Here is a 53503-nt window from a genome sequence, read left to right as displayed (position 1 = left end):
GCATTCATCAGGCCGAGGGACAGCAAGGCGGCGATGAGTGTGTTCAGGAATTTCATGACCTGTCCTCTCAGTTGGTGGTCAGCCGGTTGAGGACGCGGCTCACCATCTCCTCCAGTACCAGTGCGGACTGGGTGAACTCGATGCGATCCCCATCCTTCAGGACCTCGGTATCGGCACCGGGTTCCAGCGCCACGTACTGCTCGCCGAGCAGACCCGCCGTGTAGATGGAGGCGATGGTGTCCGCCGGCAGATAGTCGTGCTGGGCGTCCAGCGTCAGTGTGGCCTCGGCGCGAAAGCTCTGCGGGTCGTAACGGATCTCGGTGACGCGCCCGATGCGCACCCCGGAGACGGTCACGGGAGAACGCACCTTGAGGCCGCCGATGTTGTCGAACTGGGCCGTCACCTGGTAGCCGGTGGCGCTGTTGAAGCTGCTCAGGTTGCTCACCTGCATGGCCAGCATGAACAGGGCGGCGAAACCCGCGGCAATGAACAACCCGACCAGGATCTCGATTTTTCTTGTGGTTTCCATGACAGCTCTATCCGCGTTCAGATCTTGTTGAACATCAGGCCCGTGAGGATGAAGTCCAGCCCCAGCACCGCGAGCGAGGAATGCACCACGGTACGGGTGGTGGCACGGCTCACGCCCTCGGAGGTGGGCGTGGCGTCGTAGCCCTCGAACAGGGCGATCCAGGTGACCACCAGGCCGAAGACCACGCTCTTGATCACCCCGTTCATCACGTCCTCGTTGAAATCGACGCTGTCCTGCATCTGCGACCAGAAGGCCCCGGCGTCGACGCCGAGCAGGCCCACACCGACGAAGTAGCCTCCCATCACGCCCACGGCGCTGAAGATGGTGGCGAGCAAGGGCATGGAGAAGAACCCGGCCAGGAAGCGCGGCGCGATCACGCGGCGCATCGGGTCGACGGCCATCATCTCCATGCCCGAGAGCTGCTCGGTGGACTTCATCAGGCCGATCTCCGCGGTGAGTGCCGAGCCGGCCCGCCCGGCGAACAGCAGGGCCGTGACCACCGGTCCCAGCTCACGCAGCAGCGACAGGGCCACCACCGAGCCCAGCGACTGCTCGGCACCGAAGTCCACCAGGGTGTTATAGCCCTGCAGGCCCAGCACCATGCCCACGAAGCCGCCGGAGACCACGATGATCAGCAGCGACAGCACGCCGACGGCGTAGACCTCGCGAATCACCAGCCGGGGGCGGCTGAAGAGCACGTGCAGCCCGCCGAGCGTGGACAACAGGAACAGGTGTCCGCGCCCCAGGCGCTCGAACATCCCGAGGCCCCAGCGACCCAGACGTGCCAGGCTATCGAGCATCACGTCCTCCGTTCATCAGGTCCTCGCGGTAGTCGGCGGCCGGGTAGTGGAAGGGCACCGGGCCGTCCGGCAGGCCCTTGAGGAACTGGTCGGCCCAGGCCGAGGCGGTCTTCGCCAGGGCGTCGGGGCTGCCGTGCTCCACCACCTTGCCGTCGGCGATCAGGTAGACGTCATCGGCGATGGACAGCGTCTCCGGCACATCGTGCGAGACCACGATACTGGTCAGCTGGATGGCGTCGTTGAGCCGCTTGATCAGGGTGACGATGGTGCCCATGGTGATGGGATCGAGCCCGGTGAAGGGCTCGTCGTACATGATCATCATCGGGTCCAGGGCAATGGCGCGGGCCAGGGCCACGCGTCGGGCCATGCCGCCGGAGAGCTCGGCCGGCATCAGGTCGCGCGCCCCGCGCAGCCCCACGGCCTCGAGCTTCATCAGTACCAGGTCGCGCATCATGCGCTCGGGCAGACGGGTGTGCTCCCGCAGCGGAAAGGCGACGTTGTCGAACACGCTCAGATCGGTGAGCAGCGCCCCGGTCTGGAACAGCATGCCCATGCGCCGGCGCAGGCGGTAGAGATCGCCGCGACCGAGACGGTGCACGTCCTGCCCGTCCACGCGGATCGTGCCGCGCTGCGGGCGCAGCTGGCCGCCGATGAGCTTGAGCAGGGTGGTCTTGCCGGTGCCGCTCGGGCCCATGATGGCCGTGATGCGACCGGCGTGGATGTCCAGGTCCAGGCCGTCGAAGATCTTCCGCCTGCCGCGCGCAAAATGCAGGCCACGCACCTCGATGAGTGGCTGACCGCCCTGTCCCGTTCCGCTTGTCATGTGTGTCGTGATAGTCCGGATCTCCGGCAACCCGCCTGGATCAAGCCCCGCAGTTTCTTTGCTGTTGTGACGGGTGTCAACAAACGCCCATGAGGCGGCCCAGTGTATCGAGGTCCTCGAGCAGGCCCAGCGGCCCGTCGACGAACAGGCAGGGCGCCGGCACGGTGGCGGCAGCGGCAAAGGCCTCGAGCACCTCGCGCATGGCGCGCGGCGAGTCCAGCCGGTCGGCCGGCACGATGCCCAGCCGCACCTCGGCGGCGGGCACCGCCACGCCCCGCCATACCGCTGCCGGGTCGACGCGCAGCCCGGCATGGCGGTCCCCGAGCACGGCCGAGTGCACGCCGGCCGTCGCCACCACCGCTGCGAGCTGCTCGCCCAGCGCACCAATCGCCGCCGCGATCGCCGCCCGTCCCGGGGCATCGGCATGCCGCTCGTCCAGGGCCACCACGAAGCGAAAACCCTCGTTCACGTCCTCGCGCCAGGCGGCGGTATTCGGCGTGGTCCCGCCCAGCCAGGTCTCGGCCGGCACCCACACCGCCGCCCGGTTGTTGGCGTAGTACGCGAGCCGCCACTCCACCGGCAGATCCTCCGGATAGACGGGATCGTCGCGATCCCAGCCCAGGGCGCCGAGGGTGATGTGTCGGACGAGCTGCTGCGTCATGGGTGCTCCGTTCTCCAGGCTGCGGCCACACTAAGGTGGCGCAGCTTAACACAGGCTGACAGCGCCAGAGCGCCCCGGCAGGCGCACACCCCGGCGTTTCTGTGGCCAGGGTCGGGCCGGGATGAGTAGAATGCCGGCCATGCACTTCGATCTCTTTCATGAACTGTCGGTTCCGCCCTTCCTGCCGCGGCCGGAGGCGCAGGTCTACGCCGAGACCCTGGAGGAACTCGCGCTGGCCGAGACGCTCGGCTTTCGCACCGCCTGGCTGGTGGAACACCACTTCATGCCCGGCTACTCGCACAGCACCGCGCCCGACATGTTCCTGGCCGCCGCCTCGCAGCGCACCTCCCGCCTGCGCCTGGGCAATGCCATCTTCCCCCTGCCCTACCACCACCCCGTGCGGGTGGCCGAACGGGTCGCGACCCTGGACGTGCTCTCGAACGGGCGCGCCGAGTTCGGCTTCGGCCGCGGCTTTTCACCCCAGGAATACGCCACCTTCGGCGTCTCCATGGCCGACAGCCGCAGCTACACGGAGGAGGCCCTGGACATCGTGCGCCGCTCCTTCAGCGGCGAGCCGCTGTCCTACGCCGGCCGGCATTTCCATTTCGAAGACCTGGAGATCCTGCCCAAGGTCGTCCAGCGGCCGCATCCGCCGCTGTGGACCGCGGCGGTCAGCCCCGACAGCTTCGAGATGGCCGCACGCCTGGGCATCGGCGTGCTGGTGGGCCCCTTCAAGCCCTGGTTCATGGTGCGCGAGGACATCCGCCACTACCGCGAGGCCTGGCGGCGCCACCACGGCGACGGGCCGGCCGCCAGCGGACAGAACCCGCGCGTGGCCATGACGCTGGGCGTGTACTGCCACGCGTCGGGCAAGGTCGCCCGCGAGCGCGCCCGCGAACCCTTCGAGTGGTTCTACGGCCAGCTCCTCAACCAGACCCGGCCGGTGCTGGAGAAGCTCTACGAGGGCTACGAGTACTACCGCAAGATGGGCAAGTTCCGCGGGCTCATCAACAAGGCCGTGAACCTCACCCTGCTCGACACCCTGGGCATGGCCGCGGTGGGCGACCCCGAGCACTGCCTCAAGCGTGTAGAGGCCCTGCGGGCCGAAGGCGTCGATCACCTGCTCTGCGCCTTCGGCGCGGGCGCCATGCCCACCGGGGCGGTGCGCGAGACCATGCAGCTGTTCGCCGACACCGTCATGCCGGCCGTGAACGGCAGCGACTGACACGCGATGCGGCTGGTCGTCACCGGCAGCGCCGGCCACCTCGCCCGGGTCCTCGTCCCGCGGCTACTGCGCGAGCCCGGGGTCACGGAGGTCATCGGCATCGACCATGCCGCCCACGACTACCCCGATCCCCGCTTTCGCGCCGTGATTGCCGACGTGCGCGACCCGGGCATCGGCACCCTGCTGCAAGGCGCCGATGCCCTGGTCCACATGGCCTTCGTTCTCATGGGCGGCCGTCTCGGCCGGGCCCGCCACCGGCGCGAGACCGTGCGCGAGGTCAACGTCGAGGGCAGTCGCAACGTCTTCACGCAGGCCGTGGCCACCGGGGTGCCGCGCCTCGTCTTCGTCTCCAGCGCCTCGGTGTATGGGGCCTGGCCCGACAACCCGCCGCTGATGGACGAGACCCAGCCCCTGCGCGCCATGCCGGGCTTTGCCTACGCGGAGGACAAGGTGGCGGTGGAGCAGTGGCTGGACGGCCTCGAGGCCGCGCACCCCGAAACCCGCGTGATCCGCCTGCGGCCCCATGTCATCCTCGGACCCCAGGCCCATCCGCTGCTGAAGGCGCTGCTGCGCCAGCCCTTCTACCCCCGCCTGCCGCGCCCGGCGCTCACCCAGTGCGTGTGGGAGGACGATGTCGCCGAGGCCATCGTGCTGGCCGCGCGCGGCGGTCCGGCCGGGGCCTACAACCTCGCCGCCGACGGGGCCATGAGCTTTCGCGACATGATCCGGCTCACCCACCGCCACGCCCTGCCCCTGCCACTGGGGCTGGCCGCGCTCGCCCATCGGCTGGCCTGGTGGCTGCTGCCGGAGGTGGGCGAGCCGGGCTGGGTGCAGGGCATGCAGCACGACCTGGCCGTGAACTCGACCCGCGCCCGCGAGCAGCTCGGCTGGAGCCCCCGGCACAGTCTCAGCGAATGCGTACTGCAGATTGCCGGCGCGCGCCATGTATAATCGCCGACTTTGGGCCGAAACCCGTCAACGCAACCACCCGAACCGAACATGCTGCTACCGCTGACCGCCATCATCCTGGGCTTTGCCATCGTCATCTGGAGCGCCGACCGCTTCATCGCCGGCGCCGCCGGCCTGGCCCGCAACCTCGGCGTCTCGCCCATGGTGATCGGCCTGACCATCGTCGGCTTCGGCACCTCGGCGCCGGAGATGCTGATCGCCGGCTTCTCCGCCTTTGAAGGCAGCCCGGGCATGGCCATCGGCAACGCCATCGGCTCCAACATCACCAACATCGCCCTGATCCTCGGCGTCACCGCCCTGGTCGCACCACTGGCCGTGCACTCCCAGACCCTGCGCCGGGAGATGCCGCTGCTGATCCTCATCACCCTGCTGGTGCTGGCGCTGCTGTATGACGGCGATCTCTCGCTACTCGACGGCCTCCTGCTGATGGGCGGCCTGCTGGTGGTGATGATCTGGGTGATCCGCACGGGACTCCAGTCGCGCGATACCAGCGACCCCATGGAGGCCGAATACGAGGCCGAGGTACCGGTGCTGCCCATGGGCAAGGCCGTCTTCTGGCTGGTGCTGGGGCTCGTCCTGCTGCTGGCCAGCTCGCGCCTGGCCGTCTGGGGCGCGGTGGAGGTGGCCCAGGCCCTGGGCGTGAGCGACCTCATCATCGGCCTGACCATCATCGCCATCGGCACCAGCCTGCCGGAACTGGCGGCGAGCCTAGTGAGTGCGCTGAAGAACGAGGCCGACATCGCCATCGGGAACGTTATCGGCTCCAACATGTTCAATATCCTCGGCGTACTGGCCCTGCCCGGCCTCATCGCCCCCGGCATCTTCGAGCCCGCCGTGCTCAGCCGCGACTACCCGGTGATGCTGGGTCTGACCGTCGCCCTGCTGTTGATGGCCTATGGCTTTCGCGGACCGGGGCGCATCAACCGCCTGGAAGGCGGCATACTGTTGGCCTGTTTCGTCGGCTATCAGGCGCTGCTGTTCATGAGCGTCAACCCGGGCTGAGCGGACGCCACGACATACTGGATACCAAGGACCACGACATGACCGAGATGCACCCCGACAAGCTCAAGACGCTGGCCATCGCCGTGCTGGACACCGAGGCCGACGCCGTGCGGGCGCTGCGCGACCGCGTGGACGAGGCCTTCGTCACCGCCTGCCGCCACATGCTGGCCTGCGAGGGCCGCGTGGTGATCACCGGCATGGGCAAGTCCGGCCACATCGGCGACAAGATCGCCGCCACCATGGCCAGCACCGGCACGCCCTCCTTCTTCATGCATCCGGGCGAGGCCAGCCACGGCGACCTGGGCATGATCACCCCCCGGGACGTGGTCATCGCCCTGTCGAATTCCGGCGAGACCGACGAGATCCTCACCATCGTGCCGCTGATCAAGCGCATCGGCGTGCCGCTCATCTCCATGACCGGCAACCCGAACTCCACCCTGGCCCGCGAATCCGACGTGCACATCGACATCAGCGTGGAGAAGGAGGCCTGCCCGCTGGGCCTGGCCCCCACCGCCAGCACCACCGCCACGCTCGCCATGGGCGACGCCCTGGCCGTGGCCCTGCTGGAGGCGCGCGGCTTCACCGCCGACGACTTCGCCCGCTCGCACCCGGGCGGACGCCTCGGCCGCCGCCTGTTGCTGCACGTGGGCGACATCATGCACAAGGGCGGGGAGATCCCGGCCACCCGCGAGGGCGTGATGCTGGCCGAGGCCCTGCTCGAGATCACCCGCAAGGGCCTGGGCATGACCACCGTGACCGACGAGGCCGGCAAGCTGCTCGGCGTCTTCACCGACGGCGACCTGCGCCGCGTGCTCGACCACGGCATCGACGTGCACGGCACCAGCGTGGGCGAACTGATGACGCGCGACTGCCGCACGGCCCGCGAATCCATGCTCGCCGTGGAGGCCCTGCACATGATGGAGGAGAACCGCATCAACGCCCTGCCCGTCGTCGACGAGACGGGCCGGCTGATCGGCGCCCTCAACATGCACGACCTGCTGCGCGCCGGCGTGGTCTGAGACGACGGGAGACGACATGCAGGACATCATCGACAAGGCCCGCCAGATCCGGCTCGTCATCTTCGACGTGGACGGCGTGCTCACCGACGGCAGCCTGTTCATCGGTGACGACGGCCAGGAATACAAGGCCTTCAACTCCAAGGACGGCCACGGCCTGCGCATGCTGCAGGATTCCGGTGTGGAGGTCGGCATCCTCACCGGGCGCCAGTCCAACGTGGTCAAGCTGCGCATGCAGGATCTCGGCATCGAGCGCGTGCTGCAGGGCCACCGCGAGAAGCTGCCCGCCTTCGAGCAGCTGCGCGAACAGACCGGCCTGCCGCCCGAGCAGATCGCCTATGTGGGCGACGACATCGTCGACCTGCCGGTGATGACCCGCGTGGGACTGGCCATCGCCGTGGGCGATGCCCACCACCTGGTACAGCGTCACGCCCACTGGACCACCGCCAATCCGGGCGGCCGCGGCGCCGCCCGCGAGGTCTGCGAGCTCATCATGGAGGCCCAGGGCACGCTGGATGCAGCCCTCGACCGCTACCTGCAATGATCACGCGCCGCGCCACACTCATCCTGCTGCTGGCCCTGATCGCCACGGGCAGCTGGTGGATGCAGCGCGAAATCGACCAGCGCCCCGAGCTGGTACAGACCCTGTCGGCAGAGATCCCGGGGTTCGACGGCCTGGAGGCACCCTCCCCCCTCACCCTGGTGGACGAGTCGCCGGAGGCACGGGCCGCCCGGCTGCTGAGCGCCGGCTACAGCGAGGTGACCACCCCCGTGATCCACATGCACGAGCCCCGACTGCCGCCCCTGCGCCTGGAATCGGAGACCGGCTGGATCGCGCGCAGCGGCGACGAGGTGCGCCTGCTCGGCGAGGTCACCATGGACCGCCCGGGGGAGCACCCGGACGGCCCGCTGCACCTGGTCACGCGGGACCTGACGGTCTTCCCGCAGCGCCAGCACGCCGAGACAGAGGCCCACGCGGTTGCCACGGCCCCGGGTTACAGGATAGAAGGCATAGGCATGCGCATGGACCTGGATGAACAGACCGTCTTGCTACTGTCGGAGGTGAGAGGCCGCCATGAGCCCCGTCAGGAACCCTAGCCTCTCCTGCCACCTGCTGGCCGGCCTCGCCCTGGCCCTGCTGCTGGGCAGCGGTGCTGCCATGGCCCGCAGCGGCGACACCCAGAAGCCGGTGCATGTCACCGCCGACCGCGCCGCACTGCGCGAACGTGCCGGCACCAGCCGTTACCAGGGCAATGTGATCATCACCCAGGGCAGCATGCGCATCACCGCCGACGACGTCGAGGTGTACTCACCGAACAAGACCCTGCAGACCGTGGTCGCCCGGGGGCAGCGCGCCACCTTCGACCAGACCATGGACGACGGCCGCGAGGTCCACGCCGAGGCCCTGCAGATGACCTATGATGCCCGCACCCGCACCATGCTGCTGGAGGGCGAGGCCTTCCTCATCCAGGCCGGCAACCGTCTCGACAGTGCGCGCATCGAATACGACCTGAAGACCGAACAGGTACTGGCCGGCACGCAGGCGCCGAACGAACGGGTGGAGATCATCTACCACCCGGAAGAGACGCCGGCCGGGGACGCGCCCACGGGGGAACCTGCGCCATGAGCCGCCTGGGTGCCGACGACCTGAAAAAGCGCTACCGTGGCCGCGTCATCCTCGACGGGGTCTCCTTCCACGTCGACAGCGGCGAGGTGGTGGGGCTGCTCGGCCCCAATGGCGCCGGCAAGACCACCTCCTTCTACATGGTGGTGGGCCTGGTGCCCTGCGACGAAGGCAGTATCACCCTCGATGACCAGGACCTCACCCGGCTCCCCATGCACGGGCGCGCGCGCCTGGGTGTGGGTTACCTGCCGCAGGAGGCCTCGGTGTTTCGCAGCCTCACGGTGGCGCAGAACATCATGGCCGTGCTGGAGACGCGCCGGGAGCTCAGCCGCCAGGACCGCGAGGACAAGCTCAACGGCCTGCTCTACGAACTGCAGATCAGCCACCTGCGTGACAGCCAGGGCATGAGCCTGTCGGGCGGCGAGCGCCGGCGCGTGGAGATCGGGCGGGCCCTGGCCATGGAACCCGCCTTCATCCTGCTCGACGAGCCCTTCGCCGGCGTGGACCCCATCTCGGTACTGGACATCCAGCGCATCGTCGCCCACCTCACCGAGCGCAACATCGGCGTGCTCATCACCGACCACAACGTGCGCGAGACCCTGGGCATCTGCGACCGCGCCTACATCCTCAGCAATGGCCAGATCATCGCCGACGGCGCCCCCGAGGCGATCCTGGCGGATCCCCAGGTACGCAAGGTGTATCTCGGCGAACACTTCCGGCTGTAGAAACGGCTGCCATCCGCGGGCCGATCTACCCTATAATTCCCATGGAATGACCAGAAACCCCGCATACCCCAGGGCCCGGGCCCGGCTGGAACAACTCCTGCATGTCGTACCGATATGCAGTAGAATCCGCGCCAGTTCATCAGCCCACAGACACCTTCCCCGATGCTGAAACCCTCGGTCCAGCTCCGTCTCGGTCAGCAGCTGACCATGACCCCGCAACTGCAGCAGGCCATCCGCCTGCTGCAGCTGTCGACGCTGGAGCTGCAGGCCCAGATCCAGGAGACCCTGGAACAGAACCCCATGCTCGAGACAGCCGACGACGGGGTCGACGACGGGGATTACGACGAGGAAGGCTACGAGGCCCCCGCGCGCGAGGGCGCGGAGGCAGGGCGCGAGACCGGGGCCGAGGACGCCACGCCGACGGGCAGCGAGGCGGAGTACGAGCGCGGCGCACAGGACCAGGAGCACATCCCGGAAGACCTGCCGGTGGACACCCAGTGGGACGACATCTACGACATCCCCGCCCCGCACACCGGCAGCGCCCCGGATGACGGCCGTGACATCTTCGAGAACCAGAGCGGCGGGGAGGAGACCCTGCAGGAACACCTCGCCTGGCAGCTCGACCTGACGACGATGAGCGACGTGGACCGCGCCATCGCCGCGGCCATCGTCGACGCCATCGGCGAGGACGGCTATCTCGGCGAACCCATCGAGTCCATCCACGCCAGCCTCGCCGACGACCTGGACGTGGAGCTCGACGAGGTGATGGCCGTGCTGCACCTGATCCAGCAGCTCGACCCGCAGGGCTGCGGCGCAGCCGACCTGCGCGACTGCCTCGGCATCCAGCTCGACCACCTGCCGCCCGACACCCCCTGGCTGGCGGAGGCCCGGGTGCTGGTCCGCGATTTTCTCGAACTTCTGGGCAATCGCGACTACAAACAGATCATGCGCAAGATGAAACTCGACGAGGGGCAGCTGCAGCAGGTGATCGGCCTGATCCAGACCCTCAACCCGCGGCCGGGCGAAGTCGTCACCGCCTCGCGGGCCGAGTATATCGTGCCGGACGTGTTCGTACGCCGCCACAACGGCAGCTGGCAGGTGGAACTCAACCCGGACATCGCCCCGCGTTTGCGCATCAACCAGCTCTATGCGAGCCTGATCAAGCGCGCGGACCAGAGTGCCGACAACACCTATCTCAAGGAAAACCTGCAGGAGGCCCGCTGGTTCATCAAGAGCCTGCAGAGCCGCAACGAGACCCTGCTGCGGGTGGCCACGGCCATCGTCGAACGCCAGCGCGGTTTTCTCGAATACGGCGACGAGGCCATGAAACCACTGGTGCTGCGTGACATCGCCGAACAGCTCGACATGCACGAGTCGACCATCTCGCGCGTGACCACGCAAAAATACATGCACACGCCTCGCGGGATCTACGAGTTCAAGTACTTCTTCTCCAGCCATGTGGCGACGGCCGACGGCGGCGAATGTTCCGCCACCGCCATCCGCGCCATGATTCGCAAGCTCATCGAGGAAGAAAATCCGGCCAAGCCCCTGAGCGACAGCAAGCTCGCCGCCATCCTGGTGGAACGCGGTATCAATGTCGCCCGGCGCACGGTCGCGAAATACCGGGAGGCCATGACGATCCCGCCCAGCAATGAGCGCAAGCGCCTGGCCTGATCCATTCACAGCAAACGGAGTCCTATACCATGCAAATTCATCTGACCGGTCATCACGTCGACATCACCGAACCGCTGCGCGACTACGTCAACGAAAAGATGGACCGCCTCGAGCGCCACTTCGACAACGTGATCGACGTGAACGTCGTGCTCGAAGTCGAAAAACAGCGCCACAAGGCCGAAGGCACCCTGCTGCTCTCCGGGAACAGAATCCATGCCGAGGCCGTCGAAGAGGACATGTACGCCGCCATCGATGCCCTGATCGACAAGCTGGACCGTCAGGTGGTGAAGCACAAGGAAAAGGTCACGGATCATCACCGCAGCGAAGGCTCCATCAAGACGCAAGCCGAGTGAGGTTGCAACAGCAAGCTTATGAACATCGAGGCCCTACTCAGTCCCGAACGCGTGCAGTGCCACACGGCATCGACCAGCAAGAAGCGCGCGCTGGAGAAGCTCAGTGAGCTGCTGGCCAGCGGTACCGATGGTCTCACCGCCAGCGAGATCTTCGACAGCCTGCTGAGCCGCGAGCGGCTCGGCAGCACCGGCCTGGGGCATGGCGTTGCCATCCCCCACGGCCGGACGGCCGGCACCAGCAAGGCCGTGGCTGCCCTGGTCACGCTGGATGGCGGCGTGGACTACGACGCCCCCGACCACAAGCCGGTGGACATCCTGTTCGCCCTGGTGGTGCCGGAGGCCAGCACCGACGAACACCTGCAGACGCTGGCCCAGCTCGCGCAGATGTTCAGTGACGAAAAGATGACCGGAGACATCCGTGACTGCCGCGATGCGCACTGCCTGCTGTCGCTGATCGGCAAATGGGAAGCACGTCAGGCGGCCTGATTCGCATGTCCCAGCCACTCACCGTCCGCTCCCTCTTCGATGCCATGCGCTCGGGGCTGGAGCTGGAGTGGCTGGCCGGCAGGCGTGGCGCGCAACGCACCATCAAGCGGGATCTCGCCCGCCGCGGTGGCCCCTCCCTGCTCGGCCATCTCAACCTCATCCATGCCAACCAGGTGCAGGTGGTGGGCCAGCGCGAGCTCGACTACCTCAGCCGCCTGCAGGGTGATGCCCGCCACGACGCCCTGGATCTACTGTTCAACGGGGATGCTCTGGCCATCGTGGTCTCGGACCAGGGAGAGGTACCCGAAGACCTGCTCAGACTCGGCGACGAGCACAACACACCGATCTTTCGCTCGCCACGCTCCAGCCACGAAATCATCAACATCCTGCGCTACTTCTTCACCAACCGGCTCGCCGAGCAGACCACCATCCACGGCGTGTTCATGGAGGTACTCGGGATCGGCGTACTGCTGGCCGGCGGCAGCAACGTGGGCAAGAGCGAGCTGGCGCTGGACCTCATCACCCGCGGTCACCGTCTGGTTGCGGACGACGCCCCGGAGTTCGCGCGCATCGCCCCCGACATCCTGCAGGGCACCTGCCCGCCGCTGCTGCAGGGCTTCATCGAGGTGCGCGGACTGGGCGTACTCAACATCCGCTCCATGTATGGCGACAACGCCATCAAGGCGAGCAAGTACCTGCGGCTCATCATCAACCTGCAGCACTTCCGCGACCTCGATATCGATGCCATCGACCGCCTGCACGGCGACATCCGCAGCCGCAACATCCTCGGCATCGAGATCCCCGAGATCACCCTGCCGGTGGCGCCGGGCCGTAACCTCGCCGTACTGGTGGAGGTGGCCGTGCGTAACCACCTGCTGCGCATGAGCGGCTACAATGCGGGAGACGACTTCGCCCGCAAACAACAACGCCTCATCACCCAGGATCAATGAAACTCGTCATCGTCAGCGGACTGTCGGGCTCCGGCAAGACCGTCGCCCTGCATGCCCTGGAAGACCAGGGCTATTACTGTATCGACAATCTGCACCTCGGACTGGTGACGGCCGTGGTGCAGCAGCTCATGAGTCCGCGCCTGAAACTCTACGACCGCGCGGCCGTGGGCATCGACGCCCGCAGCGGCGTGGACGAACTCGAGCGTTTCCCGCAGATCCTGGCCGAACTGCGGACCATGGGCATCGACGTGCAGGTGGTCTATTTCCAGGCCGAGATCAACACCCTGCTCAAACGCTTCAGCGAGACCCGGCGCAAGCACCCGCTGGCCCGCAAGGGCATCCCCCTGATCGAGGCCATACAGGTCGAAAAGACCCTGCTCGGGCAGGTCGCCAACGAGGCCGACCTGATCATCGACACCACCCGTACCAATGTCCACGAACTCACGGCGATGGTGCGCGAGCGCGTTGCCGGTAGCAATGACGGTGCACTGTCTTTATTATTCCAGTCCTTCGGCTACAAGCACGGGGCCCCGGCCGACTCGGACTACGTCTTCGACATCCGTTGCCTGCCCAACCCGCACTGGGAGCCGAGGCTCCGGCAACAGACCGGTCGCGACCCCGGGGTGGTGGAATACCTCGAGGGTCACCCGCTGGTGGAAGAGATGTACGGCATGCTGCGCGACTTCCTCGAGACCTGGATTCCGCGCTTCGTCGCCGAGAACCGCTGCTACCTGACGGTCTCGGTCGGCTGCACCGGGGGGCAACACCGCTCGGTTTACATGGTAGAACGGCTGGCCCGGCATTTCCGGCAACGCCCGGAGAACGACGTCAGCACCAGACACCGCGAACTCTCCTGAACACAGGACTCAAGATGTCGGCAGGACTACTACTGGTAACGCATAACCGCATCGGCGACGACCTGCTTGCCACCGCCACCTCCATGCTCGGCTCTCACCCGCTGCCGGCAGCTGCGCTGGCGGTCTCGCAGAATGACGATCCCGACGAGGTACTGGCCCGGGCGCTGGCCATGTGCGAACAGCTCGACAGCGGCGAGGGCGTGCTGGTGATCACCGACATGTTCGGCTCCACGCCGAGCAACATCGCCACCCGCCTGATGCGGCGCACCCACATCCGCGTGGTGGCGGGACTCAACCTGCCCATGCTGGTACGCGTGTTCAACTACGCCCAGCTTCCCCTCGATCAACTGAGCGACAAGGCCATTAGCGGAGGCCACGACGGCATCATGCTGGCCGACGCCGACAACACCTGAGCCTCACCCGCATGCCCAGCAGACAGGTCAACATCATCAACAAGCTAGGCATGCACGCACGTGCCGCTGCCAAGTTCGTCAACCTCGCCTCCACCTTCGACAGCGAGGTCGAGATCGAGAAAGGCACCCGTCGCGTCAACGGCAAGAGCATCATGGGCGTCATGATGCTGGCCGCCGCCAGGGGCAGCCAGATCACCATCCACGCCGATGGCGCCGACGCCGAGCAGGCCCTGGCCGATCTCGAGGCCCTCATCAACAACCGCTTCGGCGAGGACGAATAACCCGCAACAGCCCCATGCCGTCTATCCTCAGGGAAACCCCCGAGGATGACATGGCATGACGCTGCTGCTCACCGGTACCGGAGTCTCACCGGGCATCGCCATGGGCAAGGCCCATGTGCTGCGCCGTGGCCGGCCGGACGTGCTCGAATACGCCATTCCCCGCCAGCACCTCGCCGACGAGGTCGCCCGCTTTCGCCGGGCGCTGGACAGCGTCACCGCACAGCTGCGCGACATCCAGCGCCACATCCCCGCCAACGCCCCGCGCGATGTGGCCGGTTTCATCGATACCCACCTGCTCATGCTCAGGGACCGGCTGCTGGCCGAAGACACCATCACCCTGATCCGCGAGCGCCAGTGCAACGCCGAATGGGCGCTGAAGATCCAGCAGGACAACATCGTCAGCGTCTTCGACGCGATGGAGGACGCCTACCTGCGCACCCGGCGCGATGACGTCGCCTACGTGATCGAGCGCCTGCAGCGCACCCTGCTCGAGGACGAGGGCGGCGTCCCGCCGCGCCGCAACCTGCGCGGCCGCGTGGTGGTGGCCGACGACCTGTCACCTGCCGACATGGTGCTGCTGCAGGAAGCGCAGATTGCCGGCTTCGTCACCGACGCCGGCGGCCCGCTCTCGCATACCGCCATCATGGCGCGCGGGCTCGGCATCCCGGCCGTGGTCGGCGCCCACACCGCCAGCAGCCTGCTGCACGATGGCGAGGACCTGATCATCGACGGCGACACCGGCATGGTGCTGGCCGGAGCGGACGGCCGCCTGTCACGCCATTACCGGCAGCAGCAGAAGGCGGCCCGGCAGCATGCCCGCGCCCTGCGTGCCCTGGCCGACACCCCCGCCTGCACGCGCGACGGCCAGGCCATCCAGCTCATGGCCAACGTCGAACTGGCCGAGGACCTGCGCGCCCTGCGCCACGCCGGCGCCGACGGGGTGGGGCTTTATCGCACCGAGTACCTGTTTCTCAACCGGACCGAACCGCCCAGCGAGGAAGAGCAACTGCGTCACTACCGACGCCTGGTGAACGCGAGCCAGGGGCGCCCCGTCACCATCCGCACCGTGGACCTCGGGGCGGACAAGCTGGATCTCGACGGAGCGGGGCAGGCGCTGAATCCCGCCCTCGGCCTGCGCGCCATCCGTCGCAGCCTGAAGGAACCCGAGGTCTTCCTGGTGCAGCTGCGCGCCATCCTGCGCGCCTCTCACCAGGGCCCGGTACGCATCATGCTGCCCATGCTCACCTCGCCCGCCGAACTCGATCAGGCCCTGGAGCTGCTGGAGCACGCCAAGCGCCAGCTCAAGCGGGAGCGTCGGCGCTTCGATGCCGAGATCCCCGTCGGCGGCATGATCGAGACACCGGCCGCCGCCCTGCTCAGCGAACACTTCGCCCGTCAGCTCGACTTCCTCTCCATCGGCACCAACGACCTCATCCAGTACACTCTGGCCATCGATCGTCTGGATGAGTCCGTCACCTACCTCTACGACCCGCTGCACCCGGCCGTGTTGCGCCTGATCACCCTGACCATCGAGGCCGGCCAGCGGGTGGCCACACCGGTGGCCATGTGCGGCGAGATGGCCGGCGACCTGCGCCTCACCCGCCTGCTCCTGGGAATGGGACTCACCGAGTTCAGCGTGCGGCCCAACATGCTCGGCGAGATCAAGCGCCGTATCCTGGATACCGACCTGGGGGCACTGCGCCCGCTGATGCAACAGCTCGATACCGCCTACACGGAACCGGCCGTGGCCGAACTGGTGACGCGACTCAACGCCCTGTAGGCCGTGATGCGCAAAAACGCGCATCACGCGATTTTTTAGCCCGCCCCGCCCTGATACACTGGGGCGACCATCCCCATCACCCCATGCCGGCTGCAGACCAGATGAGCGAAGAACTGCGCGAAGACAGTGGCGACCGCCTGCAGGCCCTCACGGAGGCCCTGCAGTCGGGTACGCTGAGCAAGGTCCGGCGCATGCTCAATGCCCTGCATGCCGCCGAGATCGCGCATCTCATCGAGTCCCTGCCGCCTTCCCAGCGCGAGTTCGTCTGGGAGCTGGTGGAGCCCGAGAACCGCGGCGAGACCCTGGTGCACGTGGGCGACGAGGTCCGGGCCGGCCTGATCGACGCCATGGAGCCGCACGAGCTGCTCGCCGCCGCCGGCACGCTGGACACCGACGACCTCGCCGACCTCATCCAGGACCTGCCGGGCACCGTCATCGGCGAGGTCCTGCGGTCCATGGACAAGGCCGACCGCGACCGCCTGGAACAGGTGCTGTTCTACGACGAGGACACCGCCGGCGGCCTGATGAACGTCGACACGGTGACCGTGCGCGCCGACGTCACCCTGGACGTGGTGCTGCGTTACCTGCGCCGCCGTGGCGAGGTGCCGGAGGATACCGACAGCCTCATCGTGGTCAATCGCGACGAGATGTACCGCGGCATGCTGCCGCTCACCGTCCTGCTCACCGCCGAGCTGGACCACACCGTAGCCGAGGTCATGGACAGCTCGCGCGAGGCGATCCCCGCCGCCATGCCGGCCACCGACGTGGCCAAGCGCTTCCAGGACCGCGACCTGATCTCGGCGGCCGTGGTGAACGACGACGGCCGGCTGCTCGGCCGCATCACCATCGATGACGTGGTCGACGTCATCCGTGACCAGGCCGACCACTCCGTGATGAGCATGGCCGGCCTCAACGAGGAAGACGACATCTTCGCCCCCGTGATGGCCAGCGCGAAGCGCCGCGCCTTCTGGCTCGGCACCAACCTCATCACCGCCTTCCTCGCCTCCTGGGTCATCGGCCAGTTCCAGGGCACGCTCGAAAAGGTGGTGGCACTGGCCGTACTCATGCCCATCGTCGCCAGCATGGGCGGCATCGCCGGCAGCCAGACCCTCACCCTGGTGATCCGCGGCCTGGCGCTCGGCCAGGTCGGCAAGACCAACACCCGCTGGCTGATGACCAAGGAACTCATGGTCGGCGCGATCAACGGCCTCACCTGGGCTGCCATCGTCGCCATCGTCGCCGTCATCTGGTTCGGCGACTGGCAGATTGGCGGCATCATCGCCATTGCCCTGGTGCTCAACCTGATCGCCGCGGCCCTTGCCGGCGTCACCATCCCCGTGATCATGAAACGCTTCGGCATCGACCCCGCGCTGGCCGGTTCCGTGGTGCTCACCACCGTCACCGACGTGGTCGGCTTCCTCGCCTTCCTCGGCCTCGCCACCCTGCTCCTCATCTGAATGCCGGGAGTAGTCATGACGTTGCGAACCTCTGGGGTATACTGACGCCATGTCCGATGACAACAACAAGAACACGCGCAGCAAGGGCGACCAGGTCCGTCACCTGATCGTCGAGACCGCCAACCGGCTGTTCTACGAGGGTGGCTATAACCACACCTCCTTCACCGACATCGTCGACGCCACGGACGTGCAGCGTGGCAACATCTATTACTACTTCAAGACCAAGGACGATATCCTGCGCGCCGTCATCGATCACCGACTCGAGGTGATCACCGACATGCTCAACGGCTGGAATCGCGAGGAAAAGGACCCGCGGGTCCGGCTGCGCAACTTTGCCCGCATGCTGCTGGAGAACAGCAACGACCTGACCCGCTTCGGCTGCCCCATGGGCACCATCAATGCCGAACTCGGCAAGGGCCAGCGCGACCTGCAGCGCATCACGCGCGCCATGTTCGATACCTTCCGCGACTGGCTGATCGCACAATACCGGCAACTGGGCGCCAACTCGCGGCTGGCCGACGAACTCGCCATGGAGACCCTGGCCCGCGCCCAGGGCATTACCATGGTGGCGCATGTCTACGAGGACGGGGACGTCATCGAGCGCGAAATACCCAAATTCGAGGCCTGGCTGCGCAAGACGACGGACGCCATCAAATAGCGATTGTCGCCGAGTACCAGGTAACGACAAAGGGGCCCGAAGGCCCCTTTGTCGTTTACGCCGAATACGATCAGGCAGCTGCCGGCTTGCGGCGGCGCGTCTTCTTGCGGCGCGTGCGCGACTTCTTCGCCAGCGCCTTCTCGGCCGCCTTCATCACCTTGTCCATGCCCTTCTGGACCAGCTTGTGGCGGGCCTCGGCCGCCTTTGCCTCGACCAGGCGCGCCTTGGCGGCATCGTATTCCGCACGGGCAGCATGCCGCTCTTCCAGGATGGCGTTACGCGCATCCACGGCCTTTTGCTTGGCGGCCGGGGTTTTGGCCTTGCGCGAGCGTTCCAGCGCCTTCTTCGCCTTGTTGCCCTGCGCGTCCAGTTTGCGCTTGGCGGCATCGACATCCTTGCTCGCGGCGGTCACGGCACGCTCCACGCTGCGGGACAGATCGTCCTGCGCCTTGGCCAGGGCCTTTTCCGCATCATTCATCGCCTTGATTGCAACAACCGAACGCGGCTGTGCCTGTTTCGCTTTCTTCTTTGCTGCCATCAAAAAACTCCCGTTGTGTGCTTTTTTCAGAAAACTCGCGAAGTAGATTTAACGTGTCTCGGCCGACAAATCAACTTTGCAGCCACTGCATGAAACCAGTGCAACTGCATTCGTGTTGTTTCCTGCTGCACACTTTCGCCTCACCGGATACGTTTCTCAACGGCAATAACAGGCCGTATCTCTTCCCGGACCAACGGATGATCGATTGACTCGCCATGCCGGCCGGACGTCGACAAGGGATTGATCAGGACATGCCAAGCAAGGGATGCGCATGAGACTGACATCATCCGCACTAACGGCAGACGGCCCGTCGAACGGGCCGTCTGCGTGCAGGAAAACACCGGTACCGGATCAGCGGTTGCCGTAATCCGGTTCGGCGCTGATCCGATGAATGGCAAGGTCGGCGCCCTTGAACTCGTCCTCGTCGGACAGGCGTATGCCGACCGTCAGCCTGAGCGCGCCATAGACGACGGCACCGCCGAGGAAGCCGACAGCCACACCCATCAAGGTACCGACGAGCTGCGAGAGGAAACTCACGCCCCCCATGCCACCCAGTGCCTCCAGGCCGAAGATGCCGGCGGCAATTCCGCCCCAGGCACCGCACAAACCATGCAGCGGCCAGACGCCAAGCACGTCATCGATACGCCAGCGGTTCTGCACCAGCGTGAAGGTCCAGACGAACAATGCCCCCGCCACGAGTCCGGTGACCAGCGCACCCAGCGGGTGCATCAGGTTGGAGCCGGCGCAGACAGCAACCAGTCCGGCCAGCGGTCCGTTGTGCACGAAACCGGGATCGTTGCGACCGACGAACAGCGCGGCGAGCACACCACCGACCATGGCCATGAGCGAATTGACCGCGACCAGGCCGCTGATACCACCGACCTCCTGTGCCGACATCACGTTGAAACCGAACCAGCCGACGGTGAGTATCCAGGCACCCAGTGCGAGAAAGGGAATGCTGGAGGGCGGGTGCGCATAGATTTCGCCACCCTTGCCGTAGCGTCCCCGGCGTGGACCGAGCCACAGCACCGCCGCGAGTGCGATCCAGCCCCCCATGGCATGCACGACCACCGAGCCCGCGAAGTCGCTGAAGGGCGCGCCAAAACTCGCCTCGAGCCAGTCCTGCACACCATACATGCCGTTCCACACCAGCCCCTCGAAGAAGGGATAGACCAGCGCGACCAGGGCAAAGGTGGCGGCGAGCTGCGGATAAAAGCGTGCGCGCTCGGCAATGCCACCAGAGACGATCGCCGGGATCGCAGCGGCGAAGGTCAGCAGGAAGAAGAACTTCACCAGGGCATAGCCCGCGGCCTCGCTGAGCGAGGCCGCACCGGCAAAGAAGTCGGTCTGGTAGGCGATGGTGTAACCGATGAAGAAATAGGCGATGGTCGAGACCGAGAAGTCGGAGATGATCTTTACCAGCGCATTGACCTGATTCTTGTGCCGGACGGTACCGACCTCGAGAAAGGCGAAGCCGGCGTGCATGGCCAGCACCATGATGGCGCCGAGCAGGACGAACAAGGTATCCACAGCAGATGTCATTGCGTTATCAACCCCAGGCAATGCACCGTCATGAAGCGCGCCAGACAGATGCGCCTCTTCGTGGTGCGTTCATTGTTGGTGGGCACCGGGCAAGTCCTTGATTTATGACCGGCAGCGGTGCATGCGCACCATTCAATGCAGGAATCGCGCCATATTTTGGTGCGACCAGGGGTGGGCTAGGCGAAATGCCGGCGATTACGCCAGTTGTTCAGCAGGAAGATGGCGGTGGGATGACCGCCCGTCGCGGCCCGTTCGTACCAGTGACGTGCCTGGGCCTCGTCGACCGGCAGGCCGAAGAGCCCGCGGCGCAGGGACTCGGCCAGGCGGAACTGCGCCTCGGGATCGCCGCCGAAGGCCGCGCGGGAGAGCGTCTCGAACCGGTCACCGGGCTGGGGATGATAGGGGCCCGACATGGTTGGCCGTCCTGGTGCGACGGACCGGATCAGGTCCTGGGGAGGGTGACGCCGCGCTGGCCCTGGTACTTGCCACCGCGATCGCGGTAGGAGGTATCGCATTCCTCGTCGGACTCGAGGAACAGCATCTGCGCCACGCCCTCGTTGGCGTAGATCTTGGCGGGCAACGGCGTGGTATTGGAGAACTCCAGGGTCACGTGCCCTTCCCACTCCGGTTCCAGCGGCGTGACATTGACGATGATGCCGCAGCGCGCATAGGTGGACTTGCCCAGGCAGATGGTCAGCACGCTGCGCGGGATGCGGAAGTACTCCACGGTACGCGCCAGGGCGAAGGAGTTCGGCGGGATGATGCACACGTCGGACTTCACGTCGACGAAACTCTTCTCGTCGAAGGCCTTGGGATCGACGATGGAGGAGTTGATGTTGGTGAAGATCTTGAACTCGTCGGCACAGCGCACGTCGTAGCCGTAGCTGGAGGTGCCGTAGGAGACGATGCGCTCCTCGCCGGCATGACGCACCTGACCGGCCTCGAAGGGCTCGATCATGCCCTGCTCTTCCGCCATGCGACGGATCCACTTGTCGGACTTGATACTCATGCTGACGTCACGCTCCACGCTCGTGCCGGCCGGTCGCGGCCGCGAAGCGCGCCAGTATAGCGCGCCCCGCGGCCGGCTTTAAGTCCAGGCTAGTTGTTCTGGATGACGATGTTCGGGAACTTGGAGCTGTAGTCCCGGGCCTTGAGCGCGAGCCTGGCGGCCATGCGCCGGGCGATCTCGCGGTAGATCTCGGTGATGCGGCTGTCGGGCTGGGCCACCACGGTGGGCTTGCCGCTGTCGGCCTCCTCGCGGATGTGGATGTCCAGCGGCAGCGCGCCGAGGAAGTCCACGCCGTAGTCGTCCGACATCTTCTGCCCGCCGCCCTCGCCGAAGATGTGCTCCTCGTGGCCGCACTTGGAGCAGATGTGGATGCTCATGTTCTCGACGATACCGAGGATCGGCACCTCCACCTTCTCGAACATCTTCAGGCCCTTGCGCGCGTCCAGCAGGGCGATGTCCTGGGGGGTGGTGACGATCACGGCACCGCTCACCGGGATGCGCTGGGCCAGGGTGAGCTGGATGTCGCCGGTGCCCGGGGGCATGTCGATGATGAGGTAGTCGAGCTCGCGCCAGCGGGTATCGTTGAGGAGCTGCTCCAGGGCCTGGGTGACCATGGGGCCGCGCCAGATCATCGGCGTGTCCTCGTCGATGAGGAAACCGATGGACATGGCCTGCACGCCGTAGGCCTCCATCGGCTCCAGGCTCTTGCCGTCCTTGGATTCCGGCTTGCCGTGCACGCCCAGCATGCGCGGCTGGCTGGGGCCGTAGATGTCGGCGTCGAGTATGCCGACGCTGGCGCCCTCGGCGGCCAGGGCCAGGGCCAGGTTCACCGAGGTGGTGGACTTGCCCACGCCGCCCTTGCCGGAGGCCACGGCGATGATGTTCTTGATGCCCTGCATGGGCTTGAGCCCCTTCTGCACGGCATGCGGGGTGATCTTCCAGCCCACACTCACGTCCACCCCGGCAACGCCCTTGATGGCCTCGACCTTGCGGCGCACATCGTCCGCCAGCCGCTGCTTGATGCCGTCACAGGGGTAACCGAGTTCGATCTGCACAGCCACCTTGCCGCCCTCCACGGCGATGTTCTTCACCGCGCCGGCGGAGACCAGGTCCTTTTCCAGGTAGGGATCGTCGAGCTCCCTCAGTGCCGTTTCAACCTGCAATTGCGATACGTCAGCCATGGGTTTGCGTGTCCTCTGAGAATTCGGTGTCCGCCGCATGTGGCGAGACCGCGCATTCTACACCAGGTCGGGGGTGGCGAAAAAACACAGCGCAGATGCGGTTAAGCCGCTGATACGGCGCGATTTATGGCGGAAAAGCCGCCGACCTGATAACTTATGCGGCCTTTATGACTCACCAACATCATGCCGACATGACGCAGACGCCCCGACAGATCCTGGTCACCAGCGCCCTGCCCTACGCCAACGGGCCCATCCACCTCGGCCACCTGGTGGAATACATCCAGACCGACATCTGGGTGCGCTTCCAGCGCATGCGCGGCCACCAGTGCATCTACGTCTGCGCCGACGACGCCCACGGCACGCCCATCATGCTGCGCGCCCGGCAGGACGGCATCACGCCGGAGGCGCTCATCGCCCGTGTCGGCCAGGAACACCAGGCGGACTTCGCCGACTTCCTGATCTCCTTCGACAACTACCACTCCACCCACTCGGAAGAGAACCGCGAGCTGGCGGCGATGGTGTACGAGCGGGCGCGCGAGGCCGGGCACATCGCCGTGCGCACCATCCGCCAAGCCTACGACCCCGAGGCGAAGATGTTCCTGCCCGACCGCTTCATCAAGGGCAGCTGCCCCAGGTGCGGCGCCGAGGACCAGTACGGGGATTCCTGCGAGAAGTGCGGCGCCACCTACGCGCCCACCGACCTGAAGAACCCGGTCTCCGCCATCTCCGGGGCCACCCCCATAGAGAAGGAGTCCGAGCACTACTTCTTCCGGCTGGGTGACTTCGAGGCCATGCTGCGCGACTGGATCAAGGGCGAGCAGCTGCAGCCGGAGATCCGCAACAAGCTGCGGGAATGGTTCGACACCGGCCTGCAGGACTGGGACATCTCCCGCGACGCCCCCTACTGGGGCTTCGAGATCCCGGGCGCCCCCGGCAAGTATTTCTATGTCTGGCTGGACGCCCCCATCGGCTACATGGCGAGCTTCCAGAACTACTGCGCGCGCACCGGCACGGATTTCGACGCCTACTGGGGCCCCGACTCCACGGCCGAGCTGTATCACTTCATCGGCAAGGACATCGCCTACTTCCACACCCTGTTCTGGCCGGCCATGCTCGACGCGGCGGGTCTGCGCAAGCCCACGGCCGTCTACTGCCACGGCTTTCTCACCGTCAACGGGCAGAAGATGTCCAAGTCGCGCGGCACCTTCATCATGGCGCGCAGCTACCTCAACCACCTCAACCCCGAGGCGCTGCGCTACTACTTCGCCGCCAAGCTCGGCCCGGGCGTGGACGACATCGACCTCAGCCTCGACGACTTCATGCAGCGGGTGAACAGCGACCTGGTGGGCAAGGTGGTGAACATCGCCAGCCGCTGCGCGGGCTTCATCCACAAGCAGTCCAACGGCCGGCTCGCCGACACGCTGGCCGACGAGGGGCTGTACGACAGCTTCCGTCGCAGCGCCGACGAGATCGCGCAGCGCTACGAGCGCCGCGAATACGGCCAGGCCATGCGCCAGATCATGGCCCTGGCCGACGTGGCCAACCAGTACATCGACGAGCGCAAGCCCTGGGTGCTGGCGAAAGAGGCCGGCCGCGAGGCCGAGGTACAGGCCATCTGCACCATGGGACTGAACCTGTTCCGCGTGCTCATCAGCTTCCTCAAGCCCGTGGTGCCGAAGCTCGCCGCCGACGCCGAGGCCTTCCTGGGCGCCGGCGAACTCGCCTGGGACAGCATCGGGGAGCCGCTGCTCGCCACCCGGATCAACCCGTTCAAGGCCCTCATGACCCGTATCGAGAAGGACGCCATCGACGCCATGACCGACGAATCCAAGACCACGCTGGCGGCCGCCGAGGCGGCCGCGAGCCCCACCGGCCCGCTGGCCGACGCCCCCATCGCCGCCGAGATCGCCTTCGATGACTTCGCGAAGATCGATCTGCGCGTGGCAAGAATCGTGAAGGCCGAGCACGTGGAGGGGGCCGACAAGCTCCTGCAGCTCACGCTGGACCTGGGCGGTGAGACCCGCAACGTCTTCGCCGGCATCAAGTCGGCCTATGCGCCCGAGGACCTGGAAGGCCGTCTCACCGTGATGGTGGCCAACCTCGCCCCGCGCAAGATGCGTTTCGGCCTGTCCGAGGGCATGGTGCTGGCGGCCGGCCCGGGCGGCAAGGACCTGTTCATCCTCAACCCGGACGAGGGTGCGGCCCCCGGCATGCGCGTGAAATAACGCGCTTTCCACGCTGCCTGTCGGGTTGAAGCCCCACCCGGCGCCTTCCATACTGGACAACACGCGCAACACCGAGGAACCCAAGGCATGACCGAATACGCGCTCATCCTCGTGGGCACCGTGCTCGTCAACAACTTCGTGCTGGTGAAGTTCCTCGGCCTGTGCCCGTTCATGGGCGTGTCGCGCAAGCTGGAGACCGCCACCGGCATGGGGCTGGCCACCACCTTCGTGCTCACGCTCTCCTCGGTGTGCAGCTACCTGGTCAACGAATACCTGCTGGTGCCCTTCGGCATCGAGTACCTGCGCACCATCAGCTTCATCCTGGTGATCGCGGCCGTGGTGCAGTTCACCGAGATGGTGGTGCACAAGACCAGCCCCCTGCTCTACAACGTGCTCGGCATCTTCCTGCCGCTGATCACCACCAACTGCGCGGTGCTGGGCGTGGCCCTGCTGAACGTGCAGGAGAGCCACGGCTTCGTCGAATCCGTGCTCTACGGCTTCGGCGCCGCCGTCGGCTTCACCCTGGTGCTGGTGCTGTTCGCCGCCATTCGCGAGCGCGTGGCGGCGGCCGACGTGCCGGTGCCGTTTCGCGGCAGCGCCATCGCCTTCATCACCGCCGGCCTCATGTCGCTGGCCTTCATGGGCTTCGTCGGACTGGTGAAGGGCTAGGCGCATGCTGGCCGCCATCCTCGTCATCGTCTCGCTCGCCGCCTTCTTCGGGCTGGTGCTGGGCTTTGCCGCCATCCGGTTCCACGTCGAGGGCGAGCCCATCGTCGAGCAGATCGATGCCCTGCTGCCGCAGACCCAGTGCGGCCAGTGCGGCTTCGCCGGCTGCCGCCCCTACGCCGAGGCCATCGCCCGCGGCGAGGCGGACATCAACCAGTGCCCGCCGGGCGGCGAGGCGACCATACTCGCCCTGGCCGACCTGCTGGGCCGCGACCCCAAGCCGCTCAACGACGAGCACGGCGAGCACACCGAGCCCATGGTGGCCGTCATCGACGAGAACATCTGTATCGGCTGCACGCTGTGTATCCAGGCCTGCCCGGTGGATGCCATCCTGGGGGCGGCCAAGCAGATGCACACGGTGATCGAGAGCGAGTGCACCGGCTGCAAGCTCTGCATCGAGCCCTGCCCGGTGGACTGCATCACCATGGAGCCGCTCCAACGCGAGCTGAAGGACTGGAAGTGGCCCTACCCGGACAGGCCCTATCTGCAGGAGGCGGAGGACGCCAGCGATGCCGGTCAGGACGACGACAAGCATGCCGCCTGAACGCCCTGTCCACCCCATGGCCGCCTGAGGAAAACTGATACAATCCCGCCCCATGCACGATCGCGCGCCCCATCTCTGGCATTTCCACGGCGGCCTGCGCCTGGAGGGTCACAAGGACCTCTCCACGCGCGAGCCGATCCTGGACATGCGCATCCCGCGCTGGATCATACTGCCCGTACAGCAGCACATCGGCGAGCCGGCCGAGGTCCTGGTGAAGCCGGGCGATCACGTGAAGAAGGGGCAGCTGGTCGCCCGTGCAGGGGGCTATATCAGCGCCCCCGTGCATGCCTCCACCTCGGGCGTGGTCGCGGCCGTGGAGGAACGCCCGGTCCCCCATCCCTCCGGGCTCAGCGCCCCCTGCGTGGTGATCGAGACCGACGGGCGCGACGAGTGGCTGGCCGACCGCATGCCGGCCCTGCCCGACTACGCCGGCCTGGATGCCGTCACCCTGCGCAACCGCGTGCGCGAGGCCGGCATCGTCGGCCTGGGCGGCGCCGCCTTCCCGGCCTCGGTCAAGCTCAACCCGCCGCCGGGCCGCCGCATCGAGACCCTCATCATCAACGGCGCCGAATGCGAGCCCTACATCACCTGCGACGACATGCTCATGCGCGAACGGGCGCGCGAGGTGATCGAGGGTGTGCGCATCATCCAGCGCATCGTGCAGGCCGAACGCTGCCTGATCGGCATCGAGGACAACAAACCCGAGGCCATCGCCGCCATGCGCGAGGCCCTGGGCGAGGACGACGTCATCGCGATCGTGAAGATCCCGACGCGCTACCCCACCGGCGGCGAAAAGCAGCTCATCAAGGTCCTCACCAACCGCGAGGTGCCCAGCAACGGCCTGCCCAGCGACATCGGCATCGTCTGCCACAACGTCGGCACCGCGGCGGCCGTCTACAAGGCCGTGGCCCACGGCATCCCGCTGGTCTCGCGCGTGGTCACCGTCACCGGCCAGGGCGTGCAGCACCCGCGCAACATCGAGGTGCTGGTCGGCACACCGATCAGCGAGGTGGTGGCCTTCACCGGCGGTTACAGCCAGGCCGTCGAGCGCCTCATCATGGGCGGCCCGATGATGGGCTTCGCCCTGGGGGATGACGAGGTGCCGGTGATCAAGGGCACCAACTGCATCCTCGCGGCAGGCCGCGGCGAGGTGGACCGCCCGGGCCCGGCCATGCCCTGCATCCGCTGCGGCGAGTGCCAGCGCGCCTGTCCCGCCCTGCTGCTGCCGCAGCAGCTCTACTGGCACGCCCACGCCCGCGATTTCGACAAGGTCCAGGACTTCGCCCTGTTCGACTGCATCGAGTGCGGCTGCTGCTCCTATGTCTGTCCGAGCAACATCCCGCTGGTGCAGTACTTCCGCTTCGCCAAGACCGAGATCTGGGAACAGGAACGCGAGAAGCGCAAGGCCGACATCGCCCGCCAGCGCCACGAGTTCCGCCAGGAACGCCTGGAGCGCGAAGAACGCGAGAAGGCCGAGCGCCTGGCGAAGAAGAAGGCCGCCCTGGCCAAGACCGCCGAGGACGGCGAGGCAGAGGACCCGAAGAAGGCGGCCATCAAGGCGGCGCTGGAGCGGGCCAAGGCGAAGAAGGCGGCCGCCGGGGCGGCGCCGAAGAACATCGACAACCTCACCGAGGCGCAGCAGCGCCAGATCGAGGAGGCCGAGGCCCGCCGCCGTGCCGCCCGTGCGGACCGGAACCCATCCGACGAGAAGGACGCCTGAGCATGCGCTTCCCCACCGTCAGCTCACCCCATCACACGCCGGCGAAGAGCGTCTCGCGCGTGATGGGCGCCGTGATGCTGGCCCTGCTGCCGGGCACGGCCGCCGCCACCTGGTACTTCGGCTGGGGCGTGCTCATCAACGTGGTGCTGGCGGCCGGCTTCGCCGTCGCCCTGGAGGCCGCCATGCTCGCCCTGCGCGGGCGGCCGCTGCGGCCCTTCCTCACCGACGGCAGCGCCGTGCTCACCGCCTGGCTGTTCGCCCTGGCCCTGCCGCCGCTCACCGAGTGGTGGATCACCCTCATCGGCATCGTCTTCGCCATCGTCATCGCCAAGCAGCTCTACGGCGGACTCGGCCACAACCCCTTCAACCCGGCGATGGTCGGCTATGTGGTCGTGCTGGTGTCCTTCCCCCGGGAGATGACCCTGTGGCTGCCGCCGGAGATGCTGGCCGAGACCCGCTTCGACTTCCTGCAGGCCCTGACCGTGGTCTTCACCGGCAGCCTGCCGGCCGGCCTGTCCTGGGACGCCATCACCATGGCCACGCCGCTCGACCTGATGAAGACCGAGCTGTCGCTGAACCGCACCATCGAGGAGATCCGCCAGAGCCCGCTGTTCGGCGACTTCTCCGGCCAGGGCTGGGAGTGGATCGCCAACTGGTATGCCATCGGCGGCTTCTGGCTGCTGTTCCGCCGCACCATCGCCTGGCAGATCCCGGTGGCCATGCTCGGCTCGCTGTTCGCCATCGCCACCCTGTTCTACTGGATGGACCCCGACGCCCATGCCGGCCCGCTGTTTCACGTCTTCTCCGGCGGGGCCATCATCGGCGCCTTCTTCATCGCCACCGACCCGGTGAGCGCCGCCACCACTCCGCGCGGACGCCTGATCTACGGCGCCGGCATCGGCGTGCTCACCTACGTGATCCGTACCTGGGGGGGCTATCCGGACGGCATAGCCTTCGCGGTACTGCTGATGAACATGGCCGCCCCCACCATCGACTACTACACGCGGCCAAGGGTCTTCGGCGAGGAACGCCACCCGCCGGGGCAGGAGTGAGCGATGGTCATGAGCGTGCGACACATCCTCACCTCCGCCGTGCTGCTGGCCCTGTTCGCCCTGATCGGCACCACCCTGGTGGCACTGATCCATGACGGCACCGCCGAGCGCATCATCGAGAACGAGCGCCTGGCCACCCTGCGCAACCTCAACGCCATCCTGCCGCACGAACGCTACGACAACGAGCTCCTGGCCGACCAGCGGGTGATCCGGGACGAGACCCTGGCTGGCGGCCAGCCGGTCACCGTCTACCGCGCCTTCCGGGATGAATCGCCGGTGGCCGCGGTCTTCGCCACCGTCGCCCCGGACGGCTACGGCGGCCCCATCCGCCTGCTGGTGGGCGTGAACGTGGACGGCACCGTGGCCGGCGTGCGCGTCACCGGACACCGCGAGACGCCGGGGCTGGGCGACCCCATCGAGGCCAGCCGCTCCGACTGGATCCTGGGCTTTGACGGCCGCTCGCTCGGGGATCCACCGCTGGCCCGCTGGGCCGTGGCCCGTGACGGCGGCGTCTTCGACCAGTTCACGGGCGCCACCATCAGCCCGCGGGCCGTGGTCGGGGCGGTGCGCGAGGTTCTGGTATACTTTGCCGCCCACGGCGAGACGATCTTCCCGTCCCTGGCCGCGCCCGCCGGGGACGCGCCCACCGAACCATCCGAGGAGGAGCCCGATGAGTGATCACGGCTACAAGGCGATCGCACTGGACGGCCTCTGGCGCAACAACCCGGGGCTGGTACAGCTGCTGGGCCTGTGCCCGCTGCTGGCCGTCACCGGCACGGTGGTCAACGGCCTGGGCCTCGGGCTGGCCACCACCGCCACCTTCGTCATCTCCAATGTCATCGTGGCGCTGATCCGCAACCTGGTCCGCCCCGAGGTGCGCATCCCCGTGTTCGTGCTGGTGATCGCCTCGGCCGTCACCGCCATCGAGCTGCTGATGAGCGCCTATTTCCATCAGCTCTACACGATCCTCGGGATTTTTATTCCCCTTATCGTGACAAATTGCGCTATTATCGGCCGCGCCGAGGCGTTTGCCTCGAAGAACAGCGTGCCCCGGGCCTTTGTTGACGGCCTGACCATGGGCCTGGGCTTCACCCTGGTGCTGATCGTACTGGGCGGGATGCGCGAGGCCATCGGTTCCGGCACGCTCTTGGCGCAGGCCCATCTCATGTTCGGCGAGACGGCCCGCGCCTGGACCATCACACTGGTCGAAGACTATCGCGGCTTCCTGCTGGCCATCCTGCCACCCGGTGCCTTCATCGGGCTGGGCTTCCTGGTGGCCATCAAGAACGTGATCGATACGCGTATGGAAAGACGACAGGCCGCCCAGAGCCCGCTCACCGAGGCCCCCGAGGCCGCCTGAGGCGGATGGCGCCAATCGTATCAACCGGTTCGCATCGAGTTTCAAGCTTGCTAGAGGAGTAATCGAGAATGGCTGGTCATTTCCCATTCGGCATGAAGCGTGGCTCCCGCTACGGTCTGGCCCCGCGCGGCACCCTGGCCGCCTTCTATGAGAAGGAAGGCTTCAACAACGAGCTCCAGGAAAAGTACTACAAGTGGTGGTACGACTGGGCCAAGAACTTCGTCGACAACGACGCGGATCTGAGCGCCACCGTCGGCGTGCGCTTCAACAGCTACCCGATGGGTCAGCACTCCGAGCATGCCTTCCACCTGAACGACAAGTTCTGGTGCATGACCATGGACGAGCTGGGCTCGTTCATCAGCAATCTGATCTTCCCCAAGCTGGGTGAGAAGGGCATGCACGAACTGGAGGAAAAGCACCACCACCTGCTCGAGGAGCTGCGCAAGGAAGCCGAGAAGAACCCGCGTGAGGAAGCTCCGGACGTCGGCCTCTTCCGCCACGTCTGAGGCCGCGGCTCTCCGTTGCCTGTATCGAGAGCCCCGCCCTGCGGGGCTCTCGCGTTTCCGGACCCTGCCATGAACGCCGCCAAGCGCTACGAGATCTTCGCCCGCCTGCGGGCCGAGAATCCGCATCCAACCACCGAGCTCGAATATTCCACGCCCTTCGAGCTGCTGGTGGCCGTGATCCTCTCCGCCCAGGCCACCGACAGGGGCGTGAACAAGGCCACGGCGAAGCTGTTTCCCGTCGCCAACACTCCGCAGGCCATCCTGGAGCTGGGCGAGGACGGGCTCAAGCGCTACATAAAGACCATCGGCCTGTTCAACAGCAAGGCGAAGAACATCATCGAGACCTGCCGCCTGCTGGTCGAACGGCACGGGGGCGAGGTACCGGCCGAACGCGAGGCCCTGGAGGCCCTGCCCGGCGTCGGCCGCAAGACCGCCAACGTCATCCTCAACACCGCCTTCGGCCAGCCCACCATGGCCGTCGACACCCATATCTTCCGCGTCTCCAACCGCACCGGCCTCGCCCCGGGAAAGACCGTGCTGGCGGTGGAAAAGAAGCTGCTCAAGGTGGTGCCCGAGGAATTTCTCATCGACGCCCATCACTGGCTGATCCTGCTGGGTCGCTACATCTGCGTGGCACGCACGCCCAAGTGCCCCGAGTGCCCGATCCGCGACCTTTGCGAATACCGCCACAAGACGGGGGAACAGGCCACGCCCGCCCCCGGGAAACGCAGCCCGGCTAGGAAGAAGGCCGCCCGCCGGAGGACCTGAGCCATGTTCGGCAACGACCGCAACCAGCTGCGACGACTCTACTGCGACGCCTGGGCACGCCGCCGACGCGGCGAGACGCTGGACCCGCTGGCCCGGCAGATCGCCGACGTGATCGAGGCCCACCCGGAGTACCACCCCCTGCTGGACGACCCCGAGGCCGCCCTCGGCGCCGAGTACACCCCGGAGATGGGGCAGTCCAATCCCTTCCTGCACATGGGCATGCACCTGGCCATCCGCGAACAGGTTGGCACCGACCGGCCTGCCGGCATCCGCGCCGCCTGGCAGACGCTGACCGGTCGGCTGGGCGAACACGAGGCGGAGCATCGCATCATGGAATGCCTCGGACGCGCTCTGTGGGAGGCGCAACGCAGCCAGCGCGAACCGGACGAACAGCAATACCTCGAGTGCATCCGGCAGCTCGTCGGCTGATCGGGACCGTCAGGATAGTCAGTATTTGACACTGCGGGCTTGTACCTGCCCGGTCGATCTGCTTTCATAACCCTTGAGGGATACCGCCTTCTGGCGGGGTGCCTTCAGTCTGGCAATGACAGGGATCCGGGGCATGCCCTGTCGTGCGCGCCTCACAGATCAACACGCGAGTCGTTGGAGAACGATCATCCGCCGCGGCCGGTTCGCGGTGGCACGGGCCCGGGACACACGGGACAGTGTGGTGGGGGCCGTCACTAACAAGAACAGCAAAGGGCTGGATCGTGGATAGCGAAGCGCTGAAGATTCCCAAACGGCAGAAACTCGTTACGCTCTGGGTACACCCGGAAGGCCGTGTGATCGGCTCGATGTACCTCTACGAGCAGAGCGAATACCACTCGGGTGAAGAACAGCCGGTAGAGGTGCTGAACAACGAGGCACCTTTCCTCGTCCTGCAGCGCGAAGACCTCGACGAGGCGCGCTTCTACAACAAGCGCTCCATCGTACGGGTGGAATTCCAGGCCGAGGAACCTGCCGATTCGCAGGACCTCACCACCCTGCGCTGCCGCCTGCACATGATGGACGGGAGCATGTTCGAGGGCGAGATCCGCGAATTTCTCGATCCGCAGCATCGCCGGCTCTATGACTACATCAACCAGACGGGCGAGCGTTTCATCAAGCTGCACGTGGACGACGGCCGCACCTACCTGGTGAACAAGGCCTACATCGTCCACATCGCCCAGCTCGACTGAAGCGCCACCCGCGGGGACGAGGAGGATATGGGGCTTATTTCGGACTTTCGTGTGGGTCGGCTGGTGGAGCGCGTGCTCGCCGCCGAAGACCTGCATGCGGAAAAGACCGTCGAGGCCCTGACCAAGCTGCGAGAGGCGGGCAAGCCAGCCATCCCGCAGATCATCGAGGCACTGTCCACTGCCAACAAGGACCAGCGCGACGCCCTGCTGCAGATCCTCATCACGCTGCTGGACAATAGCACGCTCTCTGTCTTCATCAAGACCCTCGCCGACAAGAACCCGCGCATCGTCAACGCCATCACGGTGCTGTTGCAGCAGGCCGGTGCCTACGACCCCAACCGCCTGATCCCGCATTTCGGCAACCCGGATATCCCCGAGGCGGCGCTGATCAAGATCCTCGAGAGCCACAAGCAGCGCGTGAACCCCAAGACCCTGCTGGTGCAGGCGGTCAAACTGGACCGTACCCGCCAGGTGCCGCTGTTCAACATGATCCGCGAGCTGGCCAACGAGGCCCTGATCCCCGACCTGGTCGTCCGCGCCTCCGCCAAGGAGCCGCATGTGCGCGCGAACGTGGCGCGCGTGCTGGGCCGGTTCCTCGATCGGCCCAGGGCACGCGAGGCCCTGTGGAAGCTGCTCGATGACCCGCAGAAGCTGGTACGCATGTCGGCGCTGGCGGGCGTTGCGCAAATGGACTCGCCGCCGGACATCAAGCCCGTCGTCAAGCTGCTCAGGGACCCGGACCTCAACGTCCAGCACCAGGCCATCGACGCCCTGGTGCAGTGGAGACACCCGGATACCCTCACCGAGCTCCTGACCCTGCTGCAGGACGACTCCGAGTACATCCGCCGCGGCGCGGTGGAGGTGCTCAATGCCATCGCCGACACCCGCTCCATCAAACAGCTGCTCGGCGCCATCAAGGACAGCGACTGGTGGGTGCGCGAGCGCGCCTCGGATGCGCTGATCAAGATCGGCGGCCCGCGCGTGGTCGACGCCATGCTCGGCCTCATCAAGGACGACGACGAGTACATCCGCCGCACGGCCATCGAGGTGATCAACGCCAGTGGTGACGAGCGCGCCTTCGATCAGGTGCTGGAGGCCCTGGAGGACGCCGACTGGTGGGTGCGCGAACGCGCCATCGACGCACTGGCCACCATGGGCAGCGACAAGTCCCTGCCCCTGCTCTACAAGGCCCTGGCAAAGGACGCATACACCCGCCGGGCCGCGGTGCGCGCCCTGGGACAGATCGGCAACCGCGGCGCCATCAAGGAGCTGCTGCCGCTATTGAAAGACCCGGACGAGACGGTACGCAAGGAGACGCTGCAGGCACTGGCCAGACTCGCCTCCGAGGCCCACGCCCATCCCATCTGCAAGGCCATCGAGGCGGCCATGCCGGAGTATGGCGAGGCGCTGCGCGAGCTGGCCGGCGAGGCCCTGCGGGCGATCGAGCAGCGCGCGGGCGGCAGCAGCGGCGGCGTGTTCAGCACCCACGCCCCGGAGACCCAGATGCTGCGTCGAGCCGAACCCGGCGCCCGGCCCACCAGCCCCGGCAACACGCCCCCGCCGTCCAGCACCGAATCGCCGGCCGCCACCGGTGAGGCGGTAAACCTCGCCCAGCCGGAGAAGCTCGCCCCCGGTACGGTGCTGAACAACCGCTATCACATGATCCGGCAGATCGGCAAAGGCGCCTTCGGCACCGTCCTGCTGTTCGAGGACAAGGTGCTCGACGAGCGGGTGATCATGAAATTCATCAACCCGCAGTTCGCCACCGACGAGAACGTCCGCCGCCGCTTCATCCACGAGATCCGCTACGCGCGCAAGGTCACGCATCCGAACGTGATCCGTATCCACGACTTTCTCAGCTTCGGCGATGCGGCCGCCATCTCGATGGAGTACTTCCCGGGGCACACCCTGGGTGACGAGCTCAAGCAGGATGGCGTGCTCGCCTGGAACCATGCCCGCCACATCCTGCTGCAGATCACGGCCGCACTCGCGGCCGCCCATCGCGAGCAGGTCGTGCACCGCGACATCAAGCCGGCCAACATCCTCATCAACCAGGACGGCCTGGTGAAACTGGTGGACTTCGGCATCGCGGCCGCCTCCGGCAATGCTGAGACGCGCCTCACCCGCACCGGCATGGTGGTGGGCACCCCCACCTACCTCGCCCCGGAGCAGGTGCTGGGCAAGCCGGTGGACCATCGCACCGACATCTACAGCCTCGGCATCATCATGTACCAGATGTTCGCCGGCAAGCCGCCCTACACCGGGGAAGATGCCATGTCACTCATGTACCAGCACGTACAGGGTGAGGCCGAGCCGCTCTACAAGGTCAACCCGAAGATCTCCAGGACGCTGAGCGCCATCATCATGAAGGCCATGGCCAGGGACCCGGACAAGCGCTATCAGTCCATGGACGAGCTCCATGAACGACTGGCGATGATTCCCGAGGAATAGCACCCCATGGCACGTATCGATGCCTTCCTGAAACTCGGCCGCGAACAGGGCTGCTCCGACATCCACCTCGCCGTGGGCGTGCCGCCGATGCTGCGCATGCACGGCGACATCATGCCGATCAAGTTCCGCGACCTCGGCGAGGCCGAACTCGAGGGCTACGTCAACGAGATCCTCACCGAGACGCAGCGCAAGCGGCTTCGCGAGGGCGAAGACCTGGACTTCTCCTACATGGCGCGCGATGTCGGCCGGTTCCGCGCCAACATCTTTCGCAAACTGGGCGGCGTGGGTGCCACCTTCCGGCACATCCCCTCGAACGTGCCCACCCTGCAGGAACTCAAGCTGCCAGCGGTGGTGGAGAAGGTCACCCATCATCACCAGGGCATGATCCTGGTCACCGGCGCCACCGGCACCGGCAAGTCCACCACGCTGGCGGCGATGATCGACCACATCAACACGACCCGCCGCGCCAACATCATCACCCTCGAAGACCCGGTGGAGTTCGTGCATCGCAGCAAGAACTCCCAGGTGATCCAGCGCGAGGTCGGCACCCACGTCGACAACTTCGCCAACGGGCTGCGCGCCGCTCTGCGTGAAGACCCGGACATCATCCTGGTGGGCGAGCTGCGCGACATGGAGACCATCAGCATGGCGATGATGGCCGCCGAGACCGGGCACCTGGTGCTCGGCACCCTGCATACCACCTCGGCCACCAAGACCCTGGACCGCATCATCGACGCACTGCCCGCCGAGCAGCGCGAACAGGCCAAGATCTTTCTTGCGCAGAACCTGCATGCGGTCATCACCCAGGTGCTGGTCAAGACCGCCGATGGCCGCGGCCGCAAGGCCATGCTCGAGATCCTGACCATGAACACCGCCATCGCCCGGCTCATCGCCACCGACAAGCTGTTCCAGATCCCGACCCAGATCCAGACGGGCAAGGCCCAGGGCATGCAGCTGCTCGACCAGGCGCTGATGGAGGCGCTGCAGAAGGGCGAGATCGACCCCGACGACGCCTACCTGCACGCACACGACAAGAAGCAGTTCCAGCGTTTCGTCAGTGATCCGTCCCTGCTGCCCAAGGTCGACCTGGCCGGCGGCTGAGCCCAGACAACCGGAGATCCACGCGTGGCAAGCATCGAAGAACTGCTGGAGATGATGATCCGGACCAAGGGGTCGGACCTGCACTTCATTGCCGGCGAACCGGCACGCGTACGCCGGCTGGGCGAACTCGAAACCGAGGGTGATACGGAACTGGAGCCCGAGTTCGTGCAGAACGAGATCTACAAGGTCATGCCGCCCGAGATCCGCGCCCAGTTCGAATCACACGACCATGCCGACTTCGCCCTGTCAATGGAGGGACTGGCCCGCTTTCGCGTCAACGTCTTCCGCCACATCGCCGGCATGGGCGCCGTATTCCGCGGCATCCCCGCCTCGGCCTTCTCGCTGGAAGAACTCGGCCTGCCCGAGGTCATCGCCAGCCTGTGCATGCAGACCAACGGCCTGCTGCTCGTGACCGGCAAGACCGGATCGGGCAAATCCACCACGCTGGCGGCGATGGTCGATTACATCAACAGCCGGCGCAAGGCACACATCATCACCATCGAGGACCCGATCGAATTCGTACACAGCCGCAAGCGCAGCCTCATCAGCCAGCGCGAGGTCGGCCAGCATACCCGCACCTTCGCCAGCGCCCTGCGCTCGGCCCTGCGCGAGGACCCGGACGTCATCCTCATCGGCGAGCTGCGTGATCTCGAGACCACCAGCCTCGCGGTCACCGCTGCCGAGACCGGCATCATGGTGCTCGGCACCCTGCACACCAACGGCGCCATCTCCACCGTGGACCGCCTGGTCAACACCTTCCCGCTGAACAAGCAGAATCAAGTGCGCTCCATGCTGGCCACCTCACTGCGCGCCGTGGTCTCCCAGCAGCTCGTCACCAAGGCGGACCGCAGCGGCCGCCTGGCCGCCATCGAGATCCTGATCAACAATTCCGCGGTTTCCAACATCCTGCGTGAAGGCAAGACAGAGCAGCTCGAAAACATCCTCACCGGCGGCTCGTTGCAGGGCATGCAGAGCATGGACAATGCCCTGCGCCGCCTGGTCGACAGCGGCCAGGTCAAGGGGGAGGAGGCCTACGACAAGGCCTTTCGCAAGGCCGAGTTCGAGAAGTATCGCGGAGCCGCCGGGTAAGCGCCGTACGCACCCGGTCGTCGGTGACGGCGCTCAGCCCTCCACTCGCCGATGTCGACAGTCCCAAACGACCCACTGCTGGAGCCCCTGTCCGCTGCCACCGGGCAGCCCCTCAGCGGCCTCACCAATCACCTCGCAGCCACGCCTCTGGACGAGCCCATGCAGGCCCATGCCTGAATCATCGGACCGTGATGCAGGACGGCTGTAAGGTTTGGCGCAGTATCACGACTACATCGTTGATACCCAGAAATCATTCCCAGGGAACCCAGCATGCTCGCTCGGCAATCCAGGCTGGTGCGAACCGGCCTGTGCAACCGGGAACAGGCAGGGGGGACGCCTTGACGGAGAACACAGATGCTGCGATTCATGACACGACTGCACACCCTGCTCGACGCGACACGGCGGGCCGACTTTCTTGCACCACTGCTGTTACGCCTCTACCTGGCGCCCGTGTTCTGGATGGCAGGGACCAGCAAGCTCGCGAATATGGACTCGACCATCGAATGGTTCGGCAACGCGGAATGGGGCCTGGGTCTGCCGTTGCCGGCACTCCTGGCATGGCTGGCCGCATTGACGGAAACCATTGGCGCGGTGCTACTGCTCATCGGCCTGGCCACCCGGTGGATCTCGATCCCACTCATGGCAACGATGATCGTCGCGGCGATTACCGTACACTGGCAGAACGGCTGGCTGGCGATTGCCGAAGGGTCGGGCAGCCTGTTCGCGAGCGAACGCACCATCGGCGCAATCGAACGCCTCGACCGGGCAAAGTCGATTCTGCGTGAGCACGGAGACTATGCCTGGCTCACCGAGAACGGCAGCCTGGTTATCCTCAACAACGGGATGGAGTTTGCCGCCACCTATTTCATCATGCTACTCGTTCTGTTCTTCGTCGGTTCCGGCCGATACGCCAGCCTGGACCACTGGATAAACCGGCTGGCCTCAGCCAGACAGAGGCATGGCAGCCCCCGATGAGAATGACGCCACACACTGTTACATGACCGAAGCGATCAACGACTGATGAATGTCGATACAACATGGGCTGACCAGGATGCCCTGAAGGGTTTACGGGAAGACCTCCTGCGCTTTGCCCGCCTGCAGCTTCGAGACCCTGTGCTTGCCGAGGACGTGGTGCAGGACACACTGTCTGCTGCCTTTGCCGCACGCAACAATTTCCGCGGCGAGGCAAGCACCCGGACATGGGTGGCATCCATCCTGAAAAACAAGATCATCGACCAGATACGCCAGCGCACCAGGCATGCCAGTCTGGACCTGGCGCCGGGAGACGAAGGTGATGTGATGGTGAACGGTCTCTTCGATCAGAGGGGGCATTGGCGCAGGGAGTGTCGTCCCAGGGACTGGGAAAGCCCGGAGCAGGCACTGATCGACGAGCAATTCTGGGAAATCTTCGAGCTCTGCCTCACTGCACTGCCGGAGAACACCGCCAGAGTTTTTTCGATGCGTGAGCTGCTCGGCCTGGAAACACGTGAGATTGCCGACGATCTTGGCATCAGTGAGAACAACTGCTGGGTGATTCTTCATCGGGCACGCTCACGACTACGACTCTGCCTGGAAAAAAGCTGGCAGCAGGAAGGGTGATGATCATGAGAAATTGCGAAGAGATAACGAAACTTCTGTCAAAACGGCAGGACACCCCGCTGAGCCTGCCGGAACGCATCGAGCTCACACTGCACCTCGGCATCTGTACCGGATGTCGTAACTACGCCAGGAACATCCTGTTTCTGAGTCAGGCCTGCCGGTCACTGCGGGAACTGGACAACTCCCGGGAGAAGACATGACGCCCGGCACGGACCATCGATATCGCCCCCTGATCCAGGCAGCAGAAAATACCGTGTAAGGATTTCCCGCCTGGGTCGTCTATACCTGCGAGGCCGTCATTTCGGGCCTTCAGAACAACCACCCCAGTTGCACCAGTTGCATGGGATCACATCCAAGGAGAACCATCATGAGCAAGCAGACCTCGACCTTTATCAGTGCCGCCACGGGCGCCCTGGTTGTCGCCACCCTTTCCGCGCCGGCCTATGCCGCTACCGATACCAACCCCTTCGCCATCACCTCGCTGCAGAGCGGCTACATGGTGGCCGCCGCCGAAGGAAAATGCGGCGAAGGCAAGTGTGGTGGCGCCAGCGGTGCGAAGAAAGATGCGACTGAAGGCAAGTGCGGGGAAGGAAAATGCGGCGGCAGCAAGAAGGATTCCGCCGAAGGAAAATGTGGCGAAGGCAAGTGCGGCGGCAGCCGCTAGCCGTACAGCATGCGGGGAGGCACGCCTCCCCGCCTGTGCCAGGCATTATTACCTCCAGCAAATCCGCATTGTTCACCCCGGCGCCACGGGGGCTTGCCCGTGCCCCGTGTCGGGCTATCATGTCTTCAGACCACCGTCCCGCGACGACGAAGCCGGGGATATTCCGCTCGATTAAGGGGTCAATACGACTGCCATGAGATACTTCACGGAGACAGACCATGCCTGACAAACACCCCATCCAGGGTGCCGGCCTCGGCCTGCGTCGCCCGCTGCTCGATGCGTTCGAGGCAGGGCCGGTCGCCGTGGACTTTCTCGAGGTCGCACCCGAGAACTGGATCGGTGTGGGCGGGCGACTGGGACGGCGATTCCGCGCCCTGACCGAGCGCTACCCGTTTGTCTGTCACGGGCTGTCACTGTCACTGGGTGGCCCGGCACCGCTCGACGAAGCGCTGCTGCGCGAGATCAGTGTATTCCTGGAACGTCACCAGGTGCGCTGTTACAGCGAGCACCTGAGCTACTGCTCGGACGACGGACACCTCTACGACCTGCTGCCCATCCCCTTTACCGAGGCGGCGGTACATCACGTTGCGGCGCGTATCCGCCGTACCCAGGAGATCCTGGAGCGACGGATCGCCATCGAGAACGTCTCGACCTATGCCGCCCCCGGACAGGAGATGAGCGAACTGGAGTTCACCCGGGCGGTGCTGGAAGAGGCCGATTGCGACCTGCTGCTCGACGTGAACAACGTCTACGTCAACTCGGTGAACCACGGCTATGACCCGGAGGCCTTCATCCGTGCCCTGCCGGGCGAACGTATCGCCTACGGCCACATCGCCGGCCACTACACCGAGGCCGAGGACCTGCTCATTGACACCCACGGCGCCGTGGTGATCGATCCGGTCTGGCGGCTGCTGGATCACGCCTATGCCACGCACGGGGTCTTCCCCGTGCTGCTGGAGCGCGACTTCAACCTGCCCCCACTTGGCGAGCTGCTGCACGAGGTGGAACGGATCCGCGAGGCCCAGACCCGTCAGGCCACACAGACGCCCAGGGTCAGTCATGGCTGAACGACCAGACTTCCGGGCGCTGCAGTACCGCTTCACTGCCCATATCCGCGACCCGGCGAATCAGCCGGCACCGGAGGGTATCGAGGAGCGCCGCCTCGCGGTATATCGTGAGCTGCTGTACAACAACACCCGCAGCTTCATCGACAGCGGCTTTCCGGTGCTGCGTGCCGTCTACGCGGCAAAGGGCTGTCGCGACGCCTGGGACCGCCTCACCCGCGACTTCTTCGCCCGGCATCGTGCCAGGACCCCCTATTTCCTGGCGATCGGGCGCGAGTTCCTGGACTACCTCCGGCACGAACACGCCCCGCAGGCCGATGATCCCCCCTTCCTGCAGGAACTGGCACATTACGAATGGGTGGAGCTGGCGCTCTCGGTGAGCGAGGCCGGGACGGAGGGCATGGCCGGCATCGATGCCCGGGGTGACCTGGCCGCCGGCGCCCCCGTACTGTCGCCGCTGGCCTGGCCGCTCACCTACGCCTGGCCGGTACAGCGCGTCGGTCCTGCGCACATCCCGACCGAGGCGCCCGCCGCCCCCACCCACCTGCTGGTCTATCGGGACGCGGAAGATATCGTCCACTTCGTGGAACTCAATGCGGTGAGCGCGCGCCTGCTGTCCCTGCTCGGCGAGAACACCGGGAACACGGCTCGCAGTGGTCGGGACTTGCTGGAACAGATCGCGGGCGAACTCGGTCACCCGAAGCCGGAGACCGTGATGCAGGGGGGGCTGGCCCTGCTGGAGGACCTGCGCGATCGCGGCGCCATCCTCGGCACCCGGACCGGCTGACCGGCCGGCGTCAACCGAACAGGCGGCGCCACCAGCGACGGCGGTTGCCGGGCTGCGGCAGGGCGGCCGGCAGATCCACCGGCGGGATCTTGGAGAGTATCCAGCCCGGCAGGGGCGGGATCTCGCTGGAACCGCAGGAGGTCCCCAGGTTGTTGGGATCGAAGATCTTCACGAAGCCCGGCCGTTCGCGATCATCCGCGTAGACGATGCCACAGTAATCCTCGTCGTGCTCGGCGCGCAGCAGACGATCGATCTCCTCGACGAACTGCAGCAGCTGATCGGCCCTGGCCACCGTCCCGGGCGGCGGCTCGCCCACGGCATAGACATACCACCCCCCGGCGGCATCGGCCCGCAGGCGCGCCCAGAAGGCGTCCAGCTGCTCCCAGCTGCGGATGCCGTAGAAGACACCGCGAAAGTCGGCGAGAAAGGGCGAGCCCTCCGGCATGGCGCTCATGCGGTAACCTCCCGGGCAGCCAGACTGTGGATCCATTCCTGCAGACGGGCCACTTCGTAGCGCAGGAATTCCTTGTCCTTGTAGGTGTAGACGAGCAGCGTGGTGCCCTGGATACAGGCCAGCATGTGCATGGCCAGCATATGCGCCTCGTCTTCGAGACCGAGACCGCGGAACTGCCGCTCCATCCAGTCGCGGAACACGTCGAACATGCCCGAGGCCTTCTGCTGCAGCTCCTGCTGGCGCTTGCCGAGCTCGGCATTGAGCGTGCCGAAACGGCAGCCATAGCGGGAGATGTCGTCGCCACGACCGGCGATGATGTCGGTGAGTGCGAGCAGGCGCTCGCGGGGTGAGTCCAGCCGGGCATCCAGACCGTCGAGCATGCCGGCCACGCCGTCCATGCGGCAGTGGATGACGTTCTCGAGGATCTCGTCCTTGCTCTTGAAGTAGTAGTAGAAGTTGCCGCGTGGGATCTCGGCGGCCTGGGCGATGTCGCTGAAGGAGGTGGCGTTGTAGCCCTGGTGGTAGAAGAGGCGATCGGCCGCCTCGACGATGCGCTGGCGGTTCAGGGCACCCTTTTCACGGAGTGTTTCCATGGCCACACCTCGATGGCCTGACGACAGGCCGAAACGATGACGGCCACCCGAAGGTGGCCGTCATGCGCTGCATCAGATGTACAAGCAGATGTCGGATTCGCCGGCAAACTCGAAGAAGGTGGCGGCGCCACCGAATTCGATGCCGTCGATGAACTCGCTCGGGTTCATCTCGAACAGGTCGACAGTCATCTGACAGGCCACCATGCGGACTTCGGCTTCCACGCACAGCTCGCGCAGGTCTTCCAGGCTGGCAACGCCCTTGGACGCCATCTTCTTCTTCATCATCATGGTCATCATGCTCTGCATGCCCGGCAGCGCCTGCACGAGCACCGGCATCGGCATCGGCATCGGCATGCCCGGGTTGCCCAGCGAGGTGACCTTGAGGTCCAGCTTCTTCTTCAGCAGCTGCAGACCATAGAAGGTAAAGAAGACTTCGGTTTCATAGCCCAGCGCGGCGGCGGTGGAGGCCAGGATGAACGGGGGGTAAGCCCAGTCCAGCGTGCCCTTGGTAGCAATAATTGCGAGTTTCTTTTCGCTCATCGGCTTATCTCCTGCCTGTGGATGCGTAATCAGCAGGCCGAACCTAAGACACCCGTCTGACTTTGTCAAGGAAATGTTAGATTAGCGTCATACCCGCGTCACAACGCCTCGCTTCCGCCCGCACAAAAAGCAGGGCCGGCACATGGCCGGCCCTGCCAGTCACGCATAAAAGCCGAATCGAATCAGGCGGTTGCCTCTTTCCGCTCGCGCAGGGCCGGGAGATAGCGTTCGGCCAGACTGAAGCCGCCGAAGAACAGGGCCACGAACAGGAGGTCGCCGACCAGGGTGTTGCGGAAGAACGGGATCCCCGCCGTGTAGGCCGCCATCAGTCCCTCGGCCGTCAGCGGATACATGCCGTGGCTCAGCCAGGCCCCGAAGTTGGTGACCAGGAAGAACAGCACCGAACTGCCCAGCGCGGCACCGAGGATCGGCAGCGGACGGCGACGGTCCTGCAGCCAGACACCCATCACGACGGTGATGGCGAAGGCCGCGTAGACGAACAGCATGGTGGAATGGAAGCCGATGATGAGGTCGCTGACGAGCAGCGCGGCGAACGGCAGGATGAAGGCCAGCTTGCGGTCGCTGAAGTAGGCACCGGCGAACAGGGCCATGGCCGCGATGGGCGCGACATTGGGCGGATGCGGCAGGATGCGGAACAGCGCCGCAACGATGAGGATGCCGATGAGGGTAGCCAAACGCGGATTCATGTCGTGTTGCCCTTCTGTCTTGGTTTGAGTCGTCAGTTGTCGTTCCACAGCCAGGCCGCCCCGCGCACGCCGCTGGAATCGCCGAAGCGTGGCGCAAGCAGCCGGGTGGCGACCGTATCCGAGAACACGTAGCGCCCCCACAGGCGCGGCACGTTCCGGTACAGCCGCTCGATATTGGACATGCCGCCGCCGAGCACGATGGCATCGGGGTCGAGCACGTTGATCACGTGGGCCAGCCCGCGTGCGAGACGGTCCTCATAACGCGCCAGCGTGGCCTCGCAGGCCGCGTCACCGGCCGCCGCCCGCTCGACGATGGTGCGGGTGTCCAGCGACTCGCCGGTCACGGCCGCATGATCGCGCGCCATGGACGGCCCGGAGAGGAAGGTCTCGACGCAGCCCGACTTGCCGCAATAGCAGGCCGGCCCCGGGCGCTCCTCGTCTCGTGGCCATGGCAGGGGATTATGCCCCCATTCGCCGGCGATTGCATTGGGCCCCACCAGGGGATGGCGACGCACCACCACACCCGCGCCCACCCCCGTGCCGATGATGACGCCGAACACCACCTCGACATCGGCGGCCGCCCCGTCGGTGGCCTCCGAGAGCGCGAAGCAGTTGGCATCGTTCATCATGCGGATCCCGCGTCCGAGACGGGCCTCGAGATCGCGCTGGAAGGGCTGGCCGTTCAGACAGGTGGAGTTGGAGTTCTTGAGCAGGCCCGTGGCCGGCGAGATCGCCCCGGGCGTGCCGATGCCGATGGTGCCGGTGACGCCCAGCCGCTGCTCGGCCCGCGCGACGAGCCCCGCCACGGCCTCGAGGGTAGCGGCGTAGTCACCCTGCGGGGTGTCGATGCGTTCGCGCAGGCGCTCCGTGCCGGAGGCGTCCAGCGCGATGATCTCGATTTTGGTGCCTCCCAGATCGATACCCAGGCGCATCCGTCCCTCCCGAACCTGTGCGTGCGTCGATCAGGATACCATGCGGCCCGCCGCGCTTCAGTCGGCGTTGCCGCCCAGCCGGGCGGACTGCCAGAACACCTCGCCTTCGCCCGCCTCGCGCGCGATGATGCGCGCGAGCACGAACAGCAGGTCGGAGAGACGGTTGAGATAGGTACGCGCCGCCCCGGTCACCGGCTCCTCGGCGGCCAGCGCCACCAGGTGACGCTCCGCCCGCCGGCAGACGCTGCGGGCGAGATGGCAGGTGGCGGCAGCGAGACCGCCGCCCGGGAGGATGAACTCCATCAACGGCGGCAGTTCGTCGTTGAAGCTGTCGAGCGTGGCCTCCAGCCAGTCGATGCGCGCCGGGACGAGCAACTGCTCGCCCGGCATGCTGATCTCGGCACCGAGATTGAAGAGGTCGTGCTGCACGTCGACGAGACAATCGGCCACCGCCTCCGGCAACTCGATCGCGAGCACCATGCCGATGACGCTGTTCAGTTCGTCGACGTCGCCCATCGCCTCGATGCGCAGGCTGTCCTTGCGCACTCGCTCGCCGGTGGAGAGGCCGGTCATGCCCTCGTCGCCGGTGCGGGTGTAGATCTTCGATAGACGGTTACCCATGGATCGCGTCCTCGTTCAGAAACGAATCGTCGATGTCACCCAGACGTTGCGCTCGGGGGACGGGAAATAGGCGGGACTGTTGTCGAAGATGGCGGGGTTCCAGCCGACCGCCCCGTCCTCGCTGTATTCCTCGTCCAGCAGGTTGTTGACACGCACGTCGAACTCGGCCGCGCCGGCGGCATAGCCGACGCGCAGGTTGACGACCTCGTAGCCGTCCAGATACCCGAACTGGTTGTCGAAGTCCCCACCGAAGCGACGCTTGCTCACGGACAGGATCTCGCCATGCAGGTCCCAGCGCTCGCTCAGGCGGTAGTCCGCGAACAGTGACACCATGTGCTCGGGCACCAGCGGGACATCGTTGCCCTCGAAGCTCCCGTCGGTGATTTCGCTGTCCGTATACGTATAGCTCAGACCGAGACGCCGTCCCGCACCGAGATTCAGGCCACCCTCGGCCATCACGCCCAGGCGGCGCGTCTCCTCGAGGTTCGTGTTCCCACCGAACACGCCCACGGCGGAGTCGTAGGCGATCTCGTCCTCGAGGTCGATGCGGTAGGCCACCAGCTTGCCGGACAGGCGGGCACCGGCGTACTCCGCACCCAGCTCGTAGGAGATCCCCGTCTGGGTGTCGAGCCCGGTGGGGTTCCCGCCCATGTCGGTATGTTCCTCCACCTTGGCGAAACGGAAGTTCTGGTCGGCGCGCGCGAACAGACGCCAGGCCGGCACGGGCCTGTATACCAGACCGAGCGAACCGACCGCGAGGTCGTCGTCGAGATTCGCGCCGTTGGTGAAGGTGAAACTGTCCTCGATTTCATTGTTCACCCCGGCATAACGGGCACCCGCCGTCAGACTCAGGGCGTTCGGCAGCGGCACCACGGCCTGGACGTAGTAGCTGCGCATCAGCTGATCGACCTGCTGCGTGCCGATCTGCGACGCGAGGAAATAATCCGTGTCCTCGAGATCCATCCCCAGCGTCAAGGTGCCCTGCCCCCAGTCATTCGCATAACTCTTGATCAGGCGTGGCGTGAACATGTAGACCTCCCGGTCCTGGTCGCTCGGCGTACCGGGCCAGCCCCTGAAACTGGTCACGAAATCATGATACGCCCGGCGCCGGGAAAGCTCGCCCTCCATCATCCAGGCACCGGTGAGCATATGCTGCGCGCCGATGCGCAGGATATCCGTGTCCGTATCGGAGAAGTCGCCGGCATAGTCGGCCACCGACTGGCGCCGGTCCGCCGCCAGCTCGTCTTCGAACAGCGACCCGGGCAACTCGAGATAATCCCGGATCACCTGTCCCTCGATGAAGACGCGTCCGGCGGCATGGGTCTTTTCCAGGTGCAACAGCAGGTTGTCGTATTCCTCGGCATTGTTGTCCCGGTAGTTGTCCGCGTTGCGCGTCTCACCGGAGAGCCGCAGCGACAGCCCGTCCCCCAGCTGTTCGGCCAGGTTCATACGCAACTGCTGGCGTCCATAACTGCCGACACCCAGCTCCACCGACGACGCCGCACCGAGCGGGCGCCGCAGCACGATATTCACCACGCCGCCGACGGCCTGGTTGCCGTACAGCGCACCGGCACTGCCCTGCACGATCTCGATACGCTCGACGTCGTCCAGCGAGATCGAGCCGAGATCCGGGGCGCCGGTATCGGAGGCATTGTTGAGGCGGCGACCGTCGACGATCACCAGCGTATTGGCGGTTGCCGTGGGACCGAAGCCGCGCATGTCGACGACCGCGCCGGAACCGTTGCCGGAGGCATCCCGGACGAACACGCCGGGACGTCCGCGCAGGACCTCCGCCACGTTCTGGGCACCGCTGCGCTCGATCTCCTGGCGGGAAATCACCGTGATGCTGGCTGGCGTGACCACCTCCGCCTGTTCACTGCGGGTCGCCGAGACCACCACCGTATCCAGCACGTCCTGCGCCGCGGCAGGGGCAACCCCCAGGACGGCAGAAACCCCCAAAAGAACGGACGCCGGTATGGCGCGAGAAGTAATTTTCATGAAAGCCCTCCGCTTATGTGCAGACAACGCGGGAGGAGGAACTCGGGGGGAGGCATAGACGGACGCCCACGGGCGATCGGTGTACGCGCCCCGAGCCGCCCACCGCAACTCGTGCAACAATCGCGACAGGCCGGTCTCCGGGCTGATGGGTGTCCCTGACGGAACGGACGGTTCGCCTTCCCATGCACAGCACAGTGGCGTCTTGAACCGTCGCAACCCAATCACCGTTGCGGGGGCAGCGTCGGAATGGCCAGGGATTACTGGCGCACCGACTTCCCGTTTCATCCTCGACCCCGGGCGGGGGCGAGGACACCTGTCGTTCAACTGGCGGGCATAGGCTACCCCGAAACGGGCGCGAGGCAAAGCGACGGCGAACATCGCCCGTGAACATCAATGAAATCAGCAGCCTGCGGGAGACTCGCGGAACAGGGGCCACCCTCCACGAGGGCCTCCACCCCGAGATCACAACTTATCCACAGCCTGCCCCCAGGCTTACCCACAGCATCTTGTGCTTGACGCACTTGCCAACCCCCTCCTATAGTGGCTGGAATACCAACGAGGCGGAAAACCGCCCGCCGCATCATGGGGACGACATGCCAGAGGGAACCACCACCCCAGGCCGTCAGGGACAGTCCACGGACCACCCACCGGGTGACCCGATTGTGTTCCCGCGCGCCCACTCCCTCAACGCCCTGTCCGCCTGTCGCCCGCGGCCATCCCGCCGCGGCATCCGCACCATCCTCAACGCCGCGCTGACCGTGGCCGGATACCGGGAATAGAGGAAACAGAGCATGGAGACGCGACCGCAAATCCTGGTGTACTTCGAGGAACTCGAACAGCGCTACGGCGAACACTTCACCTTCGACGCCCTCAGGACCACCGAACTCTGCCGGCTGGAACGCCTGGCCAACCACGCCATCGAGGCGGACCCCGCCGTCTCCTCCACCGATCGCCAGAACCTGCGCGCCCTGCTGGGCCTGATCCGCAAGCAGATCGAATACCGCTCGCTCTCCGCCGCCCTGTCGCTGGAGGCGCGGCAGACCGGCTAACCGCCGCGAAGTCCAGGCGACACACTGTGCCTGCGACGGCGCCGACGGTATCATGCAGCCCCATGACTCATCAGGACCCCACCATGCCCGGCGCCTCGCCGCGTCGTCCATTCAGTCACGCCCGGCTGGAACAGGTGATTTATGGCCGCAGGTCCCTGCGCGAGCTGCTGGGACGCACCCCGGCCGCCCCCGGCGAGCTGCTGGCCGACTACGTGGTGGCCGACTACGTCGGCAGCCACCAACTCGACCGTGAGCGCTTCGGCGCCGGCGACCTCATCCAGGCCTCGGCGCGTATCTTCTTCGAGGACAGCGGGGCCTTCGTCGACAGCATCGAGGGCGCGCCCCATGGCCGCGACTTCAACCTCGTGCTCTTCGCCACCTTCGCGGTGATCGAGATCGCCCCCTACACCGCGCAGGCGCGCTTTCTCGTACTGGCACCGGCCCCGAGCCCGGTCGACGGCCCCTATGCCGGTCTCGTGCGCAGCCACAACACCGACGCCCTGCGGGAACGCCTGGCCGGCAACCCGGCGCACGCCGCCCTGTTCGCCGACCTCGAGGCCCTGCTCGACGGCCTCACCGAGGACCCGCAGTCCAGGCCACGGCGCCGCGGCCTGCTGCAGCGACTCTTCAGGCACTGACATCACCACTCACGACCCAGTCAGGGAGGACCACCCGTGTACAAGCTCATCGTCATCGCCCTGCTCGCCGGCGGACTCTATTACAGCTATCAGAACGGCCATCTCGAAGGCCTCGGCGACTTCATGAGCGCCGACAGCGGCGAGATACGGAATCCGGTATACGCACGGCTGAGCGTGGACATCCGGGCCGAGGGCCGCGAGATCGAGGGCATCGCCTTCGGCAAGATGCGCTCCCAGGCCGAGTGCGAGCAGCGCACGCAGCAGGAAATGCGCGACATGATCCGGCAATGCCCCCAGTGCGAGGTGAGCGAGGCGACCTGCACCGACAGCCTGGCCAAACGCGAGCTCGCCTACTTCGCACAAAGCCCCACCCACCTCACCTACCTGTATGGCAGCCCGGGCAGCCGCGACGAGCGCGAGTTCGCCATGATCTTCTGGGGCTTGACGGTGGAGGAGGCGCGCATGCTCTGCGCCATGGTGGAGCAGGGACTGTCGCAGGAATACAGCGGCGAGCTGAGTTGCATCCGGGAGCACGATGTCTGACGGCCTTGCCACCGTCGACGTCGCCGGGCAGACCGCGCTCGATGCCCTGCTGGCATCCACACCCGCCCTCTTGCTCTACCTGCATGCCCCGGACTGCGGCATCTGCCGGGTGCTGTGGCCGCGACTGCGCAAGCAGCTGGGCGCGGCCTTCCCGCAGCTCGCCTTCGCCCGTATCGACACGGCGGCCCACCCCGACCTGGCGGCCGGGCTCATGGTGCACAGCCTGCCGGCGGTACTGCTCTACTTCGAGGGGCACGAGCACCGCCGCTACGCCCATGCCTTCGGCCTGAACGAAATAGGGGCGGCCATCGGCCGCCCCTATGCCCTGCTGTTCGAAACCGACGACTAGCGCGATAACACTAGCGGAAATCGTCCCAGCCGCGGCGGCGCCAGCGGATGCGCGGGATGATCAACCCCATGAACAGGCTGCCGAGCGACACCCCGGCGCCGATCAGGAACCACTCCTTCAGCGACCGGTCGCGCAGTGTCTGCACCTCCGCCACCAGCAGGCGGGTCTTCTCCTGCTCGTCGGCCAGGGCCTGCTTCAGCCCCTGGTTCTCCTCCGCCACCGCGATGGGTTCGGCGGCCACCTGGCGCAGCTCGGCCAGCTCACCGCGACTGCGCGCCAGCGCCTCGTCCACGCCCGCCTTCTCCCCCTGCAGGGCCTTGAGCTCGGCCTCCAGCCCGGCCACGCGTTCGCGCAGCTGTCCGCGCTGGTCTTCCAGGGACTGGATACGCCCCTGCGCCTGCTCCAGGCGTTCACGGGCACCACGCTGGTCCATGAGCTGCTCGGTGAGCATCCAGCCCTCGGTGCCGTCAGGCGTGCGCACCTGGCTGTAACCCGCCTCCTCGTCCTGCGCGAGCACCGTCATGGGCGTGCCGCTCTCGACGAAGCGGAAGATGCGGTGCTGTAGGCTCGGCCCGCTGCGCACCGCCACCTTGAGATCATCGGCCACCCAGCGCGTCGTCTCGGCGACCGCACCACCGGCGACGCCCAGCAGCAACATCAACACCAACAGCTTCACACTCGCGGGCATGGTTCACAGGCTCCAGTTCACGATGGAAAACCGCATGCTAGCACCCCGGGGCGCCGCAAAACCGTGAACCTCACTGCATCACCCAAAGACTCAAGAACCGGCCGCGCAGGCCGCTACCAGAAGAAGGTATTGCACGTCCTGGAGAACCCGGCATGACCACCGCACATTCCCTGCCCGACGCACCGCGCACGCACGAGCCGCGCCCGACACCCGTCGGCGTGCACCAGCTCGGCTTCGGCTTCCTGCCGGCCTTTCGCGACATCGCCACGGGGGAGACCCACCTGTCCATCAACAGTGACGGCAGCCTGGCGCCGGTGCACCTGCTCGACGGCATTCCCGACCACTGGGTGCTGCAACGCGACCAGCAGGCCCGCGTGGTGGCCCTGAGAGAGACCGTCATCGCCGGCTATCTGCGCGGGGCGAGCTTCTACACCCATCGCGAGCTGCAGGACTTCCTGCCCGACGCCTGACCCTGTCGGTGCGAACATGTGCTATCTGTTAGCCATGGGCCCAGTGTGGAAAGACGGGGGGCACCATGATCGAGAATCACATGCTGCCGGAACGGGGGACGGGCTATCTGCTGATCGGCCCCAGTCCCTCCCTGTCCTGGCAGGGCAACAAGCTGTTCCTGCTCGCCACCGCCTGCGTGGTGCTCACCCTGCCGGTGTATTTCCTGCTACAGGGGCTTTGGCTGATCCTGCCCTTCGCCGGGCTGGAACTCGCAGCGCTCTGGGGCGCGCTCTACTACACCAGCCTGCGCCAGCATCGGCGTGAGGTACTGGCCTTCACCGAGACCGAGGTGGTGCTGCAAAGCGGTCGTCGCCTCCTGCATGACGAGATCCGCCTGTCACGCCACTGGTCGCATTTCGTGGTGCGCGACGGCGGACAATGGTCGCCACGGCGGCTGTGGCTGCGCTGCCATGATCGCGAATTCGAACTCGCCTCCGCCCTGGATGCCACGGAAAAGGAGAGCCTCATCCACCTGCTCGAGGACATCACCCGCGATCGCCGCTGGATGCAGCAAAATCCCGCGCAGGACGACTCACCGGATTGATTTGGCCCTCGGGCGTACAAAGCCATTACAATGAACGCTTTGCCCATACAGGACCGATCATGAGTGACGACTATCGCCCCCCGCTCGCCGACTACTTCGACCAGATGGAAAAGAAATACGGCGACGGCTTCACCTTCGACCGCCTCGATGACGAAGAACTGGTGACCATGGAAAAGCTCGGACGCGACGCCATCGAGCGCGACCCGCGCGTGACCTGGCAGGAGAAGAAGAATCTCGGCTCGCTCATCACCCTGATCGAGATGCAGCGCCAGAAGCGCGGCCTGAACCGCCCGCAATAAGTCCTCCACCCGGCCGGCGGCGGGAAATCGCTGTTTTACTTGCACTTTCGCGCCGTCTTTAGTCGAATAGGCGACCTCGAACCACAACCCAAGACAGATTCATGACGACACAACACGCCTTCAACAAAGACGAGCTACTGGCCTGTGGCCACGGCGAGATGTTCGGTCCGGGCAATGCCCAGCTGCCCGTTGGCAACATGCTGATGCTCGACCGCATCACCCACATCGCGCAGGAAGGCGGGTTGTTCGGCAAGGGCGAGATCAAGGCCGAGCTCGACATCACGCCCGACCTCTGGTTCTTCGAGTGCCACTTTCCCGGCGACCCGGTGATGCCGGGCTGCCTGGGCCTCGACGCCATGTGGCAGCTGGTGGGCTTCTTCCTGGGCTGGTCCGGCGGCAAGGGCCGCGGGCGTGCCCTGGGGGTGGGCGAGGTGAAATTCACCGGCCAGGTGCTGCCCACGGCGAAGCGGGTCAGCTACCAGATCGACCTCAAGCGCGTCATCACCCGCAAGCTTACCATGGGCATTGCCGATGGCAGCGTGTCGGTGGACGGACGCGAGATCTATGTCGCAAAGGACCTGCGCGTCGGCCTGTTCACCTCCACCGAGAACTTCTGACGACCGCGGCAGAAGATGACGAAAAACGGCGCCCGAGGGCGCCGTTTTTCATGGCGGCCGTGACGACTGCTAGTCCACCAGGAGCTTGTCCAGCCGCTCCAGGTCGTTCATCACCCGCCAGTTGCCCCCGCCGCGGGCCACCTCGCCTTCCCACATCGCCAGGCGATCGAGATATTCGCGCGGGTCGACGTTGTCCTGGCGCAGCTTGGTGACGTTGAGCGCCACCACCGTCACCCCCTCCAGCGGGATGATGAACTCGCGCACGTGTCCCTCCGGCAGGTCCTCCTCGAGGTCGGTGAACAGCAGGATGAACCGGTGCCCCGCGCCTGTCTCCTCGAGCCACTCGGTGGCCTGCAGCATGCCGCCGCGGATGTCGGTGAAGCGGCTGGGCTGCAGTTCCTTGAAGAAGGCCTCCATGCGGCTGCGGAAGGCCAGTTTCTGGCTGTTGGCCATGGAGGGCCGCTCGTCGAAGGTGGCCTTGGCGAGGATGTCCTTCTCGCTGAAGCTGCCGCTGTCGATGCGCGCCACGGCGAGCGACTCGCCACTGCCCAGGGTGTTCAGCAGGTGGGCGAGGATCGCATCGGCCTTGCGCATCTCCTGGCTGTAGGTACCGGAGGTGTCCAGCAGCAGGTAGACGGCGCGGCGGTCGTTGGCCTGCATGCTGCAGCCCGCGAGCAGGACGATCAGGCCCGCCAGGACCACGGCAGCAATGGCATTGCGCTTGCGGAATTCCTTCATCATTTCTTCCCTTCCTTGTTGTTCTTGTCGGACGAGAGCAGCGGTGAGGCGCGCTCGGTGGCCAGCGTGGCCGCAGGCGCTGCGGATGTCCCGCCGCCACCGCGTCGGGCCACCAGGCGCTCGATGGACAGCGGCAGGATCACGATGACGTCATACAGCTGCACCAGCACCCGCATGAGCCCCATCAGGAACTGGCCGATGAAGCGCAGCACGGCGGCCAGGGCGCGCAGGCCGGCGGCATAGAGACGGCCGAAGACGTTGCGCGCCGAGTGCACGAAGGACTCCAGCGGTATCGC

At 66.1% G+C, this 53503-nt stretch carries 67 protein-coding genes and 1 riboswitch (2 of these 68 running past the window's edge); of the genes, 47 read left to right on the top strand and 20 right to left on the bottom strand.

Annotation, left to right across the window (positions count from 1 at the left end; genetic code table 11):
* The 5 genes from HUJ28_10160 to HUJ28_10140 form a co-directional block, all read right to left on the bottom strand.
* Positions 1 to 56: the beginning of an ABC transporter substrate-binding protein gene (locus HUJ28_10160; protein MBD3619827.1), read on the bottom strand. The gene continues 574 nt to the left of window position 1, outside the view; only the first 56 of its 630 coding nucleotides appear in the window; it begins with the start codon at positions 54 to 56; its stop codon lies off the left edge, out of view.
* Between the two features lie 11 nt (positions 57 to 67).
* Positions 68 to 529 carry an outer membrane lipid asymmetry maintenance protein MlaD gene (gene mlaD, locus HUJ28_10155; GenBank protein MBD3619826.1) on the bottom strand — a complete coding sequence of 154 codons (462 nt, stop codon included), beginning with the start codon at positions 527 to 529 and terminating at the stop codon, positions 68 to 70.
* A 17-nt stretch (positions 530 to 546) separates the two neighbouring features.
* Positions 547 to 1329: a lipid asymmetry maintenance ABC transporter permease subunit MlaE gene (gene mlaE / locus HUJ28_10150; protein ID MBD3619825.1), complete on the bottom strand. Its 783-nt coding sequence runs from the start codon at positions 1327 to 1329 to the stop codon at positions 547 to 549.
* Positions 1319 to 2152, bottom strand: a complete 834-nt coding sequence (locus tag HUJ28_10145; GenBank protein ID MBD3619824.1) for an ABC transporter ATP-binding protein — start codon at positions 2150 to 2152, stop codon at positions 1319 to 1321. Before HUJ28_10145 ends, mlaE begins: the two co-directional genes overlap by 11 nt.
* Before the next feature lie 76 nt (positions 2153 to 2228).
* On the bottom strand, positions 2229 to 2813 hold the full coding sequence (locus HUJ28_10140) for a hypothetical protein (GenBank protein MBD3619823.1): 585 nt from the start codon (positions 2811 to 2813) through the stop codon (positions 2229 to 2231).
* A 139-nt stretch (positions 2814 to 2952) separates the two neighbouring features.
* Here HUJ28_10140 and HUJ28_10135 point away from each other — a divergent pair, with 139 nt between their 5' ends.
* The 18 genes from HUJ28_10135 (at position 2953) to HUJ28_10050 (ending at position 18283) form a co-directional block, all read left to right on the top strand.
* Complete coding sequence (locus HUJ28_10135) at positions 2953 to 4038, top strand: LLM class flavin-dependent oxidoreductase (GenBank protein ID MBD3619822.1); 1086 nt, start codon at positions 2953 to 2955, stop codon at positions 4036 to 4038.
* Between the two features lie 6 nt (positions 4039 to 4044).
* Positions 4045 to 4989, top strand: coding sequence for an NAD-dependent epimerase/dehydratase family protein (locus HUJ28_10130; GenBank protein ID MBD3619821.1), 945 nt, complete (start codon positions 4045 to 4047; stop codon positions 4987 to 4989).
* A 48-nt stretch (positions 4990 to 5037) separates the two neighbouring features.
* The gene (locus HUJ28_10125; protein MBD3619820.1) at positions 5038 to 6009 is read left to right on the top strand and encodes a calcium/sodium antiporter; all 972 of its coding nucleotides are present in this window, start codon (positions 5038 to 5040) and stop codon (positions 6007 to 6009) included.
* A gap of 38 nt (positions 6010 to 6047) precedes the next feature.
* On the top strand, positions 6048 to 7028 hold the full coding sequence (locus HUJ28_10120; protein MBD3619819.1) for a KpsF/GutQ family sugar-phosphate isomerase: 981 nt from the start codon (positions 6048 to 6050) through the stop codon (positions 7026 to 7028).
* A gap of 16 nt (positions 7029 to 7044) precedes the next feature.
* Positions 7045 to 7569: a 3-deoxy-manno-octulosonate-8-phosphatase KdsC gene (kdsC, locus tag HUJ28_10115; protein MBD3619818.1), complete on the top strand. Its 525-nt coding sequence runs from the start codon at positions 7045 to 7047 to the stop codon at positions 7567 to 7569.
* A complete protein-coding gene (gene lptC / locus HUJ28_10110; GenBank protein ID MBD3619817.1) occupies positions 7566 to 8123 on the top strand; it encodes an LPS export ABC transporter periplasmic protein LptC in 558 nt (185 codons plus the stop codon). The genes kdsC and lptC overlap by 4 nt, the downstream gene beginning before the upstream one ends.
* Positions 8101 to 8652, top strand: coding sequence for a lipopolysaccharide transport periplasmic protein LptA (gene lptA / locus HUJ28_10105; protein MBD3619816.1), 552 nt, complete (start codon positions 8101 to 8103; stop codon positions 8650 to 8652). The genes lptC and lptA overlap by 23 nt, the downstream gene beginning before the upstream one ends.
* Positions 8649 to 9374 carry an LPS export ABC transporter ATP-binding protein gene (gene lptB, locus HUJ28_10100; protein MBD3619815.1) on the top strand — a complete coding sequence of 242 codons (726 nt, stop codon included), beginning with the start codon at positions 8649 to 8651 and terminating at the stop codon, positions 9372 to 9374. The genes lptA and lptB overlap by 4 nt, the downstream gene beginning before the upstream one ends.
* A 162-nt stretch (positions 9375 to 9536) precedes the next feature.
* The gene (locus tag HUJ28_10095; GenBank protein MBD3619814.1) at positions 9537 to 11048 is read left to right on the top strand and encodes an RNA polymerase factor sigma-54; all 1512 of its coding nucleotides are present in this window, start codon (positions 9537 to 9539) and stop codon (positions 11046 to 11048) included.
* A gap of 29 nt (positions 11049 to 11077) precedes the next feature.
* Positions 11078 to 11401: a ribosome-associated translation inhibitor RaiA gene (raiA, locus tag HUJ28_10090; protein MBD3619813.1), complete on the top strand. Its 324-nt coding sequence runs from the start codon at positions 11078 to 11080 to the stop codon at positions 11399 to 11401.
* An 18-nt stretch (positions 11402 to 11419) separates the two neighbouring features.
* A complete protein-coding gene (locus tag HUJ28_10085; protein ID MBD3619812.1) occupies positions 11420 to 11887 on the top strand; it encodes a PTS sugar transporter subunit IIA in 468 nt (155 codons plus the stop codon).
* A 5-nt stretch (positions 11888 to 11892) separates the two neighbouring features.
* A complete protein-coding gene (gene hprK, locus HUJ28_10080; GenBank protein ID MBD3619811.1) occupies positions 11893 to 12837 on the top strand; it encodes an HPr(Ser) kinase/phosphatase in 945 nt (314 codons plus the stop codon).
* Positions 12834 to 13694 (top strand): RNase adapter RapZ, encoded by an 861-nt coding sequence (rapZ, locus tag HUJ28_10075; GenBank protein MBD3619810.1) that lies wholly within the window; start codon positions 12834 to 12836, stop codon positions 13692 to 13694. Before hprK ends, rapZ begins: the two co-directional genes overlap by 4 nt.
* 14 nt (positions 13695 to 13708) lie before the next feature.
* Positions 13709 to 14107 carry a PTS fructose transporter subunit IIA gene (locus HUJ28_10070; protein ID MBD3619809.1) on the top strand — a complete coding sequence of 133 codons (399 nt, stop codon included), beginning with the start codon at positions 13709 to 13711 and terminating at the stop codon, positions 14105 to 14107.
* Between the two features lie 11 nt (positions 14108 to 14118).
* The gene (locus tag HUJ28_10065; GenBank protein MBD3619808.1) at positions 14119 to 14388 is read left to right on the top strand and encodes an HPr family phosphocarrier protein; all 270 of its coding nucleotides are present in this window, start codon (positions 14119 to 14121) and stop codon (positions 14386 to 14388) included.
* Positions 14389 to 14443: 55 nt separating this feature from the next.
* Positions 14444 to 16168, top strand: a complete 1725-nt coding sequence (gene ptsP / locus HUJ28_10060) for a phosphoenolpyruvate--protein phosphotransferase (protein ID MBD3619807.1) — start codon at positions 14444 to 14446, stop codon at positions 16166 to 16168.
* Between the two features lie 101 nt (positions 16169 to 16269).
* Positions 16270 to 17625, top strand: a complete 1356-nt coding sequence (gene mgtE / locus HUJ28_10055) for a magnesium transporter (GenBank protein MBD3619806.1) — start codon at positions 16270 to 16272, stop codon at positions 17623 to 17625.
* A gap of 49 nt (positions 17626 to 17674) precedes the next feature.
* Entirely contained in the window at positions 17675 to 18283 is a 609-nt protein-coding gene (locus HUJ28_10050; GenBank protein ID MBD3619805.1) for a TetR/AcrR family transcriptional regulator, read from the top strand.
* Positions 18284 to 18353: 70 nt separating this feature from the next.
* Here the strand turns inward: HUJ28_10050 and HUJ28_10045 are convergent, their stop codons facing one another.
* The 5 genes from HUJ28_10045 to apbC all read right to left on the bottom strand — a co-directional run bounded on the left by HUJ28_10045 (position 18354) and on the right by apbC (position 22553).
* The gene (locus HUJ28_10045) at positions 18354 to 18821 is read right to left on the bottom strand and encodes a hypothetical protein (protein ID MBD3619804.1); all 468 of its coding nucleotides are present in this window, start codon (positions 18819 to 18821) and stop codon (positions 18354 to 18356) included.
* Between the two features lie 351 nt (positions 18822 to 19172).
* Positions 19173 to 20363: an ammonium transporter gene (locus HUJ28_10040; GenBank protein MBD3619803.1), complete on the bottom strand. Its 1191-nt coding sequence runs from the start codon at positions 20361 to 20363 to the stop codon at positions 19173 to 19175.
* Positions 20364 to 20539: 176 nt separating this feature from the next.
* Complete coding sequence (locus HUJ28_10035) at positions 20540 to 20776, bottom strand: sel1 repeat family protein (GenBank protein MBD3619802.1); 237 nt, start codon at positions 20774 to 20776, stop codon at positions 20540 to 20542.
* 29 nt (positions 20777 to 20805) lie between these two features.
* Positions 20806 to 21372: a dCTP deaminase gene (locus HUJ28_10030; GenBank protein ID MBD3619801.1), complete on the bottom strand. Its 567-nt coding sequence runs from the start codon at positions 21370 to 21372 to the stop codon at positions 20806 to 20808.
* Positions 21373 to 21461: 89 nt separating this feature from the next.
* The gene (apbC, locus tag HUJ28_10025; protein MBD3619800.1) at positions 21462 to 22553 is read right to left on the bottom strand and encodes an iron-sulfur cluster carrier protein ApbC; all 1092 of its coding nucleotides are present in this window, start codon (positions 22551 to 22553) and stop codon (positions 21462 to 21464) included.
* A 191-nt stretch (positions 22554 to 22744) separates the two neighbouring features.
* On the opposite strand from apbC, the gene metG reads away from it, so the two are divergent.
* From metG to HUJ28_09925, 20 genes are all read left to right on the top strand, one after another.
* Positions 22745 to 24778: a methionine--tRNA ligase gene (gene metG / locus HUJ28_10020; protein MBD3619799.1), complete on the top strand. Its 2034-nt coding sequence runs from the start codon at positions 22745 to 22747 to the stop codon at positions 24776 to 24778.
* Positions 24779 to 24865: 87 nt separating this feature from the next.
* Positions 24866 to 25447 (top strand): electron transport complex subunit RsxA, encoded by a 582-nt coding sequence (rsxA, locus tag HUJ28_10015; GenBank protein ID MBD3619798.1) that lies wholly within the window; start codon positions 24866 to 24868, stop codon positions 25445 to 25447.
* 4 nt (positions 25448 to 25451) lie between these two features.
* The gene (gene rsxB, locus HUJ28_10010) at positions 25452 to 26048 is read left to right on the top strand and encodes an electron transport complex subunit RsxB (protein ID MBD3619797.1); all 597 of its coding nucleotides are present in this window, start codon (positions 25452 to 25454) and stop codon (positions 26046 to 26048) included.
* Positions 26049 to 26100: 52 nt separating this feature from the next.
* The gene (gene rsxC / locus HUJ28_10005) at positions 26101 to 27768 is read left to right on the top strand and encodes an electron transport complex subunit RsxC (GenBank protein ID MBD3619796.1); all 1668 of its coding nucleotides are present in this window, start codon (positions 26101 to 26103) and stop codon (positions 27766 to 27768) included.
* Between the two features lie 2 nt (positions 27769 to 27770).
* On the top strand, positions 27771 to 28820 hold the full coding sequence (gene rsxD / locus HUJ28_10000; protein MBD3619795.1) for an electron transport complex subunit RsxD: 1050 nt from the start codon (positions 27771 to 27773) through the stop codon (positions 28818 to 28820).
* Between the two features lie 9 nt (positions 28821 to 28829).
* Positions 28830 to 29498 (top strand): electron transport complex subunit RsxG, encoded by a 669-nt coding sequence (rsxG, locus tag HUJ28_09995; protein ID MBD3619794.1) that lies wholly within the window; start codon positions 28830 to 28832, stop codon positions 29496 to 29498.
* Positions 29491 to 30180: an electron transport complex subunit E gene (locus HUJ28_09990; GenBank protein MBD3619793.1), complete on the top strand. Its 690-nt coding sequence runs from the start codon at positions 29491 to 29493 to the stop codon at positions 30178 to 30180. The genes rsxG and HUJ28_09990 overlap by 8 nt, the downstream gene beginning before the upstream one ends.
* Positions 30181 to 30248: 68 nt before the next feature.
* On the top strand, positions 30249 to 30686 hold the full coding sequence (locus HUJ28_09985; GenBank protein MBD3619792.1) for a hypothetical protein: 438 nt from the start codon (positions 30249 to 30251) through the stop codon (positions 30684 to 30686).
* 69 nt (positions 30687 to 30755) lie between these two features.
* Positions 30756 to 31454, top strand: coding sequence for an endonuclease III (gene nth / locus HUJ28_09980; GenBank protein ID MBD3619791.1), 699 nt, complete (start codon positions 30756 to 30758; stop codon positions 31452 to 31454).
* Positions 31455 to 31457: 3 nt separating this feature from the next.
* Positions 31458 to 31883: a DUF1841 family protein gene (locus HUJ28_09975; GenBank protein ID MBD3619790.1), complete on the top strand. Its 426-nt coding sequence runs from the start codon at positions 31458 to 31460 to the stop codon at positions 31881 to 31883.
* A 281-nt stretch (positions 31884 to 32164) separates the two neighbouring features.
* Complete coding sequence (locus tag HUJ28_09970) at positions 32165 to 32632, top strand: hypothetical protein (GenBank protein ID MBD3619789.1); 468 nt, start codon at positions 32165 to 32167, stop codon at positions 32630 to 32632.
* A gap of 27 nt (positions 32633 to 32659) precedes the next feature.
* Entirely contained in the window at positions 32660 to 35083 is a 2424-nt protein-coding gene (locus HUJ28_09965) for a HEAT repeat domain-containing protein (GenBank protein MBD3619788.1), read from the top strand.
* Between the two features lie 6 nt (positions 35084 to 35089).
* On the top strand, positions 35090 to 36184 hold the full coding sequence (locus tag HUJ28_09960; protein MBD3619787.1) for a PilT/PilU family type 4a pilus ATPase: 1095 nt from the start codon (positions 35090 to 35092) through the stop codon (positions 36182 to 36184).
* 24 nt (positions 36185 to 36208) lie between these two features.
* Positions 36209 to 37273, top strand: coding sequence for a PilT/PilU family type 4a pilus ATPase (locus tag HUJ28_09955; protein ID MBD3619786.1), 1065 nt, complete (start codon positions 36209 to 36211; stop codon positions 37271 to 37273).
* 354 nt (positions 37274 to 37627) lie between these two features.
* Positions 37628 to 38248 (top strand): DoxX family protein, encoded by a 621-nt coding sequence (locus HUJ28_09950; GenBank protein ID MBD3619785.1) that lies wholly within the window; start codon positions 37628 to 37630, stop codon positions 38246 to 38248.
* Between the two features lie 45 nt (positions 38249 to 38293).
* Positions 38294 to 38872 carry a sigma-70 family RNA polymerase sigma factor gene (locus tag HUJ28_09945; GenBank protein ID MBD3619784.1) on the top strand — a complete coding sequence of 193 codons (579 nt, stop codon included), beginning with the start codon at positions 38294 to 38296 and terminating at the stop codon, positions 38870 to 38872.
* Positions 38872 to 39072 carry a zf-HC2 domain-containing protein gene (locus HUJ28_09940; protein MBD3619783.1) on the top strand — a complete coding sequence of 67 codons (201 nt, stop codon included), beginning with the start codon at positions 38872 to 38874 and terminating at the stop codon, positions 39070 to 39072. Before HUJ28_09945 ends, HUJ28_09940 begins: the two co-directional genes overlap by 1 nt.
* 167 nt (positions 39073 to 39239) lie before the next feature.
* Positions 39240 to 39536 carry a hypothetical protein gene (locus HUJ28_09935; GenBank protein MBD3619782.1) on the top strand — a complete coding sequence of 99 codons (297 nt, stop codon included), beginning with the start codon at positions 39240 to 39242 and terminating at the stop codon, positions 39534 to 39536.
* A 218-nt stretch (positions 39537 to 39754) separates the two neighbouring features.
* Positions 39755 to 40603, top strand: coding sequence for a DUF692 domain-containing protein (locus HUJ28_09930; protein ID MBD3619781.1), 849 nt, complete (start codon positions 39755 to 39757; stop codon positions 40601 to 40603).
* Positions 40596 to 41387, top strand: coding sequence for a putative DNA-binding domain-containing protein (locus HUJ28_09925; protein MBD3619780.1), 792 nt, complete (start codon positions 40596 to 40598; stop codon positions 41385 to 41387). Before HUJ28_09930 ends, HUJ28_09925 begins: the two co-directional genes overlap by 8 nt.
* 10 nt (positions 41388 to 41397) lie before the next feature.
* Here the strand turns inward: HUJ28_09925 and HUJ28_09920 are convergent, their stop codons facing one another.
* From HUJ28_09920 to HUJ28_09890, 7 genes are all read right to left on the bottom strand, one after another.
* Positions 41398 to 41841: a hypothetical protein gene (locus tag HUJ28_09920; protein MBD3619779.1), complete on the bottom strand. Its 444-nt coding sequence runs from the start codon at positions 41839 to 41841 to the stop codon at positions 41398 to 41400.
* Entirely contained in the window at positions 41838 to 42434 is a 597-nt protein-coding gene (locus HUJ28_09915; GenBank protein MBD3619778.1) for a TetR/AcrR family transcriptional regulator, read from the bottom strand. Before HUJ28_09915 ends, HUJ28_09920 begins: the two co-directional genes overlap by 4 nt.
* 72 nt (positions 42435 to 42506) lie before the next feature.
* Positions 42507 to 42974 carry a DsrE/DsrF/DrsH-like family protein gene (locus HUJ28_09910; protein ID MBD3619777.1) on the bottom strand — a complete coding sequence of 156 codons (468 nt, stop codon included), beginning with the start codon at positions 42972 to 42974 and terminating at the stop codon, positions 42507 to 42509.
* Positions 42975 to 43156: 182 nt separating this feature from the next.
* Positions 43157 to 43681: a hypothetical protein gene (locus HUJ28_09905; protein ID MBD3619776.1), complete on the bottom strand. Its 525-nt coding sequence runs from the start codon at positions 43679 to 43681 to the stop codon at positions 43157 to 43159.
* Positions 43682 to 43713: 32 nt separating this feature from the next.
* Positions 43714 to 44613 (bottom strand): ROK family protein, encoded by a 900-nt coding sequence (locus tag HUJ28_09900; GenBank protein ID MBD3619775.1) that lies wholly within the window; start codon positions 44611 to 44613, stop codon positions 43714 to 43716.
* Positions 44614 to 44670: 57 nt separating this feature from the next.
* Positions 44671 to 45234: a cob(I)yrinic acid a,c-diamide adenosyltransferase gene (locus HUJ28_09895; protein ID MBD3619774.1), complete on the bottom strand. Its 564-nt coding sequence runs from the start codon at positions 45232 to 45234 to the stop codon at positions 44671 to 44673.
* A gap of 15 nt (positions 45235 to 45249) precedes the next feature.
* Entirely contained in the window at positions 45250 to 47232 is a 1983-nt protein-coding gene (locus tag HUJ28_09890; protein ID MBD3619773.1) for a TonB-dependent receptor, read from the bottom strand.
* Positions 47233 to 47342: 110 nt separating this feature from the next.
* Positions 47343 to 47564: riboswitch (cobalamin riboswitch) on the bottom strand.
* Positions 47565 to 47825: 261 nt separating this feature from the next.
* Between HUJ28_09890 and HUJ28_09885 the strand changes: the two genes are divergently transcribed.
* The 5 genes from HUJ28_09885 (at position 47826) to HUJ28_09865 (ending at position 49811) form a co-directional block, all read left to right on the top strand.
* A complete protein-coding gene (locus HUJ28_09885) occupies positions 47826 to 48011 on the top strand; it encodes a hypothetical protein (protein ID MBD3619772.1) in 186 nt (61 codons plus the stop codon).
* A 12-nt stretch (positions 48012 to 48023) separates the two neighbouring features.
* Entirely contained in the window at positions 48024 to 48281 is a 258-nt protein-coding gene (locus HUJ28_09880) for a hypothetical protein (protein MBD3619771.1), read from the top strand.
* Positions 48282 to 48343: 62 nt separating this feature from the next.
* Positions 48344 to 48919: a hypothetical protein gene (locus HUJ28_09875; GenBank protein MBD3619770.1), complete on the top strand. Its 576-nt coding sequence runs from the start codon at positions 48344 to 48346 to the stop codon at positions 48917 to 48919.
* Positions 48920 to 48955: 36 nt separating this feature from the next.
* The gene (locus HUJ28_09870) at positions 48956 to 49462 is read left to right on the top strand and encodes a hypothetical protein (GenBank protein ID MBD3619769.1); all 507 of its coding nucleotides are present in this window, start codon (positions 48956 to 48958) and stop codon (positions 49460 to 49462) included.
* On the top strand, positions 49455 to 49811 hold the full coding sequence (locus tag HUJ28_09865; GenBank protein MBD3619768.1) for a thioredoxin family protein: 357 nt from the start codon (positions 49455 to 49457) through the stop codon (positions 49809 to 49811). Before HUJ28_09870 ends, HUJ28_09865 begins: the two co-directional genes overlap by 8 nt.
* A 10-nt stretch (positions 49812 to 49821) precedes the next feature.
* Here the strand turns inward: HUJ28_09865 and HUJ28_09860 are convergent, their stop codons facing one another.
* On the bottom strand, positions 49822 to 50499 hold the full coding sequence (locus HUJ28_09860) for a TIGR04211 family SH3 domain-containing protein (protein ID MBD3619767.1): 678 nt from the start codon (positions 50497 to 50499) through the stop codon (positions 49822 to 49824).
* A gap of 152 nt (positions 50500 to 50651) precedes the next feature.
* Here HUJ28_09860 and HUJ28_09855 point away from each other — a divergent pair, with 152 nt between their 5' ends.
* The 4 genes from HUJ28_09855 (at position 50652) to fabA (ending at position 52469) form a co-directional block, all read left to right on the top strand.
* Positions 50652 to 50969: a hypothetical protein gene (locus tag HUJ28_09855; protein ID MBD3619766.1), complete on the top strand. Its 318-nt coding sequence runs from the start codon at positions 50652 to 50654 to the stop codon at positions 50967 to 50969.
* Positions 50970 to 51034: 65 nt separating this feature from the next.
* Positions 51035 to 51553 (top strand): DUF2244 domain-containing protein, encoded by a 519-nt coding sequence (locus HUJ28_09850; protein ID MBD3619765.1) that lies wholly within the window; start codon positions 51035 to 51037, stop codon positions 51551 to 51553.
* 59 nt (positions 51554 to 51612) lie between these two features.
* Positions 51613 to 51852: a hypothetical protein gene (locus tag HUJ28_09845; GenBank protein ID MBD3619764.1), complete on the top strand. Its 240-nt coding sequence runs from the start codon at positions 51613 to 51615 to the stop codon at positions 51850 to 51852.
* A gap of 101 nt (positions 51853 to 51953) precedes the next feature.
* Positions 51954 to 52469: a 3-hydroxyacyl-[acyl-carrier-protein] dehydratase FabA gene (fabA, locus tag HUJ28_09840; protein ID MBD3619763.1), complete on the top strand. Its 516-nt coding sequence runs from the start codon at positions 51954 to 51956 to the stop codon at positions 52467 to 52469.
* 69 nt (positions 52470 to 52538) lie between these two features.
* On the opposite strand, the gene HUJ28_09835 is transcribed toward fabA, so the two are convergent.
* Positions 52539 to 53129 (bottom strand): VWA domain-containing protein, encoded by a 591-nt coding sequence (locus HUJ28_09835; GenBank protein ID MBD3619762.1) that lies wholly within the window; start codon positions 53127 to 53129, stop codon positions 52539 to 52541.
* Positions 53130 to 53206: 77 nt separating this feature from the next.
* Positions 53207 to 53503, bottom strand: partial view of a hypothetical protein gene (locus HUJ28_09830; protein MBD3619761.1) — the 3' portion only. 1236 nt of this gene lie beyond the right edge of the window; 297 of the gene's 1533 nt are visible here — the last part of the coding sequence; its start codon lies off the right edge, out of view — the gene reads right to left on this strand; it ends in the stop codon at positions 53207 to 53209.

The organism is Chromatiales bacterium (assembly GCA_014762505.1).
In the GTDB taxonomy this organism is placed as follows: Bacteria; Pseudomonadota; Gammaproteobacteria; order SpSt-1174; family SpSt-1174; genus SpSt-1174.
Note: the sequence above shows the minus strand (reverse complement) of the source record. Positions and strands in the feature narration are given on the sequence as shown.

Coding starts and splice junctions, on each gene's coding strand:
- HUJ28_09875 (MBD3619770.1), top strand. CDS start 48,344: ATGACTCATCAGGACCCCACCATGCCCGGCGCCTCGCCGCGTCGTCCA.
- HUJ28_09930 (MBD3619781.1), top strand. CDS start 39,755: ATGCCTGACAAACACCCCATCCAGGGTGCCGGCCTCGGCCTGCGTCGC.
- HUJ28_09910 (MBD3619777.1), bottom strand. CDS start 42,974: ATGAGCGAAAAGAAACTCGCAATTATTGCTACCAAGGGCACGCTGGAC.
- HUJ28_09900 (MBD3619775.1), bottom strand. CDS start 44,613: ATGCGCCTGGGTATCGATCTGGGAGGCACCAAAATCGAGATCATCGCG.
- rsxA (MBD3619798.1), top strand. CDS start 24,866: ATGACCGAATACGCGCTCATCCTCGTGGGCACCGTGCTCGTCAACAAC.
- HUJ28_09920 (MBD3619779.1), bottom strand. CDS start 41,841: ATGAGCGCCATGCCGGAGGGCTCGCCCTTTCTCGCCGACTTTCGCGGT.
- HUJ28_09845 (MBD3619764.1), top strand. CDS start 51,613: ATGAGTGACGACTATCGCCCCCCGCTCGCCGACTACTTCGACCAGATG.
- kdsC (MBD3619818.1), top strand. CDS start 7,045: ATGCAGGACATCATCGACAAGGCCCGCCAGATCCGGCTCGTCATCTTC.
- HUJ28_09915 (MBD3619778.1), bottom strand. CDS start 42,434: ATGGAAACACTCCGTGAAAAGGGTGCCCTGAACCGCCAGCGCATCGTC.
- mlaD (MBD3619826.1), bottom strand. CDS start 529: ATGGAAACCACAAGAAAAATCGAGATCCTGGTCGGGTTGTTCATTGCC.
- HUJ28_09940 (MBD3619783.1), top strand. CDS start 38,872: ATGATCATGAGAAATTGCGAAGAGATAACGAAACTTCTGTCAAAACGG.
- HUJ28_10135 (MBD3619822.1), top strand. CDS start 2,953: ATGCACTTCGATCTCTTTCATGAACTGTCGGTTCCGCCCTTCCTGCCG.
- HUJ28_10070 (MBD3619809.1), top strand. CDS start 13,709: ATGTCGGCAGGACTACTACTGGTAACGCATAACCGCATCGGCGACGAC.
- ptsP (MBD3619807.1), top strand. CDS start 14,444: ATGACGCTGCTGCTCACCGGTACCGGAGTCTCACCGGGCATCGCCATG.
- HUJ28_09950 (MBD3619785.1), top strand. CDS start 37,628: ATGCTGCGATTCATGACACGACTGCACACCCTGCTCGACGCGACACGG.
- HUJ28_09975 (MBD3619790.1), top strand. CDS start 31,458: ATGTTCGGCAACGACCGCAACCAGCTGCGACGACTCTACTGCGACGCC.
- rsxD (MBD3619795.1), top strand. CDS start 27,771: ATGCGCTTCCCCACCGTCAGCTCACCCCATCACACGCCGGCGAAGAGC.
- HUJ28_09865 (MBD3619768.1), top strand. CDS start 49,455: ATGTCTGACGGCCTTGCCACCGTCGACGTCGCCGGGCAGACCGCGCTC.
- HUJ28_10030 (MBD3619801.1), bottom strand. CDS start 21,372: ATGAGTATCAAGTCCGACAAGTGGATCCGTCGCATGGCGGAAGAGCAG.
- hprK (MBD3619811.1), top strand. CDS start 11,893: ATGTCCCAGCCACTCACCGTCCGCTCCCTCTTCGATGCCATGCGCTCG.
- apbC (MBD3619800.1), bottom strand. CDS start 22,553: ATGGCTGACGTATCGCAATTGCAGGTTGAAACGGCACTGAGGGAGCTC.
- mlaE (MBD3619825.1), bottom strand. CDS start 1,329: ATGCTCGATAGCCTGGCACGTCTGGGTCGCTGGGGCCTCGGGATGTTC.
- rapZ (MBD3619810.1), top strand. CDS start 12,834: ATGAAACTCGTCATCGTCAGCGGACTGTCGGGCTCCGGCAAGACCGTC.
- HUJ28_10140 (MBD3619823.1), bottom strand. CDS start 2,813: ATGACGCAGCAGCTCGTCCGACACATCACCCTCGGCGCCCTGGGCTGG.
- lptA (MBD3619816.1), top strand. CDS start 8,101: ATGAGCCCCGTCAGGAACCCTAGCCTCTCCTGCCACCTGCTGGCCGGC.
- HUJ28_10130 (MBD3619821.1), top strand. CDS start 4,045: ATGCGGCTGGTCGTCACCGGCAGCGCCGGCCACCTCGCCCGGGTCCTC.
- HUJ28_10125 (MBD3619820.1), top strand. CDS start 5,038: ATGCTGCTACCGCTGACCGCCATCATCCTGGGCTTTGCCATCGTCATC.
- fabA (MBD3619763.1), top strand. CDS start 51,954: ATGACGACACAACACGCCTTCAACAAAGACGAGCTACTGGCCTGTGGC.
- HUJ28_09935 (MBD3619782.1), top strand. CDS start 39,240: ATGAGCAAGCAGACCTCGACCTTTATCAGTGCCGCCACGGGCGCCCTG.
- HUJ28_10050 (MBD3619805.1), top strand. CDS start 17,675: ATGTCCGATGACAACAACAAGAACACGCGCAGCAAGGGCGACCAGGTC.
- HUJ28_09890 (MBD3619773.1), bottom strand. CDS start 47,232: ATGAAAATTACTTCTCGCGCCATACCGGCGTCCGTTCTTTTGGGGGTT.
- nth (MBD3619791.1), top strand. CDS start 30,756: ATGAACGCCGCCAAGCGCTACGAGATCTTCGCCCGCCTGCGGGCCGAG.
- HUJ28_09960 (MBD3619787.1), top strand. CDS start 35,090: ATGGCACGTATCGATGCCTTCCTGAAACTCGGCCGCGAACAGGGCTGC.
- HUJ28_09855 (MBD3619766.1), top strand. CDS start 50,652: ATGACCACCGCACATTCCCTGCCCGACGCACCGCGCACGCACGAGCCG.
- mgtE (MBD3619806.1), top strand. CDS start 16,270: ATGAGCGAAGAACTGCGCGAAGACAGTGGCGACCGCCTGCAGGCCCTC.
- HUJ28_10035 (MBD3619802.1), bottom strand. CDS start 20,776: ATGTCGGGCCCCTATCATCCCCAGCCCGGTGACCGGTTCGAGACGCTC.
- HUJ28_09965 (MBD3619788.1), top strand. CDS start 32,660: ATGGGGCTTATTTCGGACTTTCGTGTGGGTCGGCTGGTGGAGCGCGTG.
- HUJ28_10045 (MBD3619804.1), bottom strand. CDS start 18,821: ATGGCAGCAAAGAAGAAAGCGAAACAGGCACAGCCGCGTTCGGTTGTT.
- HUJ28_10145 (MBD3619824.1), bottom strand. CDS start 2,152: ATGACAAGCGGAACGGGACAGGGCGGTCAGCCACTCATCGAGGTGCGT.
- HUJ28_09945 (MBD3619784.1), top strand. CDS start 38,294: ATGAATGTCGATACAACATGGGCTGACCAGGATGCCCTGAAGGGTTTA.
- HUJ28_09925 (MBD3619780.1), top strand. CDS start 40,596: ATGGCTGAACGACCAGACTTCCGGGCGCTGCAGTACCGCTTCACTGCC.
- rsxG (MBD3619794.1), top strand. CDS start 28,830: ATGAGCGTGCGACACATCCTCACCTCCGCCGTGCTGCTGGCCCTGTTC.
- HUJ28_10120 (MBD3619819.1), top strand. CDS start 6,048: ATGACCGAGATGCACCCCGACAAGCTCAAGACGCTGGCCATCGCCGTG.
- rsxC (MBD3619796.1), top strand. CDS start 26,101: ATGCACGATCGCGCGCCCCATCTCTGGCATTTCCACGGCGGCCTGCGC.
- HUJ28_10065 (MBD3619808.1), top strand. CDS start 14,119: ATGCCCAGCAGACAGGTCAACATCATCAACAAGCTAGGCATGCACGCA.
- rsxB (MBD3619797.1), top strand. CDS start 25,452: ATGCTGGCCGCCATCCTCGTCATCGTCTCGCTCGCCGCCTTCTTCGGG.
- HUJ28_09985 (MBD3619792.1), top strand. CDS start 30,249: ATGGCTGGTCATTTCCCATTCGGCATGAAGCGTGGCTCCCGCTACGGT.
- HUJ28_09990 (MBD3619793.1), top strand. CDS start 29,491: ATGAGTGATCACGGCTACAAGGCGATCGCACTGGACGGCCTCTGGCGC.
- HUJ28_10095 (MBD3619814.1), top strand. CDS start 9,537: ATGCTGAAACCCTCGGTCCAGCTCCGTCTCGGTCAGCAGCTGACCATG.
- raiA (MBD3619813.1), top strand. CDS start 11,078: ATGCAAATTCATCTGACCGGTCATCACGTCGACATCACCGAACCGCTG.
- HUJ28_10085 (MBD3619812.1), top strand. CDS start 11,420: ATGAACATCGAGGCCCTACTCAGTCCCGAACGCGTGCAGTGCCACACG.
- HUJ28_09885 (MBD3619772.1), top strand. CDS start 47,826: ATGCCAGAGGGAACCACCACCCCAGGCCGTCAGGGACAGTCCACGGAC.
- HUJ28_09895 (MBD3619774.1), bottom strand. CDS start 45,234: ATGGGTAACCGTCTATCGAAGATCTACACCCGCACCGGCGACGAGGGC.
- metG (MBD3619799.1), top strand. CDS start 22,745: ATGACGCAGACGCCCCGACAGATCCTGGTCACCAGCGCCCTGCCCTAC.
- HUJ28_09880 (MBD3619771.1), top strand. CDS start 48,024: ATGGAGACGCGACCGCAAATCCTGGTGTACTTCGAGGAACTCGAACAG.
- HUJ28_09905 (MBD3619776.1), bottom strand. CDS start 43,681: ATGAATCCGCGTTTGGCTACCCTCATCGGCATCCTCATCGTTGCGGCG.
- lptC (MBD3619817.1), top strand. CDS start 7,566: ATGATCACGCGCCGCGCCACACTCATCCTGCTGCTGGCCCTGATCGCC.
- HUJ28_09835 (MBD3619762.1), bottom strand. CDS start 53,129: ATGCAGGCCAACGACCGCCGCGCCGTCTACCTGCTGCTGGACACCTCC.
- lptB (MBD3619815.1), top strand. CDS start 8,649: ATGAGCCGCCTGGGTGCCGACGACCTGAAAAAGCGCTACCGTGGCCGC.
- HUJ28_09860 (MBD3619767.1), bottom strand. CDS start 50,499: ATGCCCGCGAGTGTGAAGCTGTTGGTGTTGATGTTGCTGCTGGGCGTC.
- HUJ28_10040 (MBD3619803.1), bottom strand. CDS start 20,363: ATGACATCTGCTGTGGATACCTTGTTCGTCCTGCTCGGCGCCATCATG.
- HUJ28_09850 (MBD3619765.1), top strand. CDS start 51,035: ATGATCGAGAATCACATGCTGCCGGAACGGGGGACGGGCTATCTGCTG.